This is a genomic window from Mesoflavibacter sp. CH_XMU1404-2, assembly GCF_037029465.1.
Classification (GTDB): Bacteria; Bacteroidota; Bacteroidia; order Flavobacteriales; family Flavobacteriaceae; genus Mesoflavibacter.
Genome location: NZ_JAYMEM010000006.1, coordinates 230,685 through 288,355 on the forward strand (window position 1 = coordinate 230,685; position 57,671 = coordinate 288,355).

The following is a 57,671-nucleotide window of genomic DNA, read 5'->3' on the forward strand; positions in this document are numbered from 1 at the left end:
ACGATTATGGAAAACCGCAAACCTCAACTATAATTTAGATGAAATAGAACACGATATTTTGCGTAAAATGAACGAACCTCGAATTCATTTCGCTATTGTTTGCGCATCGATTTCATGTCCTAAACTTAAAAACCAAGCCTACACAGCAGATCTTTTAGAAACACAACTAACAAAAGCGACAAAAGAATTTTTAGCAGATAATACAAAAAATGAAATCGCTAAAAACGAATTAAAAATTTCTAAAATCTTCAAGTGGTTTAGCAAAGATTTTGAAACTAATGGAACTGTTATCGATTTTATAAATCAATACACAACTATCAAAATTTCTAAAGACGCAAAAATTAACTACAAAGGTTATAATTGGGATTTAAATGAATAGAATTTCTGTCATAATTCCTATGTTAAATGAAGCAGAAAATATTGGTCGATTGCTTCAATATCTTATTGATAATGCCCACTACAAAAATAAATTAGAAATTATTGTTGTTGATGGCGGAAGTACTGATAATTCTGTTGAAATAGTAGAAAAATTCAACCAAAAAAACTTTAAACTCATTAATTCAGCTAAAGGACGCGCCAAACAAATGAATGCTGGTGCTAAAGCTGCAACTGGAACTATATTATATTTTTTACATGCCGATTCTTTTCCACCAAAACACTTTGATCAATTCATTTTAAATGAAACACAAAAAAGTAACCACGCTGGTTGCTTTAGACTACAATTTAACAGTAATCATTGGTGGTTATGTTTGGCTGGCTGGTTTACACAATTCAATTTTAAAGCTTGTCGTGGTGGCGACCAAAGTTTATTTATAACTAGAAAACTTTATGATAAAATTGGTGGTTTTGACGAGTCTTACATCATTTACGAAGACAATATTTTTATTAGTCAGCTATATAAACTAAAACAATTTACAGTGATCAATAAACCTATTATTACCTCTGCTAGGTTGTATAAAAAACATGGTATTTTTAAACTTCAATTCTATTTTTGGATGATTTATCTAAAAAAATGGCTTGGTGCTTCTGCTAGTGAATTACATGAATATTATAAAGAAAAGATTGGGTGATTAATTTTTAATTCGTCTTCTAATCTCATGCAAAGTATTATTTATCAATAGCTCTCCATCTTTAAAAACTTCTTTAAGTTCTCCTTGCTGTTCTTCTTCCCAAGACACTTGATCTTTCAAAATGTAGCGACCTTTAGTTTTTTCAATTTTAATTAAGCCCTTAGCTGATTTTTTAGTGCCATCATCTGTTATAGGATCTTTGTAAATTTCTCTCCCAACTCCATTAACTTCACCGTAAGTTGCTTTCATGGCAAAACCAAAGGTATCTCTGGTATTATATTGATACGTAAAAGATCCTATACCCAACACCACGTTAGTAGATGCAAAACCCTTTTGTTTAAGTCGCTCGCAAATATCTTTGGCTCTTTCTAAAGTGATACTATCACCATAAATAGCACCAATATGGCTATCTAATTCCTTGTAACCTTTCTCGTTGATTTTACCTCCGAAAATTTCCCAAAGTAGTTGTATAACTCCTTTCTTTTCAGCTTCTGTTTTTCCGTTTGGATTACCACAGATGATGTCAGCTGGATCACCAGAATCTGGTCTGATAACAACTTTTCCTTCTCGACTTAGGACTTCATTTTTTAGATTTGGAAGATACTCGGTTAACACTTTCCACAAATCCCAAGTATCAGAAACAATAGACACAATACCGTTAGGATAAATTTCTGTAATTAACCGTTTGAAGGTCTCTTCTTCTCCTTCATTGGTTCCCATACACATAACAGAATGTTCTGTTGCAGAAACAGATCCGCCAATTAATTCTGTATCTGAATTGGCATTGTAATAGTCTTCAAAAAAATCAATTGATGGAATGGTGTCTGTTCCCGTAAAACTCAATAAATGTCCTGCCGAAGATATGATAGCAGCTTCCAAACCTCCCATACCTCGCATTGAAAAGTCATGACCTTGCCAATCTACAAATTCTGGTATTGTTGAAGTTTCTTCAGCATATTTATCTAAAATTTTACGATACTGTTTTGCAATAGTAGACGAGTTACATGGCAACCAAAGTGTTGTAGATAATAAAGTTTCAAAATAATTAGTTAGCCAAAAAAACTCTGGTTTTGTATTGTACATGGTAAGCATTGGCACACGAATTGGTACAGAAACACCTTCTGGCAATGCTTTTACAACCATAGGTAAATATCCTAAGTCGTGTAGGTCTTCGATATGTTTTATACCTACTTTATTTTCGCCTAAATAATTATTGATACGTCTTTGATATTTTTGACAAACTTCACTTTTAGATTTACTGAAAAAATCTTTATCAAACGCTTCAACCATGTATTTTTTGATGAAATATTGCAGCCCAAAAAATACGACCTCTTCCACACCTTCTATTCTACTTTTTCGAGGTGTCCAATTAGAATACACTAAAGTTGTTTGCTTTGGATATTGTCTGCGATGGTCAACTTTGTAACCGTCTGTATATAATAGTGGATTCATAATGTGTTAATTTGCGTAATTATTACACAAATATAAACCGAATAAATTAATACGCAAAATATTTTGTGTAAATTTTACACAAAAAAACAATTAGTCTTGATTTTTATATTTTGCTAAAAGACTTTTAAAATCTTTATCTTCTAGATAGTCTGCCCAATCGTTATCTTCTTTAACATAAGCTTCACTAATAAAATGTTTTTCCAGGCTTTCTTCTAAATATTTTAAAGCTGACTCTTTTTTTCTTAATAAAGCATAAGTACAAGCTAGATTGTATGAGCTTCCTCCCAAGACATAAGCTTTTTGACATAATTTGAGTGCTTTTTGAGGTAAACTTTGTTCTCCTGTTAAATCAAATAGTCCAATTAAGGCATTTGCCCAATTGTTATAAATAGCATCATCTTTCGGATTTAATTCTGATGCTTTTTCAAATTTCTGAAAACTCTCTTTATATAATTCGGCAGAAGATTCCTGCTTTGCTAAATGAAGTAGCGCAGTTCCCCAATTATTATAAATAGCATCATTTTTAGGATTTAATTCTGATGCTTTTTCAAATTTCTGAAAACTCTCTTTATATAATTCGGCAGAAGATTCTTGTTTCGCTAAATTAGATAGCGCAGTTCCCCAATTGATATAAATAGCATCATTTTTAGGATTTAATTCTGATGCTTTTGTATATTTCTGAAAACTCTCTTTATATAATTCGGCAGAAGATTCCTGTTTTGCTAAATCAGATAGCGCAGTTCCCCAATTGTAATAAATAGCATCATCTTTAGGATTTAATTCTGATGCTTTTGTATATTTTTGAAAACTCTCTTTATATAATTCGGCAGAAGATTCCTGTTTTGCTAAATCAGATAGCGCAGTTCCCCAATTATTATAAATAGCATCATTTTTCGGATTTAATTCTGATGCTTTTGTATATTTATGAAAACTCTCTTTATATAATTCGGCAGAAGATTCCTGCTTTGCTAAATCAAATAATGCGTTTCCCCAATTGTAATAAATAGCATCATTTTTCGGATTTAATTCTGATGCTTTTGTATATTTTTGAAAACTCTCTTTATATAATTCGGCAGAAGATTCCTGTTTTGCTAAATCTAAAAGTTGACTTGCCCAAACATTATAATACCAACTTAATTGTTCTTTAGCTTCTATAAAACTCTTTAGTTCAATTTTATTTTCAAAAGTTATAGCAAGCTCATCATTAAACTCATTTTTTAGTATTGAATCAATTATTTTTTGTTTAAAACCTTCAATGGTATCTACATTTTCAAATTGCTCAATAGCTTTATCTATTCTATCATTGCATATTTCTATAATATTTTTCACCTCTTTATTTAAGTAATCTTCTCCATTAATCTCATTTACATTTTGCATTATTGATTTGACATGATTAAAAGGCTTGTAAAAAATATCTGGTGGGCTTAATTTCTCATCAAGTTTACTTAATTCTGCGTGTAACTTTAAGAAAAAAGTATCCGCATAATACCCTTCAATAACTTGTGCATTGTTGTTAGGTGTCTCTAAAAATTCTATAACATGTTTATCTTCTTTTGGGTTTAAGGCTTTTTTTACCCAGAAAAACTCATTAGAAAAACTACCCAAAGATTTTATTTTATCAAAAATACCGTCATTACCACTATAACCAACGACTATCCATGTACGTCTAGTTTTTATACTATTGAACAAGCTTAAAACCTCAGCTTCTACTTTTTCAAGTTCTTCTTTATTATTAAGTAACCATTGTCCAAAATATTGACCATGAAGATATAACACTGATCCTGTTCTAATATCTGTTGTCGTTACGGTTTTAATGTTTGAGACATCATAAACTGGTGGTAAAAAATTATATAACGTACAGGCTTTTAAAATTAAATCGTCAAAATTTACTGTTACGATATAGTCGACATAGCCTAAACTTAATAATTGCGCTAAATACACATTTGCCATATTAAGTTTGACTTTATCTCTTGTAACATAAAAATGAAATAAATCTCTTCTTTCATCAGCAGTAAGTGCTCCCATTAAAACATAATAATCTGATTTACCATCTAATACAGCGTTTTTAATTATTGGGTTTTTTCTAAACTTTAATTTAATATGTCTTACAATTACTCCAGTTAATGGTATTCCAGCAGAAACAGATGCTCCTGCTCCTAAAAAAACAATAGCTTTATCTTTTCCTTCTGTTTTTGCTTTATCTAATAGATATGCTAAATATTGTATTGTACTTTTATTCATACCCTAAATTTAATCTTTTAATAATTCTTTAATCTCAATCTGCTCCACACCATTCTCAAAAGTTTTAAAACTATCTGTTGTAAATATTTTAGTAAAGTGTTGGTTTAATACCTTAAAGCCTTTATTAAATATCCCATGACTTACAGCCAAATACAAATTTCCTGCGTTTTTGTTTTTTAGCTCTTTAGCCAAGCCAATAAAGGTTCCGCCACCATCACAAATATCATCAACTATTAAACAATCTTTTTCTTTTAAATCCTCTTCATAGACTTTAAACCCTTCTAATTTTCCGTTTTTTACATTTCGTTTTTTTGAACATTCTATTACTGGTTTTCCACCTAAAAACTCGGACACTTTATAAATCTTTTTTAGTGCTCCACCATCTGGTGAGATTAACAAAATATCTTTATCTAAAGCAGATACTACTTTCCGAATAAATAAATGGTTAGTAATCACCGCACAGTTATTCAAAACAGCTGGCGTAACTTCAGAATGTGGATCGTAAATTGTGATTTTATTTAAATTCAATTGGTTTAATAAATCAGCATACACTTTTATCGACAACGGTTCGCCTATTACCATAACCCTATCTTGCCTTGCTGCTGGAAAATAAGGTATAAATACGTTTAGTATTTCAACACCATACCGTCTTAATGCATCTACAGCTAAAAGCAACAAGCCAAAATCATTAAAAGATTGAATCCTAGTTGTGATAGTAACTTCGGTTTGATTAGAAACATCTGTCAAAATCTTAATATGAGGCTCACCACCAGAAAAGGTAAAAATCTCAAACTGAATATTATTTTCTGATTGAAAAGGCTGAAATTGAGCGTCTAAGTTTAAATACATTTTGCGTTGTTTTTACACAAATTTAAATTAAATTTTTTTAGCTACAAAATTATTTGTGTTATTTTTACACAAACTTAATTTCAAAATGGAAACCTTCCTGTAAAAGTGCGTTGTATTTCTTTTGATTAAACTTGAAGAGTTTAGCTGGTCTGCCACTTCCTTTTTGGCTTATTTTGTCAGTCTCTTCTAGAATGTCGAAGCTTAAGATTTTCTTTCTGAAGTTACGTCTATCGATGTCTTTTTCTAAAATGGAAGTATATAAATGTTCAAGATCTGAAAACGGAAATTCTTTATTTAACAAATCAAATCCAATAGGTTGATAGGTTAACTTAGCTTTTAGACGCTCTTTAGCCATGTCTAAAATTTTCTTATGGTCAAATGCTAATTTTGGTAATTTATCTAAGGTGAACCATTGTGCTTCAACAGCATCTGTACTAGCCTCAATTTTAAAATGATGCGGTTTTACCAAAGCAAAATAGCTTACGGCTACTACCCTATTTCTAGGATCTCGATTAGGCTCACCAAAAGTGTACAATTGCTCTAAATAATCAATGGTAACACCTGTTTCTTCCCTGAGTTCTCGTTTAACAGCTGCTTCTAAAGACTCCTCTTCCAAAACCAATCCACCAGGTAAAGCCCAAGCATCTTTAAATGGTTCTACTCCTCTTTTAATCAATAAAACAGATAAGGATTTTTTTGATTCGTAACCAAAAACCACTGCATCTACAGCTATTTTTATATTTTGATTTAAAGTCATTTTTGTGTACACTTTACACAAAAATACTAATTCTTATAATACTGCCTAATAATTTCTTCCGCTGGTTTATTTTGTGGTGTAAACATATTGTCTTTTGCGCCGCCAGATTGCTCGTAATTATGAAACCACTTCCAAACAAATCCGCCTGCAAACCAGTCTTCTTTCCAAAAAGTTTCAAATAAAGCTTTTGTGGTATTTGTTTGCGCTTCAAGATTTGGAGTCGCCTCATAATTACCAGTTGTCCATGGTTTTTCACCAGAAAAATCAAAACTACGATAACCAAACTCGGTAAACAAAATAGGTTTTTTGCTGGTTTGCTGCACGTTTTTAATATCTGGCAAATGCAAATTCCAACCTTTTAAACAATCTGCTTCAGTTGGTGTTTTTAAATTACTTACAGGAAAATAAGCATCTATACCAACATAATCTAAATCAGACCAAAATGGTGTTTTTGTAAACTCGTTCCAGTTGGCTGCATATGTCAGTTTACCTTTATAAATTGCTCTAGTTTTTTTAATTAATTGTGTCCAAAACTTTGGTCTATATGCTACAAAATTTTCTAATTCGGTACCGATGCATAACATTTCGGCATTGACCTCTTTGGCTACTTTTGCAAAATCTAAAATAAAATTTTCATATGCCTTCTCTAGTTCTTGCCATTCTTCTTCAGAATTCATCTTAATAAAACCTGTAAATTCGCCACGCCAAACCCAAATTTGAGGTTTAATCATCACTTTAATTTGCTGTTTTTTTAGTGCTTCAACGTACTGTTTTACACCTTCGCCAGTTTCGCCAAACCATTGTCTATCGGTGTTGTAAATTATTTCTGGATGCTGTAAATTTTTGATAAAACCAAAGGGCATTATTGCCGCATAATTAGCGTTTAAATCTACGACAGGCTTGATATGTTTTTCAGAAATACTATCTCGAGACGCTACAAAACTTATACCATTAATTTTTTCAATCTTTGGTGAAGTCATGCTACACGCACAACACAAAAGCAATATAGAAATCTGAAAAATTAACCGCATAAGTCTGAATTTATCAATAAATTTAAACAAACTTGGAAAAAAGGATTAAGGTTTTAACAAAACCTTCGACTTAAAGCCTAACTAAAACCAAAATATGGAGCACGTTATTATTATTGGTAACGGAATTTCGGGAGTTACCTTAGCACGACATATTAGAAAATTATCTGATAAAAAAATCACAATCATTTCTGCTGAAAGTGATTATTTTTTCTCTCGTACGGCGTTAATGTATGTCTACATGGGACACATGAAGTTTGAGCACACACAACCCTACGAAAATTGGTTTTGGAAGAAAAATAATATCGAATTAAAAAAACGCTACGTTAACAGTATTGATACCGACAACAAAACACTTCATTTTGCAGAAGGTGACCAAATGAACTATGATAAATTAGTGATTGCAACAGGTAGCAAACCTAATAAATTTGGTTGGCCAGGTGAAGACCTAAAAGGCGTACAAGGCTTGTACAGCAAACAAGATTTAGAAAACCTTGAAATCTATGCACCGAACAACAAAGTCTGTAAACGCGCAGTCATTGTTGGTGGCGGATTGATTGGTATTGAATTGGCAGAAATGTTTAATTCTAGAAATATCCCGGTAACATTTTTGGTACGAGAAAGCAGTTTTTGGAACAGCGTTTTACCAGAAGGCGAAAGCCAAATGATAAATAGACACATTAAAAATCATCATATCGATTTAAGACTTTCAACTAATTTGAAAGAAATCATTTCTGATGAAAACGGAAAAGTAAAATCCATCATCATTGAAGACACTGGCGAAGAAATTCCTTGTGATTTTGTAGGCTTAACTGCTGGTGTCTCACCCAATATTTCATTTTTAAAAGAAAGTAAAATCGACACCAACAAAGGTGTTTTAGTCAATCGTTTTTTAGAAACCAACATTAAAGATGTGTATGCAATTGGTGATTGCGCCGAACAGCGTGAAGCTATCAGTAATCGCAGACCAATTGAAGCGGTTTGGTATACTGGACGCATGATGGGAGAAACTTTAGCGCAAACCATTTGCGGCAATAAAACGGAATACAAACCAGGACATTGGTTTAACAGCGCAAAATTTTTAGATATTGAATATCAAACGTATGGTTGGGTAAATGGCAAAAAAGGAAAACCTGATTACGAAGCTCATTTCCATTGGAAACATGAAGACTACACCAAATGTATGACTATAGCTTATCACAGAGACACAAATCAATTTTTAGGCATCAATACCTTTGACATAAGGCTACGTCACGACGTTTTTGATAAATGGCTTACCGAAAAACGTGATTTAGACTATGTGATTAACCATTTAGAAGCAGCCAATTTTGATCCAGAATTCTATAAGCGATTTGAAAACCAGATAAAAGCAAGCTATAATAACACCTTACAAACTAACTAACATGAGCTTAAAATTAAATTACAGCATGTCTTTGGCTAATTCTTATGGATTAACAAAAACTCAAAAAATAGCTTCAGCAGTTGGTATTCTTGGTTTATTCATTTTGGTTTTAGCTTTATTTAATGTTCAATTTCCTAATAAAGCAATTACGCTGACTATCGCTTTAAGCCTAATGTTTATTGGCGCTATTTGGTTTTCTAATAGTTTGTATTTAGACAAATCTAAAGGCATAAAAAATGATGGTGTTTGGTTTAAATCTTTATCCGCTAGAGGACTAATTGGTTGGTTAATTGGTGTTGTTTTAACCTTATTTTACATCGTACTTTATTTTTATCCGCAATATTTAGGTTTAGCTCAAAAAGGTGAAGAAAACACAGGTTTGGTTGCGCTTTTTGATCCGTTAAGTCAGCTTTTAAGCGGAAGAAACGCCAGCCAATGGTTTGTTTATGGTACGCTATACACGGTCGCTATTTTGGTTTTTGGCTATAAATTCATTTTAAAATATAGACACAATCGCTATGAACAAATTAGGACTATATCTGTCATGTTTTTTCAATTGGCTTTTGCGTTTTTAATTCCAGAATTTATGTACGTAATGAATAGCGATTTACCGTACTACGATTTAAAAAATATTTGGCCTCTTAACTATTATAACTTCGAAAGTTATCGCATAAAAGCCTTTATCAGTGCTGAAAATATCGGTTTAGCGATGCTAATTTTTGGTATCGTTTCAATATTTGTCATCACACCAATTTTAACCTACAAATATGGTAAACGCTGGTATTGTTCTTGGGTTTGTGGTTGTGGTGCATTAGCCGAAACTGCTGGTGATAGCTTCAGGCAATTAAGCGACAAATCTCAATTTGCTTGGAAGGTAGAGCGTTGGGTAATTCACTCGGTTTTAGTATTTGTAGTACTTATGACTACTGCTGTCATACATAGTTATTTGGGTAATGACACAAGCAAATATTGGCTTACAAAATCGTCGTTTTTAATATTTGTAGCTTCATTTTTGACCTTAATTTTTGTTGGAACATTTATTTTTAAACGTAAAGAATTAGCTAAAGACGCCAAATATGGTGCGATTGGCTACTTTGTGATTATTATGTCCTTATTTGCGTTGCATTATTTCGGCAAAGACAATTCGCTATTTTTATTTAAATCTGAAAGCTTAAGAAAAAGCTACGGATTTTTAATCGGTTCTATATTTTCTGGTGTTATTGGCACTGGCTTCTACCCTATTTTTGGTAGTCGTGTTTGGTGCAGATTTGGTTGTCCTATGGCGGCAATTTTAGGATTTCAACAACGCTTATTTTCAAAATTCAGAATTACAACCAATGGTGGACAATGTATTTCTTGTGGAAATTGCTCAACCTATTGCGAAATGGGAATTGACGTACGTGCCTATGCTCAAAAAGGCGAAAACATTGTACGATCAAGCTGTGTTGGATGTGGAATTTGCAGTGCTGTTTGCCCAAGAGGCGTTTTAAAATTAGAAAATGCCAGCATGAAAGGTCGCATAAACCCTAACGAAATCCTTCTTGGAAACGATGTAGACTTAATGGATTTAATAAATAACAAATAATCCAAAAACAATTGTATTTTTGCGCTAAGATTATAAGCCTAAATGCCCAAAATAAAAGTCATTATTCCCGCTTTTAACGAGCAAGATTCAATAGCAAAAGTAATACAAGATATTCCTTCTTTAGTAGAAGAAATAATTGTAGTTAGCAACAATTCTACAGATCTTACAGAAATCAACGCTAAAAATGCTGGAGCAACCGTTTTAACCGAAAATAACAAAGGTTATGGATACGCGTGTTTGAAGGGTATGGATTATATTGCTTCTACTTCGCTTAGCGATCCGTCTAAAAAACCTGATATTATTGTGTTTTTAGATGGCGATTATAGTGATTATCCTGAAGAACTTACAAAAATAATTGCTCCAATTATTGAAGATAATATAGACTTAGTTATAGGTAGTCGCGTTAAAGAATTAAGAGAAGATGGTGCTATGACGCCTCAACAAATCTTCGGAAATTGGCTAGCAACCAACTTAATGTCAATTTTTTTTAACGCTAAATTTACAGACCTTGGTCCCTTTAGAGCCATAAAGTACGAAAAGCTGCTAGCCCTTAATATGGTTGACAAAACCTACGGTTGGACAGTAGAGATGCAACTAAAAGCACTAAAACAAAAACTAAGTTATACGGAAGTACCTGTAAACTACAGAAATAGAATTGGCGTCTCAAAAGTTTCAGGAACGATAAAAGGTAGTATATTTGCAGGCATAAAAATTTTGTCCTGGATCTTTAAATATAGTTTTAAACAGTGATTTTAGAAACCACATTAATAGTCATTTACAGCATTTCGTTAATTTTAATATTCATGTATGCGTTAGCGCAATTAAACTTAATGTTTAATTATTTAGCGGCTCAACGTAAAAAAGATAAATGCCCTAAATTAGACCTTAACAATCCAGAAGAAGTACCATACGTAACCATACAACTTCCAGTATTTAACGAGTTGTATGTTATGGATAGATTATTAGACAATATTGCGTTGATAGATTATCCAAAGGACAAGTTAGAAATTCAGGTATTAGACGATTCTACAGACGAAACCGTAATCACAACCAAAGCACACGTAGATAAATTAGCAGCAACAGGATTAGACATCAAACATATTACTAGAACCAACAGACAAGGGTTTAAAGCTGGTGCATTAAAAGAAGGATTAGAAGTTGCAAAAGGAGAATTTATCGCCATTTTTGATGCAGATTTCCTTCCAGATCACGACTGGCTACAAAAAACCATTCCGTATTTTAAAAATGATAAAATAGGTGTTGTACAAACCCGTTGGGCACATATCAACCGCGATTATTCAACGTTAACAAAAATACAAGCTTTTGCTTTAGATGCACATTTTACTTTAGAGCAAGTAGGTCGTAATAGCAAAGGTCACTTTATCAATTTTAATGGTACAGCTGGTGTTTGGCGTAAAGAGTGTATTATTGACGCAGGAAATTGGGAAGGCGACACACTTACAGAAGACTTAGATTTAAGTTACCGTGCGCAGCTAAAAAACTGGGAATTTAAATACCTAGAAGATGTTGAAACTCCTGCAGAATTACCTGTTGTAATTAGTGCAGCAAGATCACAGCAATTTAGATGGAATAAAGGTGGCGCAGAAAACTTTAGAAAAATGCTTTGGCGTGTTTTAACTAGTAAGAATATATCAGTAAAAACAAAATTACACGGTATTTTACACTTGTTAAATAGTACCATGTTTTTAAATGTATTAATTGTGGGTATTTTAAGCATACCAATGCTTTACATTAAAAACGAATATGCACATTTAAGACCATATTTTTATATCATGAGCTTTTTTGTGATGAGTACCATTATCTTCTTTGTTTGCTACTGGATTATGTACAAACGTAGTCATGGCAACACGTTTAAAGACTTTATCAAATATATTGGTATGTTTTTTACGTTTTTCTCAATTGCAATGGGCTTTTCTTTACATAATTCTATTGCGGTTTTAGAAGGACATATTGGAAAACGTAGCGAATTTGTACGTACGCCAAAATTCAACATTAGTTCACTTAAAGATAGTTGGAAAGGCAATAAATACTTACGCAAAAACATAAGTATTAACGTTGTTTTTGAAGGTCTTTTAATGATCTATTTTGCTTTTGGAATGTACAGCGCGTTTATTGTTGGTGATCAAGGTGGTGATTTTGGATTATTCCCTTTCCACTTAATGCTTACAATTGGTTTTGGATTTGTATTCTTTAAGTCTTTAACGTCAAAAGCTTAGTTTTTTTGGGCGTTACCACAAGTGGTCGCGCTATCCATTACTAGTTTTGGCTCGATGCAAGCCTTGCCAAAAGCTAACCATTACTATCGCTAACGCATGTACTTGCCAAAAACAAGTTCTAAACCTACTATAAAGCTTACTTTACAGCTTTATTAGCTATATTTGAGTAATGCAAATAAATACAACATTTTTCAAACTAAATAAGATTTCAATACTACTTACATTAGCTAGTTTGTTATTCTATTTTAGTTTTGCTTATAATCTAGTAAGAACAGACTACATAAAGCTTTTAACGCTTTATATTGCTTTATTTGTAGTTTGCTATAAACTTATCCAAATAGTCGGATACAATTTTAAATTTTTGTTAGTTACAGCTATTTTAAGTCGGCTAATTTTTATTGTAGCTACACCCAATTTATCACAAGATTTTTATCGTTTTATTTGGGACGGATACCTTAATCAATTAGGTATCAATCCTTACCTATATTCTGCTACCGAAATTGTTAATCAAAACTTAGAACAACAAATGCCCAACCAACAACAACTTTACGATGGTATGGGTTGGCTAAGTCAAGGTAACAACAGTAATTATCCGCCTATTAATCAGTTGTTTTTTGTACTTGGTAATTGGTTTCCGGGAAGCAGTATACTAAGTTCTATAATTGGAATGCGTATATGTATTATCCTTGCTGATATTGGAGTGATATTTTATGGAAGAAAATTATTAAAAGCTTTTCAACTTCCAGAAAAATCTATTTTTTTATATGCGTTAAACCCTTTAATTATTATTGAATTAACTGGTAATTTGCATTTTGAAAGCATAATGATATTTTTTATCATATTTAGTCTTTACCTTCTTCATAAAGGCAAATGGTTTTGGTCTGCTATATGTTTTGCATTTGCAATTTCAACTAAATTAATACCTGTTTTATTATTTCCATTTTTTATAAAATGGTTTTTAAAACACCACAACTTAAAATCCTTAATTGGTTTTTATGCTGTTGTTGGTATTACTGTACTATTATTATTTTTACCCTTTATAAGTTCAGATTTTATTTCAAATTACGCCAATACAACTTCACTTTGGTTTAATAATTTTGAATTTAACGCCAGCATTTATTACATAGCAAGAACTATTGGATACAGTATATCTGGATATAATCAAATTGCTATTATTGGTAAATGCTTAGCACTTTTAATTTTTATAATTGTTTGGTCTTTAGCTTTGTTTAGAAAAGTAAATAATATGCAACAATTAATAGTTAACATGCTTTTAGGCTTGACAGTTTACTTTTTATTAAGCACTACCGTTCATCCATGGTATTTAGCGACATTGGTTCTGTTTTCTGCGTTTTCAAACTATAAATATCCACTAATTTGGAGTATCGTTATCATTTTAAGTTACTTGGCTTATGCAAATGCAGATAACATTGAAAATTTATGGCTTGTTGCATTAGAATATGCTGTAGTATTTCTATTTATGATTGGTGAGTTTTTCAACTTAAAACCTTTTAGAAATATTAAAATATAACAGCATTTTAACGCAAATGTTAAAATTATTAGGAATAGAATATTTTAACATTTCGTAATTTTATAATAGTTAATAAATGCTAGTTAACTAGCCAATCTAAAAAAATTATTATGAGTTTAATATCAGAAAACGTTATCCCTGGAAACCACGGAAAAATATTTGAAACCAACGCAAAAGAACTAGAAGATTTAGAACTAATTAAAAACGCTGCTCTTAGAGTTGATGGTGTAGAAAAAGTAATTATAGATGCAGATACCTATCCAAAACAATTTACTGTGCAAACTTCTAAATTAGTAGAGGTTATTTCAATAGAAAATGAAATTAATAAAACTGGCTTTCATGCCATTCCTAAATCTATTTTTCCTTTATAGATGTCTGATAAAATAAAGCTTAAAGATGCGCTATCTATAGGTATTGGCGGTATGGTTGGCGGTGGTATTTTTGCAGTTTTAGGACTTGCAGTATCACTTGCTCAAGGCGGTACGCCAATTGCTTTTTTAATAGCTGGTCTTTTAGCTTTAATTACTTCTTACAGCTACGCCAAGCTATCATTAACTTTTCCAGAACGTGGCGGAACGGTAAAATTTATCAATGAAGGTTTTGGCAAAACCATCTTTAGTGGCGGTATTAATAACTTACTTTGGGCAAGTTACATTATCATGCTATCACTTTACGCGTCTGCTTTTGGGTCTTACGCACCAAATCTATATACGATTGTAAACGAATCCGTTGACTTTCACATCTACGCAAGTGCTGTTATTATTGGCGCCACTATTATAAATTATTACAGTATAAAAATTGTCGGAAAAATTGAATCTTTTGCGGTTATCGTTAAACTAATCATCCTTTTAGCTTTTGTAGGCATTGGTTGTTATGGACTATTTGGAAGTGAACATTTATCACAATTATCTGTTTCTAATTGGGAAACGCCTTTAAAATTATTAACTGGCGGAATGGTAATTTTTGTTGCTTATGAAGGTTTTGAACTTATCGCTAATGCTGCTCCAGATGTTATTAATCCGAAAAAAAATATACCACGTGCCTATTACGGTTCTGTTATTTTTGTGATTTTACTTTACATTATTATTGCTATAGTTACTGTTGGTTCTTTACCTTTTTCTGAAATTAAAGAAGCTAAAGATTATGTTTTAGCTGAAGCTGCTAAACCCATGTTGGGACAAGTAGGTTTTACTATCATAACCATCGCAGCTTTAATTTCTACATTTTCTGCAATTAACGCTTCTATTTTAGGAGGTACAAGAGTAAGTTATGAAATTGCTGAAGATGACGAATTACCGCATCATTTAACTGGTAGATTATGGAATCAACCTATTGGTTTGTTAATCACTTCTGCACTTACTTTAATTGTGGCTAATATTTTAAAATTAGAAAGTATTTCAACAACAGGTAGTGTTGGGTTTTTACTCATTTTTGCTATTGTCAACTATACAGGCTTTAAGCTTTATGATAAAATTAATGGAGATAGAATTATTCCATTAGTTGGCTTTATACTTTGTATTACAGCATTGGCTGTGTTACTACAACAAGAATATAGTTCTAATAAAACAGGTGTAATTGTTGCTGTTTCAGTAATATTATTCTGTTTTATTATTGAGTATATTTATAAAAAATCTGAAGTCAAATAATAAAAAAAGCGCCTAAAAAGGCGCTTTTTAAAATTCAAATAAATAGTGTAAAACTATTGCTTTACATAAATTTTATATGCGTTTGGTGCTAACTCAATTGCATCTCCTTTTAATTTGGTTGGTTGATTAGCAATGTAATCTAAATAACTTCCTTTTTGAGGTACGTTTGTTTTGATATTTTCATCTGAAATGTTTGCAATAAAAACAACCTCATCATCACCTTTTGTTCTGCTAAATGCAATTACATTTGACCCTGCGTCTATTGCATTGTAAGCAGCTGCGTCTTTACCTCCGTTTAAGGCTGGATTAGTATTTTTTAATGCGCCTAAACGCTGTAATAAAGTAAAGTAATCTCCTTTAGTTTTTGGAATACTATCTTTTTCAAAAAACAATAATCTGTGATCTAAATCATACTCCTGACCAGAGTAAATTAAAGGCATACCAGGCATAGTGTAAGTTAAAGCTGTTAGTAATTCTTTGTTATCTGGCATACGTTCTTTTAATGTACCTGCCCAAGAATTTTCGTCGTGATTTGTTACAAAATTCATGTTGATATCATCGTCTTGTAACACTGTATCTTGCTTTTTAATATACGCTTGAAAATCGTCTGCATTTTTTTCGCCTTTAGCTAATTCATTTAATAAATGATGACCTTCCCAAGCATATTGCATATCAAACGCTTTTTCTAATAACGCTGGTTGTTCTGCTTCGGCAAGCATAAATACTGGTTTAATTTGCTTTAATTCTTTAGTTACTTCTTCAAAGAAATCTTGTGGTACTTTGTGCGCAACATCCATACGGTAACCATCAATATTAGCTTCGGTTAACCAGTATTTTAAATCATTAAGCATTTCTTTACGCATTTCCATGTTGTCATAATTTAAATCTGCAACATCAGTCCATCCCCAAGATTCGCCAGTATCAGGATTGATTGGGTCAATAATTTCTCCCTTTTCATTTTGAGTGTACCAATCTGGATGAGCTGTAATCCAAGGATGATCCCAACCTGTATGATTTGGTACCCAATCTACGATTACATAAATTCCATTGTCATGCGCAGTATCTACTAAGTTTTTAAAGTCTTCTAAATTACCAAATTCAGGGTTAATTGCTTTATAATCTGATACTGAATAGTAACTACCTAAATATTTTGCACGTTCTTTTTCGTCTTCAATATCGCTGGTAAATTGTCCGTCAGTTGCTTTTCTTTTAACTTCAGAAATTGGGTTAATTGGCATCACCCAAATTACTTTTACACCTAAGTCTTTTAATACAGGAATATCCTTTGTAAAGGCATTAAAAGTACCTTCTGGCGAGTATTGACGGATGTTAGCCTCATAGATTACTCCGCTTTCAATATCTGTATCTGTAATTGGCTGAAATGTATCTTCTTGTTTAGCTTCAGGCTCTGCTTGTTTTTGTTCTTCTTTACAAGCAAAAAGCACCGCTAATGTTAATAGTAAGATTAGTTTTTTCATGTTTATATTTATTTTAGTTTTTTGTTTTGGTTGTTAGTATCAAACTACCTTTTTTATCTAATTGAATCGCGTCTTCCCAAATCATAGTTTCACCAGTAATTATATTGGTTAACGTCTTTCCTTTTAGACCTACTTCGTCGTAGCGATTCAAATCTATTGTTATTGGGTTTTCGTTTTTATTGATGATATGAACTACAGTTTCGTCTTCAGACATTCTAAATAAAAAGTAAGTCCCGTTAAATGGAGCAAAATGGATGGTTTTACCGTCATGTATGGCTTTACTTTCTTTTCTGTAATTAAGCACTTTTTTCAAGTATGCTTGCATATCTTTTTGGTTGTCTGTTAAGCCTTCACCTGTAAATGCACTTACAGTATCACCTTGCCAACCACCAGGAAAATCAGTACGAATTAAACCGTGGTCGCCAGGTTTTTCAAAGTCGTCCATTAAAATTTCTGTTCCGTAATAAATCTGCGGAATACGAGGTAACATTAACATATAACTTAATGCCATTTTGGTGTTGGTTATGTTACCTTTTAACTGCGTAAAAATTCTGCTTTTATCGTGGTTATCTGCAAAAACCATAATGTCTTTTGGCGATGTGTAACCAAAATCGTTAGCCAAACCTTCGTACATTTTTATTAAACCGCGATCCCAAGCTTCATCTTCGTTTAAAGCATCAACAATGTTTTGATTCATTGCAAAATCCATAGTCGATTTTAAATGTCCTTGATAACCGTCTTTATTTTGATGACCTGTTTGCCAATAACCAATGAGCAATGGGTTATAGCTCCATTCTTCACCTACAATACTAAAGTTAGGATATTCGGTCATGATACTTTTTGCCCAAGTAGACATAAAATCTTTGTCCGGATATGGATAGGTATCTTGTCTAATTCCGCTAAGCTTTAAAGTCTCAATCCACCAAATACTATTTTGTATAATGTATTTAGCCATAAACGGATTGCGTTGGTTTAAATCAGGCATAGATGGGACAAACCAACCTTCATTCATTTCTTTTTTATCTTGTTTAGACGCGTATAAATCTTGATTTACTGTACGTCTGTGATTAGAATTGTTTAAAGGTTCTCCGTTTTCGAATTTAGATTGCTGATTCACCCAATCTTTAAATGGTAAATCTTTCATCCACCAATGCGAAACGCCGCAATGATTTGCGACTTGATCCATAATCATTCCCATACCTTTTTCTCTAGCTTTTTGGGATAGATTAATGTACTCTTCCATAGTTCCAAAACGTGGATCTACTTGATAATAATCTGTGATAGCATAACCGTGATATGATCCATTTTTCATATCGTTAGTTAGTAATGGGCATGACCAAACTTGCGTAAAGCCCATATCATTTATGTAATCTAAATGATTAGTTATCCCTGTAATATCGCCACCATGACGTTTGTAATCATGACTTCTATCTACACCTTGTTCTTGCAAACCTTCAACACTATCGTTGTTTGGGTTTCCGTTAGAAAAACGATCTGGCGTGATTAAATAAATAGCATCGCTACTGTCAAAACCAACAAATTGGTCTGCTGCTTTGTCTCTGTCTTTTAGCTGATAGGTTTGAACTAATTCTGAATTATCTTTTAACTTAAAATGAATATTGAACTGACCTGCTTTTGCTGTTTCTGAAATCTCTAAATCGATAAATAAATAGTTTGGACTATCTGCTTTATTCACCTTTTTGATAGAAACACCTTCATAAGAAATACTTGGCGTAGCTTCTGAAATATTTGGATGATTAACCAATAACTGAAGTGATTTATCTTTAAAGCCAATCCACCAATGTGGTGGCTCTACACGATTCACTTCGTTTTTTATCTCAGTTACTTTTTCTGTTTCAACCTTTACTACTGGCTTTTCTTCATTTTTACAAGAAAAAATAAAAGTTAGTAAAGCAGAAAATAGCAGTATGTTTTTAGTCAGTTTCATCTATTATTTATTTTCGATAATACTAATTGCAAATCCGCCAGCTGGCACAGATAATTGAGAGATTTTAGATTTGCTATTTACCTTTTTAGTTGAAATTTTATAAGCTTGCGGATTAGTTTTATAATCTGCATCTTTTGCATCTGCGTAAATAGTTGCTGTATAAGTTTTCCCTTTGTCAAGGAAGTCTAATTTTATGGTAGATGTTCTTGATGTCTTACCATTTACATTACCCACAAACCAGTTATTAGTTCCTTTTGCTTTACGAGCTACAGTAATGTAATCTCCTGGTTCTGCTTCTAAATAAATACTATCTTCCCAATCTACTGCTACGTCTTTTATAAACTGAAACGCATCCATAAACTGCTCATAATGCTCTGGTAAATCTGCAGCCATTTGTAATGGGCTATACATTGTTACGTAAAGTGCTAATTGATTTGCAATGGTACTGTTTACATGCGAATTATTATCAGGATTTAGTTTGCTAATATCCATCTCGAAAATACCTGGTGTATAATCCATTGGTCCACCAATTAAACGTGTAAACGGAAGAATAGTAACGTGGTTTGGTTTAGAGCCACCAAATGCTTGAAACTCTGTTCCTCTTGCAGACTCATTACCAATTAAGTTTGGATAAGTTCTGCAAATACCTGTTGGTCTAACCGCTTCGTGTGCGTTGATCATAATTTCATATTCTGCAGCTTTTTCTATAGCATATTGATAGTGATTAACAATCCATTGGCTATAATGATGCTCGCCACGAGGTAAAATATTACCTACATAACCACTTTTTACAGCATCGTAACCGTTATCTTTCATAAACTGATAAGCTTCATCCATGTGACGCTCGTAATTTCTTACAGACGAAGACGTTTCGTGGTGCATAATCATTTTTACACCTTTAGATTTCGCGTAAGCGTGAATTTCTTCTACATCAAAATCCGGATAAGGCGTTACAAAATCAAACACATAATCTTTAGATTGACCAAACCAATCTTCCCAACCTTCATTCCAACCTTCAACTAAAACACCATCAAAACCATGCTCTGCAGCAAAGTCGATATAACGTTTTACTTTAGTATTGTTTGCAGCGTGTGTTCCGTTAGGTGTCACTTTACTGTAATCTGTTTCTCCTAATTTAACCGATGGTAAATCGTTTGTGTAAGCCCAAGAGCTTTTACCTGTGATCATTTCCCACCATACACCAACATACTTTACTGGTTTAATCCAAGACGTGTCTTCAATTTCACAAGGATCATTAAGGTTAAGTGTTATTTTTGATGCTAAAATATCTCTTGCATCATCACTAACCATAATGGTACGCCAAGGCGAATGTGTTGGTGCTTGTAAATATCCTTTGTCTCCTACTGCATCTGGTGTTAAATGTGATTGAAACACTAAGTTTTTATCGTCTAAATCTAGAGACATACATGAGTAATTTACCAAAGCAGCTTCATGAAGGTTGATGTAAATTCCGTTATCAGTTTTCATCATTAACGCAGTTTGCACACCTGTTTTAGAAAACTGTTCTTGTGAAGCGTTATCTGTAACTGCAGCGTCAAATTTGCTTCTAATTTCGGTTAATTTTGACTCTGTATAATCATACTCTTGCGTATCATAATCACCAGGAATCCAAAATGCAGTGTGATCACCTGTCATTGCAAATTGTGTACGTTCTTCTTCTATGGTAAAATAGACTAAGTTTTTTTGCGTAGGAAACTCGTATCTAAATCCTAAACCATCATCAAATAATCTGAAATTAACAACTATTATTCGGTCTGTTTCATTTTGCGTTAAAGTAACTTTTAACTGGTTGTAATGATTTCTTATTTCTTTAACTTCTCCCCAAACTGGTTGCCAAGTGTCGTCAAAAGTAGAGGTATTTGTATCTGTAATTTTAAAATCGTCTAACAACGATTTTTTATCATTTTTAAGATGAAAACCTAAGCTACTTTCTTTTATAACTTCTTGATTTTTGTATGTTAATTTATAGGTTGGCGCACCGTCTTCTTTTAGCGAAAATTGCATCGTTAACTCACCATTTGGCGATGTTAATTGTTGCGCATTTACAAAGCTTACCGAAAGAAAAAGTAATGCGATGATTGATCTTAATAATTTCATTTTTTTGATGTATTAATAATGATTTATTGTACTGTTTTAGATTGGTTGTTTACTATTATTTCTAATGAATCTCCTGAAATTAATTCGAAATTAGACTTGTTTTGAGATATTGTTACTTTAAGAATGGTATCTCTAAAGTTTACTTTAAAGGAATATGCGTCCCATTCTTTAGGAATTTTTGGCTCAAAATGAAGCTTGTTATCTTTAACACGCATGCCTCCAAAACCTTCGACAATACTCATCCATGTACCTGCCATACTGGTAATATGTAAACCTTCTTCTACTTCTTTGTTATAATCGTCAAGATCCAAACGCGATGTACGTAAGTAAAACGTATAGGCTTGTTCCATTTGATTTAGCTTTGCAGCTTGAATACTGTGTACACAAGGTGATAACGAGCTTTCATGTACTGTAAATGGCTCATAAAAATCAAAATGACGTTTTAATTCTTCATCTGTAAAATGGTCTTCAAAAAAGTAAAATCCTTGTAAAGTATCTGCTTGTTTGATGTATGGCGAACGTAAAATACGATCCCAACTCCACTTTTGGTTAATCGGTCTTTGCGTTTTATCTAAATCTGCAACAGTAATTAATTCTTTATCTAAAAAACCATCTTGTTGTAGGTAAACATTATGCTCTTCGGAATATGGGAAGTACATATTGTCTGCTACTTTTTTCCATTGTGTTAACTCTTGGTCACTAATCTTAGTTTTACCAACAACTCTTTTGTAATCTTCGTTGTAACCGTTTTCTACTTTATCTAAAGTTTCTAAAGTATAATCTATACACCATTTTGCAATATAGTTAGTGTACCAGTTGTTGTTTACGTTATTTTCATACTCATTTGGACCAGTAACACCTAAAATGACATATTTATTTTTATGTGTTGAAAGTGTTGCGCGTTGGTGCCAAAATCTAGCAATACCAATAAGCACTTCTAATCCCATTTCTGGAATGTATGAAAAATCGCCAGTATATCTGTAGTAATTGAAAATTGCGAATGCTATTGCACCATTTCGATGAATTTCTTCAAAGGTTATTTCCCATTCATTATGACATTCTTCACCATTCATGGTTACCATTGGGTAAAGTGCTGCTCCATTTTTAAACCCTAGTTTTTGAGCGTTTTCTATAGCTTTTTCTAAATGATTATAACGGTATTGCAATAAGTTACGAGCTACTTTTTGATCTTTGGTTGCCATGTAAAACGGTATGCAATACGCTTCTGTATCCCAATAGGTACTACCGCCATATTTTTCGCCAGTAAATCCTTTTGGACCAATGTTTAATCTAGAATCTTTACCTAAATAGGTTTGGTTAAGTTGAAAGATATTAAATCTAATACCTTGTTGTGCTTTTACATCGCCATCTATAGTGATATCTGACATCTTCCAAATCTCTGCCCAAGCTTGTTTTTGATCTTCTAAAAGCGTATCAAAACCTTTTGTGTTAGCTTTTGACAATGCTGTTTTTGCTGCCTCTATTAATTGATCCTTCTCATAATTTCTATCTACGGTATAACCACCAAACTTTACTAAACTTGCAGTTTGATTTTGCTCAACGTTTACATTGTATGAGAATGTAATTATATGTTCTGTTGACGTTGCTTCTGGTGTAATATCTTGCTTTTCATCATTTATAAACGCATGAGACTGCATAAAGGTGCAGGTATGAAAATTGGTTTTCATGATATGTGCTTCTATAAATGCTTGATCGTTTATAACTTCAACATTTGTGGTATTCCAAAATTTATCGTCCCAATTGGTATCTTCGTTTGTAATACCGCTATCTATATAAGGTTGAAACTGAATAGCTGCGCTTCCGTTTAATGGTTTTACATTGAATTTTATCGCGCCAACTTCATCTAAATCTAAACTTAAAAAACGAACGATGTTGACTTCAACTTTTAAATCATTTTGTAGTGTTGCCTCAAAACTTCTAGATAGCCAGCCTTCTTTCATGTTTAATTCTCTACGAAAGTTGTCTACGCTTTTTGCTTTAAAAAGGTCTAAAGCTTCACCATTAATGGTGACGTTAATACCAATCCAACTTGGTGCGTTAAGTACTTTGGCAAAATATTCTGGGTAACCATTTTTCCACCAACCAACGCGGGTTTTGTCTGGATAATACACACCAGCAATGTAACTACCTTGAAAGGTTGGTCCTGAGTATTGCTCTTCAAAATTAGCACGTTGACCCATTGCGCCATTACCGATGCTAAATAAACTTTCGGAAGATTTTACGCGATCTACGTCAAAACCTTCTTCTATGATTGACCAATTATTTGGTTGTATATAATCTTGATTCATTGTCAATGACTAATTTATCTTTTTATTAATTTGTCTATAAACGCAGTGTCTATTTCGGTAAAATCTGAAAAGACATAATCTGCTTCGTGTAGTACACTTTTTTCTCCTATCCCGATAGAAATCATATTTGCTGTATTTGCAGCTTGTACACCAGCTACCGAGTCTTCAAAAACAATACAGTCTTCTGGTTTTATGCTTAATGCTTTTGCTGCAATTAAAAATACTTCTGGATCTGGTTTTGCTTTGCTTACATCATTGCCATCTACAATAGCATCAAACTGCTTTAATAGATCTACTTTTTCAAGAATTTGACGTGCGTTTTTACTTGCCGATCCTAAAGAAATAGGTTGATTTTGTTCTTTTAAATAGTTTAAAACTTTTGGTACATCGGGAAGAATTTCGTCGTGATTCATTTTAGCGATAAAGCTTAAATAATCATCATTTTTTGAAGCCATTAAGGCATTAAATTTGTCTTCGGAAATGGTTTTATTTCCCCATGCTAATATTTTTTCAAGAGATTTAACTCTGCTTACACCTTTAAGTTGTTCGTTTTGTTCGTGCGAAAAATCGATACCAATACTTTTTGCTAGTTTTTGCCAAGCTAAAAAGTGATATTTTGCTGTGTCTACGATAACACCATCTAAATCGAATATGAAGCCTTTTTTATTCATCTTAATTGTCTTCTATTTGATATGTAATTGCATTTTTATTTGTGATTAACAGATTGCAAAGCCCAGCTATTACTAAACTTACACCTGCAACTGTCATTGCGTTTATGGCTTCTTCACCTAACAGTCCTGAGATAAAATTAATCCCACCAAGTGCAGCAATAATTTGAGGTATTACAATAAACATGTTGAATATTCCCATAATTACACCCATTTTCTTAGGATCTACGCTACTAGATAACATAGCGTAAGGCATAGAAAGGATACTTCCCCATGCAAAACCAACTAGAATAAAGCAGTATTTTAAAGTTTCTGGTGTCGCAACATTCATCATTAAAAAACCTATACCTCCTAACATTAAAGAGCCCATATGGACAAACTTTCTGTTAATACGTCTTTTTGAAGTATAAAAAGTTAGTAATAATGCGAATGCCATAGATGACAATCCATAAATACCCATTGCCGAACCGACTAAATTTGAGGACTTTTGAAATGCTGTGTTTGCGGTATCAAAAGCTAATTTTTGTGCATTGTCTGCCATATCAAAAGCAGCTTCTAATGGTGCTGGTGTATTAAACACGTGCTCTGTAAGTGCTGGGTTGGCTAAACTCCACATTGTAAAAAACGCAAACCACGAAAAGAATTGGATAACACCAAGTTTTTTCATGGTTGTTGGCATACTACCAATGTTGTTAGTTATGTCTTTTATGAAATTGCTTTTTTGAGCTTTTTCGCGCTCAAACGCTTCCATATCTTCTGGAGGATATTCTGAAGTTGTAAAAATGGTATATAATACGCTTAGTAAAAAAACAAAAGCTCCGATAGCAAAAGCGACTTTTACAGTGTCTGTTATGACACCAGAATCTGCAGAGTCACTAACACCAAATTGAGATACCATCCAAGGTAAGTTACTTGCTATCCATGTACCAATACCAATGATTAATGTTTGAACAACAAAACCATAAGAGCGTTGAGAATCTGGTAACTTATCTGCAACTAAAGCTCTAAATGGCTCCATAGACACATTAATTGATGCATCTAAAATCCATAAAAAACCAGCTGCTATCCAAAGTGCAGGCGAGTAAGGCACAAAAAATAAGGCTAAAGAGCTTAAAATAGCTCCGATTAAAAAGTAAGGTCTACGCCTTCCTAGTTTTGGGTGCCAAGTCCTATCACTTAAATATCCAATAATTGGCTGAACTAAAAGTCCAGTTAACGGTGCTGCAATCCATAATAAAGGGATTTCATCTTTAGCTGCGCCTAATGTTTGAAAAATTCTAGACATGAAGCCTCCTTGCAAGGCAAAGCCGAATTGAATCCCGAGAAAACCAAAACTCATGTTCCAGATTTCCCAAAATCCTAACTTTTGTTTTTTCATTTATAGTATGATTAAATTTATACTATTTGATAAGCTGAAAAAACCTATCAAAACTTAAAGGTGAGAAGTAAAAATATAAGTTTTGATTGCCGTAAAGATAAAAAACATTTTAAGATTTTATGTTAAAAAATCTTATTTTGTAGATTCTCTTTCTATTAAATCGGTTTGAATTGTAAAGGTTTCGAAAATATCCTCTTCGTCTTCTCTTTCTAGATTATTAATTAAAAGCTCTGCTGCTTTTTCTCCCATTTTACTAGCATGCTGACTTACAGTTGTTAAACTTGGTACTGCATGTTTAGACAATACTCCATCTGTAAAACCAATAACTTGAAGGCTTTCCGGAATTTTTATTTTTAATTTTCTTGCAACTTTCATGGCTGTAATTGCATAAATCTCATTAACCGCGATTATTCCATCAAGGCTTTTGTTTGCTTTGAAGAAGCTTTCTATTTCTTTTTCTAGACTTTCAAGGTTTTCTTCTGAAAGTTTTTCGTCATCTACTTTTAAAATCAAATCGGCTTCAGGGAAAATCTCATGATCTTCTAAAGCTTTTAAATAACCTTGAGTTCTTAATTTCCCTACGTTTATATAGTCTTTCGTTGTAATTAAACCAATGTTTTTACATCCATTTTCAATAAGTTTATTAGTAGCTTTTACTGCGCCTTCAAAATCATCAACAATGACTTTGTCACAGTTAATTTCATTAATAACACGGTCAAACATTACTACTGGCATACCTTGATTAATGGTTTCAGTTAAATGATGATAATCTTGCAGTAACATCGTTTCTTTTGAAACTGAAAGAATAAATCCATCAATGCTACCATTGGCAAGCATTTCCATGTTTATGACTTCATTAGAAAAAGACTCGTTAGACAAACCGACAATAACATTATAACCTCTACTTAACGCTTGTTTTTCTATACCGCTTATGACTTTAGAAAAGAAATGATGCACAATCTCTGGAATGATTACTCCTATAGTTTTTGTCTTTCTATTTTTTAAACTTAGAGCAATATTATTAGGTCTATAATTATATAGCTTTGCAAACGCTTGTACCTTTTGACGCGTGTCTTCACTAATCTCAATACTATTTTTTAATGCTTTTGAAACAGTAGATATTGAGACATCTAATTCTTTGGCTATTTGTTTTAAAGTTACTTTTTTCTTCATCTTAAATATTGTAAATCAAGCAGTTTTACTTGTTTTTGTATTGAGAATTTATTAATATAATGGCTTAAAATTAAAAACATACGATTAAAAGCTGGTCAAAAATGCTATTTTTATAAAATTTCTACTTCAATTCTATTAAATAAACAAAAGTTTTCAACACGAAAACGTTTGAGTTACCTGTTAACAAGATAGTTACAGGAAATTAACATAAATTTTACATAATTTTATATCGAGAAGTAAAAATATACTTAAAAAATAGACTAATAAAATAATTTAATAGCAATTGTATGAAAACAATTTTTAAAGGGTTATTGTTTGTTTTTATTCTGATTCCATCCTTAATGATGGCACAGAGTACTGTAACTGGTACAGTTATAGAGCAAGCAACTTCATTACCCTTACCAACAGTTAATGTTTTAATAAAAAACACAACTAAAGGTACAGTCACGGATTTTGACGGTAATTATAACTTACAGGCTAATAACGGTGACGTTTTAGTTTTTTCTTATGTAGGTTTTCTTACACAAGAAGTCGCTTATACAGGTCAAGCAAGAATTGACGTAGCTTTAGTTGAAGATTCAGCCCAACTAGAAGAGGTTGTAATTATTGGATATGGTAGTGTTAAAAAGGAAGATTTAACAGGATCTGTAGATGTTGTTTCTTCTGACGATTTTAATAAAGGAGCTATTCAGTCTACAGACCAATTACTTCAAGGTAAAGCTGCTGGTGTGAGAATTACAGACAGTGGTGGATCTCCTGACTCAGCTCCTAATATTAGAATTAGAGGTGGAGCGTCTTTAAATGCAGATAGTAGCCCATTAATAGTAATTGACGGTATACCTGTTGGCACACAAAACCCTGCAGGTGTTAGCAACCCGCTATCTTTAGTTAACCCTAATGATGTAGAAAGTTTTACTATTTTAAAAGATGCATCTGCAACTGCAATTTATGGTTCTCGTGCCTCTAACGGTGTTATCATAATTACTACAAAAAGAGGAACATCTGGTGCTCCTCAATTTAACTTTTCAACAACAGTAACAGCAAGTAGCGCTGGAGAAGGTATAGATATGATGGATAGCGATAGCTATGTTAGATTCATTCAAGAATATCATCCAGATTTAGTGAGTAGTTTAGGTGTGCCTGTAGGTTCTGTAACAACAAACGAACCTGTGAGTTATATTTTAAATACTCCTGATGGGGATAGAGCTATTTATGACACTAATTGGAGAGATGCTATTACAAGAACAGCTTTTACTTCTAATACTAATTTTTCTGCTAGAGCTAATTTAGGTGAAAATATTCCATTTAGAGCTTCTATAGGTTACAACAATGCTCAAGGAGTTGTTAGAACAGATGATTATGAGAGATTTAGCGCTTCTTTTAGATTATCACCTAAATTATTAGATGATAATTTAAAAATTGACACAAATGCAAAATTTACTTGGGCAGATAAAAATGCAACAGATGCTGGTGGTGCTTTAGGAGGTGCTTTAATATTTGACCCAACTAAGCCTATTTACAACACTTCAGGTATTTTTAATGGTTTTTATACTAACTTAAACACTACAAACCCTAATTTAATAGATGGTCAATATAATCCTCTTGCATTATTAGAGCAACGTAATAGACCTGAAAAAGCTTTTAGATTTTTAGGAAACATTGAGTTTGATTATACAATGCCATTTTTACCAGAGCTTAAAGCTGTAGTAAATGTTGGTTTAGATGCTTCTAGATCTAAAATTAGCGAAACTTTTGGAGAAGGCGCATTAGCTACCTATAGATTAGATGAAAATGGTCTAGGAGTATTTAACCCAGGGTTAAACTATGCTGAAAGGCAACATATAACAAATACAACTTTTGATGCCTATCTAAAATATGCTAAAAACCTAGAAGGCTCTTTTATTAACAATTATGATATTCAACTAGGATATGCTTATCAAAACTTTAAAACTGATGGAAACAAAGACATCTTTAGCTATGCTGCAACACAAGAAGAAGTTGATGATTTTAATGCAGAAATAGGTAGTCGTTATCTTGTTTTTAACCCTAATAATCCTAATAACAGATATTATAACACTCAAAACTTACAATCATTCTTTGCTAGATCAAACATCAGTATTCAAAATAAATATCTTATAACATTATCCTTAAGAGCAGATGCTTCTTCTTTATTTGTATTTGATGATATTTGGGGAGATAATGTATGGGGACTATTCCCTTCTGCAGCGCTAGCTTGGAAAGTAAAAGAAGAGAACTTTCTTAAAGATGTAAGTTTTGTTGATGATCTTAAATTAAGATTAGGATGGGGTAAAACTGGACAACAAAATATTACAGGTGTTTCTGGATTCTATCCTACTAGTCCTTTATTTTCTGTCGGTAGTCAAAACAGTCAATATTTACCTGGCTACAATTTATATTCTGCTAATGCATTTCAAACAGGCTTAACTTGGGAGAAAACAACTACATTAAACGCAGGTATAGATTTTGCCTTTTTTAATAATAGACTTATTACTGGTAGTTTTGATATTTTTAGAAGAGAAACAACAGATTTATTATCTAGAGTAAGTTTACCTCCTGGTCAAGCACTTACAGATAGTTTTATTAAAAACGTAGGTAGCACTGAAAGTGAAGGTTTTGAATTTAATTTAAATTTAAATGCCATTCAAAAAGAAGATATAGGCTTAAGTATCAACGGTAACATCTCTTATGCTAAAACTGAAGTTACTGATTTAGGAGGTATAAACAGATTAAATATTGGTGGTCAATTATTAAATACTGGATCTAATTTATTATTTAACTTAGTAGGTGAAGAGCCTTATCAAGCTGGCGTATTCAAACAAGTATATGATACCGATGGAAACCCAATACCAAATGCTTTTGTTGACTTAAATGGTGATAACCAAATTACAGAAGAGGATAAATATTACACATCTTTAAGGCCTAATTGGAATTTTGGATTTGGACTAAACTTTAATTACAAAAATTGGGATTTTGGCACAACTTTTAGAGGCCAATTAGATGGAAAAGTTTATGACTTAAACGCTTTACGTTTTGGATTTACAGAAAGTGCAGCTCCTAACAATAATACTAGTATCTCTAATGTACTTAATTTTTATAATGGGGCTGCTAACCCTGCTTTTCAAGATGCTAACGGAAACATACAGTTCTCTGATTATTTCTTAAAAGATGCAGCATTTATGAGATGTGAAAATATTGTTGTAGGTTATAATTTTCCTAATAACTTTATAAAAAACACTAATATGAGACTTTATGCTTCAGTTAATAATCCATTCATAATTACAAATTATGATGGTCAAGACCCTGAACAATTTGGAGGTATAGATGGGGCATTTTACCCAAGACCGACAGCTTATACATTTGGTGTGAATTTAGATTTTTAAAAATATGACTATGAAAAAATTAATATTAACATTTTTTGGATTGGCGTTAATTGTAACAATTACGTCATGTGTAAATGATCTAGACACAGAACCAAAAGTAGAATTAACTCTACAACAGCTATTAGATCAAGACCCAAATGCAGTAGAAGGTCTTTTATCAAGACTATACGCTTCTTTTGCATTATCAGGACCAAATGGTCCAGGAAGCTCTGATGTATCTGATGATCCAGGTGAGTCTCCTTTCTTAAGAGGTATTATAAACTTACAAGACTTTACCGCAGACGGTATGAAAAACCGTTGGGGAGATGATGGTTTAGACCAATTAACAACAACCTCTCAATGGACAAGTAACAACAAGTTTTTTAGATACTTATATAATCGTGCATACTACACTATTCCACAATGTAACAACCTATTAACTGTACTACCTAATGCAGGTGTAGAAATCCCAGAATCTATTCAAAGTGAAGTAAGATTTTTAAGAGCTTTAGCTTACTATTATTTAATAGATACATTTGGAAAAGGAGTTTTAGTTACTGAAGAAAACTCAGGTTCTTCAGATTTTTTACCTGAAGCTTCAAGAGAAGAACTTTTTAACTTTGTCGAAGCTGAATTATTAGCAATAGAACCAACAATTGGTAATGATAATGGTTATGGTAGAGCAAACACCTATGTAGTAGATATGTTATTAGCAAAATTGTATATAAATGCAGAAGTATACACTGGAACTGCTATGTATACAGAAGCAGCAACTTATATCAATAAAATAATAAATGAAGGTGGTTATCAATTAGAAGAAAATTTTGTTCAAAATTTCTCTGGAGACAATCATGTTTCTAATGAAATTATTTACCCACTAATTGCAGACGCAGTAAATAGTCAAAGCTTTGGTAACACTACATACATTGTAAATGGTAATTTAAGTCCTGATACTATTCCTATCTTAGAATTTGGCGCTGCCGAAGGTTGGCAAGGTCACAGAGCAACAGAAGCTTGGTATGGTCTATTTGGAGATTTAAATACATCTAATGATATTAGAGCAAGTTTATTCTGGACGGATGGTCACAATTACACTATGACAGATTACAGAGAATGGACAGATGGTTATCCTTCAATTAAGTTTAGAAACAACGATTTTAACGAAACACCTACAACAGGAACTTCATTCTCAGGAACAGATTTCCCGCTTTATAGACTTGCAGATGTATATTTAATGTATGCAGAATGTGCTTTAAGAGGTGCTTCTAACACAAACATGAATGATGCTTTAACATATGTTAATTTAGTTAGAGATAGAGCTAATGCAGATTTAATAAATATGTCAGATTTAACATTAGATTTTATTATAGACGAAAGAGCTAGAGAATTAAACCTAGAAGGACATAGAAGAACTGACCTTATTAGATTTGGTATGTTTACAGGTGGAAGCTACTTATGGCCTTGGAAAGGTAACACCTTAAACGGTACATCTATACCCGATTCTTATAGATTATTCCCTATACCACAATCTGCTTTAGACGCTAATCCTAATTTACAACAAAACCCTGGTTACTAATTAAAAATTGAAACAATGAAAAATTTTATAAAAATATCAGCTTTATTTTTGACATTATTCTTAAGCTTTACTTCTTGTGAAGAAGATGATAGTTTAGAATTTGTTGCAGCTCCACAAGGAGAATTCGAATTCACTAATACATTTTTATCAGAGTACTCTTTACCTGCCGAAAGTAGTACTAATGACAATATTGGTGTAATATTTTCTTTTAACCCTGCAAATTTCGATGTTCCTACTAACGTATCTTATGAATTACAGTCTTCTGTATTAGGCGATTTTTCAGATGCAACCGTAGTTCCTACTTTATCTAATGCAAATAATCAAATTGAAGTTTCTATTGGAGAATTAAAGTTATTAGCTGAAGCTTATGAAATTCCTGTTCCAGGAATGGGTGATTTAAACTTTCGAGTAAGAGCTTTTGTTGGTGACCCAATTTCAACTACAGAAAAATTTACACCTATACAATCTATAACCGTTAACTTACTAGAACCACAAACTGGTGTTGTTGTAAATTGTGAATACGACCAATTATGGCTTGTAGGTGCTGGTGTCCCTGATGCTGGATGGGGATGGGGATCACCTGTAGCATTACCATGTGCTGGAGATGGTGTATACTCTGGCGAAGTTACATTACAAAGTACAACAGACGCAAACAATTTTAGATTTTTTACTGATGCAACTTTAGAATGGTCTTCTCCTAGTTTTAATTACCCTTACTTTGCTAATGAAGGATTTGCAATAAACCCAGATTTTGAAGACGCAATGGATGGAGATAACAATTTTGCCTATACCGGTGCTAATGGTACTTATACACTAACTGTTGACTTTACTAATAAAATAATAACATTAGATGCTAGTTGTGAGTATGACCAATTATGGGCAGTAGGTGCTGGTGTACCTGATGCTGGATGGGGATGGGATTCTCCTGTTCAACTTTATTGTTTAGGTTCTGGAGCTTATGGTGCAAATGTTAACTTTGCAAGTACTGCAGATTCAAATAATTTTAGATTCTTTTCTGACGCAACTTTGGAATGGGCTTCTCCTAGTTTTAGCTATACTTACTATGAAAACGAAGGTTACACTATTGACCCTGATTTAGTTAATGCTATGGACGATGATAACAACTTTGCTTATATAGGTGCTGATGGATATAGAGGTATTGTTATCGATACAGTAAACAAAACTATAACACTAAACTAAAAAACAAATAAAAACAAGGCTATTTTCTGATAGCCTTGTTTCATTTTAATAACTAAAGTATGATAAAAAAATTATCTTATATTATCTTTTTAATAGTTGGATGTATCAATGCTCAAGTCTCTCTTGACGTGTCTACTATAGAAGTTGATCAACCTGTAACTATTACTGTAGATACAAATAATTTTACAGACACTAATTGTAATGGTCTTAACAATCCTTCTAAGGTTTATATGCATTCAGGTATTGGAGACAATTCTAATGCTTTTGGATTTAATGTAATTGGGAATTGGGGACAAGATGATGGTGTTGGAGAAATGACTAATAATGGAGATGGAACTTTTAGTATAACAATAACACCTCAAACATACTACAGCTTATCTCAAGCTCAAGCAGATGCCGCTACTCAAATGGGTGTAGTTTTTAGAAATGCTGATGGTACTGCAGAGTTAAAAGATGATGGATGTAATGATTATATATTTCCTGTTGGTAGTGTAAAAATAAATCTTAATAATCCATCAAGTACTCCTATTGTTTTAGAGTCCGGAGATGATTTAACAATAAGCGCCACTATTGCTTATCAAGGCTCTGTTACCGTACAAGGAAGTTTTGAGGTATTCTACAATAATGTCTCTGTAGCAACAGGTACTTGTGGATTTCCTACTTGTAGCACTACAATTCCAAACATAACAGAAAGTGGTACTGTAAAATTTGTAGGTTCTCCTACTAATACTACAGATACTGGAGAAATTAGCTTTGAAGTATTAGTTATATCAAATACTACTGAGCAGAGCATTCCAGCAGGATTAGAAGACGGTATCAATTATGATACTGATCCTACTAAAGCTACTTTAGTATTAAGTGCCCCAAACAAAGAATACATTCAAGTTGCAGGAAGCTTTAACAACTATAACCCTGACAACTCTTATGCAATGAAAAGAGATCCTAGTACAGGTAAATATTGGTTGGAATTAACAGGTTTGACTCCTAATCAAATAGAAACTTACCAATACTGGGTATTTGACTTAGATCCGCCTGCAAACTCTCCTGCTTTAGTAAAAACTGCAGACCCTTATTCAACTTTAGTATTGTCACCTTTTGATGATCCATGGATTCCTGCTGCATCATACCCAAACTTACCAGCATATCCTGCAGGTCAAGAACGCGAGGTTACTGTTTTACAAACAGCACAAACACCTTACAACTGGCAAGTCATAAACTTTACTAAGCCTAAAAAAGAAGACTTAATTGTTTATAAACTTTTAGTTAGAGACTTTGATGCAGACAGAAATTATCAAGATGTCATAGATAAAATAGACTATTTTAAAAGCTTAAACATTAATGCTATCGAGTTAATGCCTGTAATGGAATTTGAAGGTAACGAAAGCTGGGGATACAATACATCCTTTCATATGGCATTAGATAAATTTTATGGTACAGAAGATAAATTAAAAGAATTAATAGATGTTTGCCACCAAAACGGTATTGCTGTAATTTTAGATTTAGCACTAAACCATGCTTTTGGACGTAACCCAATGGTACGTATGTGGATGAATGATCCTGATGGAGATGGTTGGGGAGAACCAAATAGTCAAAACCCATATTTTAATGTAACACCTACACATACTTATAATGTTGGAAATGATTTTAACCATTCAAACCAAATAACAAAAGACTATACAAAACGTGTCATTAAACATTGGATTGAAGAGTTTCATATAGATGGTTTTCGTTGGGATTTAACAAAAGGATTCACTCAAAACTGTACATCTGGAGACGAGAATTGTACAAATGGTTATCAACAAGATCGTGTAGATGTATTAAGAGAATACGTAGACTACTCTTGGACTTTAGACCCATATCACTATGCTATATTTGAACACTTAGGGTCTGATCCTGAAGAACAACAATGGGCTAATTATCGTATTGGAGAAACTATTCCTAAAGGTGTAATGATGTGGAAAGAAATGTGGAACGATTACAAAAACCTTGGTAATGGTAATGCTGCAAACATTAGCGGTATGGGAAGTAACGAACATGGGTTTACAATGAAAAGAGCTTTAGGTTACCCAGAAAGTCATGATAAAGACCGTGTAATGTACGAGATGGCAACCTTTGGCGCTAGCAATGGTAGTTATGATATAACAGATTTAAATACCGCTTTAACAAGAATGTCAACCATTGGTGCAACATCTATCATGATTCCTGGTCCTAAAATGTTATGGCATTTTGCTGAATTAGGAATGGACATTTCTATTTGGACTTGTGATAATGGTGTAGTAAATAGTGACTATGACGGAAATAATGATGGCGACTGTAAATTATCTACAAAACCACAACCACAATGGGTAAACAACTGGACAAGTGACCCAAATAGAAGTCAAGTTTTTAACGATTGGTCTAGATTGAACGATTTAAAAATTAACGAAGATGTTTTTGAAGGCGACTACTCTATTGACTCTGGAGATTTAACACCTCGTATTTTTATTTGGAATGATGCCATTCCTGCAACAGAGTTAAAAAATGTAGTGATTTTAGCAAACTTTGATTTAACAGCTCAAAACATTGTACCAGATTTCCCTTATACGGGAACATGGTATGATTTAATGGATGAAACCAACTCAACATCAATTAATGTAACAAACACCACAGCAACAATTAATATTCCTGCTGGTGAATTTAGAATTTTTGGTAATGCTGTGCCACAAAATTTAAGCACTACAAGTTTTGATGTAGAAGATTCTATAAAACTATATCCAAACCCAACTAAAACAACATTTTCGGTAAATATTAAATTAAACAATGTATCGATTATTGATGTTTCTGGAAAAGAAATCAAAACATTTAACGGTGATTTTGAAAAAGGACATGCTTTTAATGTAGAAGGTATTTCAGAAGGGTTGTACCTTATTCAACTTGAAAATGAAAACGGTCAATCTTCAACTCAAAAGTTGATTATTAATTAATCAAAAAGATCTTTAATTACAAAATTGGCTTTAATCATTTTGATTAAAGCCTATTTTAGTTTAAAACAAAAAAAAGCTAACTTATTCAGTTAGCTTTTTTACTCTGTACAGGCGGAGAGACTCGAACTCTCACACCTTGCGGCACTAGATCCTAAGTCTAGCGTGTCTACCAATTCCACCACGCCTGCAACTTGTTTCCGTTAATTTCGGATTGCAAATATAATCAATAGTTTCAATTTACAAACAAGTTAATAGCAGATTTTTTTGATTTCCTTTTTGTACTTTTACATAAATCATAAAATTCTCTTATGCAAAACATTTCAACATACGTAAAAGACAACAAACAACGCTTTATTGACGAGCTAATAGAACTTTTAAAAATTCCTTCAATAAGTGCAGATTCTGCTTACAAAGAACACACTTTTAATACAGCAGATGCAGTAGCAGAAAGTTTAAAAAAAGCAGGTTGTGACAACGTAGAAATCTGCCCAACCGATGGTTATCCTATTGTCTATGCAGATAAAATAATTGATAAAAATTTACCAACCGTTTTAGTTTACGGTCATTACGATGTGCAACCGCCAGACCCTTTAGACTTATGGCTTTCGCCTCCTTTTGAACCTGTAATAAAACCTACAGATTTACATCCTGAAGGTGCAATTTTTGCACGTGGCGCTTGTGATGACAAAGGGCAAATGTACATGCACGTAAAAGCAATGGAATTTATGACCAAAAACAACTGCTTGCCTTGTAATGTTAAATTTATGGTTGAAGGCGAAGAAGAAGTTGGTAGCGTAAACCTTGGTCCATTTGTAAAAGAAAACCGCGAAAAATTAGCCAACGATGTGATCTTAATATCAGACACTGGTATGATTGCCAAAGATGTGCCTTCTATTACAACTGGATTACGTGGTTTAAGTTATGTAGAAGTTGAAGTTACAGGTCCAAATCGCGATTTACATTCTGGATTATATGGTGGTGCAGTTGCCAATCCAATAAATGTGTTAACAAAAATGATTGCTTCGCTTCATGATGAAAACAACCATATTACCATTCCTGGTTTTTATGATAAAGTTGAAGAATTAAGCCAAGAAGAACGTGCGCAAATGGCAAAAGCACCATTTTCTTTAGACGCTTACAAAAAAGCTTTAGACATTGATGCTGTTTATGGTGAAGCTGGATACACAACAAACGAGCGTAACAGCATTAGACCAACCTTAGACGTTAACGGAATTTGGGGCGGATACATTGGTGAAGGTGCAAAAACTGTTATTGCAAGCAAAGCTTATGCAAAAATTTCGATGCGATTAGTACCAAATCAAGATTGGGAAGAAATCACACAACTATTTAAAACACATTTTGAAAACATTGCTCCAGAAGGTGTAAAAGTACTTGTAAAACCGCATCACGGCGGACAAGGTTACGTCACACCAATAGACAGTGTTGGTTATCAAGCTGCAAGTAAAGCTTACGAACAAACTTTTGGAAAAACACCAATACCTCAACGTAGTGGCGGAAGTATTCCTATCGTTTCGCTTTTTGAAGAGCAGTTAAAAAGCAAAACCATTTTAATGGGCTTTGGTTTGGATAGCGATGCTATACATAGTCCAAACGAACATTTTGGCGTATGGAATTATCTAAAAGGCATAGAAACCATTCCGTATTTCTATCAATATTTTACAGAGCTACATAAATAAAATTTGGGTGTTTCCACCTTTTGCTTCTAATGGCAAAAGGTGGTCACGCTTTTCATTATATCTTAATTTTGCCATATATGGTAGCAAAATTAAGGATGTCATTACAATCGCTAACACAACTAACCCTAAGTGAAAGACCAACATTTTAAGCACGTTTTAGAACTTACCTTTGCTACCTTTTTAATAAGTACTTCTGGTGCTTTAGGTAGATATATAGATATGCCTGCGCCAGTAACAATTTGGTGGCGAAGCATTCTGGCAATGCTTATTTTATTGGGTTATTGTAAGTTTAAAAACATCAAATTAAAGATTCATACCAAAAAAGATTTAGGCGGATTTATAATTGCGTCCATCTTTATGGCTTTACATTGGATTACATATTTTATTGCCTTACAAAAATCAAGTGTTGCAATTGGCATGTTATCGCTGTTTACGTTCCCAATAATTACAGCACTTTTAGAGCCTCTATTTTCTAAAACTAAATTTGATGTCATGCACCTTTTACTTGGCGCAATGGTACTTTTAGGTATTTATATTTTATCTCCAGAAATAGATTTTGAAAACGACGCATTTATAGGCATATTCTTCGGATTGGTATCTGCTTTGTGTTATGCACTTCGAATTTTAATAATGAAACAATATGTAACCACCTATCACGGTAGTCATTTAATGTTTTATCAATTATTAATTATGGGTATTATGTTATCGCCTGTATTAATCTTCTTAGACAGCTCTAATATGGTGACGCAATATCCTTATGTGATTATTTTAGCGTTAGTCACTACAGCTTTAGGACATACTTTATTTGTGCAAAGTTTAAATCATTTTAAAGTGAGTACAGCAAGTATTATTGGTAGTACGCAACCTATTTTTGGGATAATTATTGCTTACTTTTTCTTAAATGAAATCCCAACCTGGAACACCTTTTTTGGCGGACTATTAATCCTTTCTACCGTCATTATAGAAAGTCTTAGAACACGAAAGAAATAAAATATTTTCACTCAAAATTCGTTCTACGTTTGTAGAATTCATTTTTATATTCTACATTTGTAGAGGTTATTCTAAAAACATAGAACATGCAGTTATCAAAATCTGAAGAAGAATTAATGAGTTATTTATGGCAATTAGAAAAAGGCTTTATGAAAGACTTGCTAGATGCCTATCCAGAACCAAAACCCGCAAACACAACAGTTGCGACGCTTTTAAAGCGTATGACAGACAAAGGTTTTGTAGCATATAACAAATTTGGAAACTCTAGACAATACTATCCTTTAGTTAAAAAGAAAGACTATTTTTCTAAGCATGTAAATGGTTTAATTAAAAACTTTTTTAATAACAGTAGTACGCAATTTGCTTCTTTTTTTACTCAAGAAACAGATTTAACAAAAGAAGAATTAGAAGAACTACGCGCTATTATAGACAATCAAATTAAAAACAAATAATCATGGGTATTCTGCTACTAAAATCATCGGCATGTTTAGCTATTTTAATGCTATTTTACAAAATAGTTTTAGAGCCATTAAACCACCATCATTTTAAAAGGTTTTATTTGTTAGCTGCGCTTTTAACATCGGCAATCATACCTTTTATTACATTTATTAAATATGTAGAGCCAACTTTTGATTTTGGTGTTTACGATCCAGAAAGTATGACAACGCCGCCATATTTTCCTGCAGAATTACCGACAATTACAGAAGAACAACCCAATACATTTTTACCAGCACTTTTATGGACGATTTATACTATTGGTATCATTGTATTTTCAATGCGATTTATTTTAAATCTAATTAAAATTTCATCTAAAATTAAAACAAATCAAAAGGTAAAAACCAATGTTTTTATAAATGTTTTAATTGAAAAATTAGCTGTTCCGCATACGTTTTTCAACTATATTTTTCTTAATAAATCTGCTTTTGAAAATAACAAAATTCCGCAAGAAGTTTTATTACATGAACAAACACATGCCAAGCAAAAACATAGTTTAGACATCTTGTTTTTAGAAATCTTGCAAATTATCTTTTGGTTTAATCCACTACTCTACTTTATAAAAAAAGACATCAAACTTAACCACGAATTTTTAGCAGATCAGCAAGTATTAAAAAGTGGTTACCACCCAAAAACATATCAAAATCTCTTGTTAAGGTTCTCATCAAACCAAAAAGAGTTAGCATTAGTTAATGCTATCAATTATATGTCAATCAAAAAACGTTTAACAATTATGAACACACAAACATCACTCAAAACCAAATGGCTAAGAAGCCTATTACTATTACCTGTATTGGCTTTACTTTTATTTAGTTTTAGTCAAACTAAGGAAGTTGAAAAAAGTATTGAACCAAAAATTGAATATAATGAAACCAGCAAACTTTATGCTAGAAGCATAGACATCAAGGTCATTAAGGAAGGGCACTATTTAATAGATGGATTTCTAGCTAACAAGAAAAACTTTGTAAATATTTTAAATCAATTACACCAAGATATCTCAAAAAGTGAAAGAGAAAAAGTAATAAATATACATGTTGATAGTCCAGAAGAAATCTCTGACAAAGAAGTTTGGTTTATTTTTAATAATGTTCAAGATTATGGCTACCATAGAATTGTAGCATATAATCAAGAAATTATTAGATCTAAAGGAAATACTCCTTTTAAATTAGAAAATGATATTGGTTTAGAAAAGAATAATAAGCAAATCTTAGAAATCAATCAAAACCCATTATCTTTTAAATTAAATGGTAAGCCAACTAGTTTAGAAAAATTAAGAACAGATTTTATAGACTTGTTTGGTAAAAATGACGTTGAATTACGGATAAATTCAAAAGGTAAAAGTCTTGATTATTCTATTTTAGAAAAGGTAACTGAAGAGTTAGAAGGTTTATGCAAATCAATAGAGTTAAGTCATGGTATTACTATCAATGACAAAACACATAAAGTAGCACCAAATAAAGACCATTCTTTTAATATTGTAAAAAAAGAAGAAGCTATACAGGACAAACAATACCCAATGCTAGGTTTTTCAGTTTTTAAAGGTGATCCTATTTATGCCAATAAAAAATTGATACGAGCAAGTCAAGTTGCCGTAACTACAGAAAAGAAGGTATTAAATTTTAAGTTTAAAGTACCTGGTAAACCTACTGTAAAAGTTGATGGCACATTACTTAACAAAGAAGCTGTCAAGTATCTATTTGAAACAGAAGATGGTACTACAGTACAATATTTTGATATTAAACTTGAAGATGGTAGTAGAGTACCGCCTATGCTTGTGGTTATAACAGAAAAACCAAATAAAAAAGATAATGAATTAATTCCACCACCGCCACCACCTATCCCTCAAAATGCAACAAAAGAACAAAAAGAGAAATACGAAAAGATTAGTGAAGAATACTACAGAAAATATAAAATAGTAGATGGCAAACCAATTAAAATATCTGAACCTCCAAAGCCTAAAAATTTAAAAAAGGAACCAAAACCACCTGCACCACCAAAACCAAAATCGCCTTTAGACACAGTTGTTGAAATGGCAAAAAAAGGGGCTACTTTTTATTACAACGATGAAAAAATAACCTCTGATAAAGCTATAAAACTTTTAAAAGAAAATAAGAATTTAAATATATCTTCAAGTACTAATAATGGAGTTTCAACAGTTCATATTTCTGATAAACCCATAAAAATTATTAACGGCAAAGTAGTTAATGATTAAATAAAAAATCCATTCAATTTTTTGAATGGATTTTTTTAAACTAACTCTAAATTATAACTACATATCAGAATAGTTGATAGTAAAAGCACCTTCTGTTAATGTATAAGTAGCACCTGTTGCTGCAGTTGGATCCGTTACAAAATTAAAAGTACCTGATATTGTATTGGTTTCTGTATTATGTTCTGTTATGACTAATGAACCTGAAGCTGATTCGCCTACGTTTTCAAATTCATCATTTGGTGTGTAATATTGTGCATAAACATAGTAGTCTGCTGTTGCGTCTGGTGTTAAACTGTAAGTACCTGTAGGTATATTATTTGGTACAAAAATATTTATACCTGTAGTTTGTGTAGCACTTGCATTAATACTTGCGCTAAGTAAAATAGTATTTGAAACTCCGGTAGAATTAAAACCTGATACAAATTGAGGGTTAAAATCTGCTCCATCTACCTTACAGAAAAAAGAATTTGCAGAAGGGTTTTGGTCTTGGTTATTATCATCATCACCAGAACAAGATGTTGCAACTGTTGAGATGAATAAAAATAAAAGCATTAAAGGTTTGATAAGTAATTTCATTTTAAATTTTATTAATTAATAGTTTGTTTTTATCTATTAGTGACAAAAGACATAAAAGGTTAACATTGTGTTTTTAGATAATCATTCTAAAATCAACTTGGTCGTTAAAACCTTTTTATCCTGCTGTACTTTCAATAGATATACTCCTGTTTTTAGAGTATTAATATTCATAGAGATTTCTTGAGAACTTTGAGAGAACTTTTGTTTTAAAACAACTTGTCCAAGTAAATTGTAAATACTAACATTTATTGGATTTTTAATTGAACCTTTTATCTTAATAAACAACTGACCATTAGTTACTGGATTTGGATATATTTTATAGACATCTGCAATATTAATATCTTCTGTACCTAAAGTACAGGCGTTTAAAATTGCAGTATCACTAACACAATCATTTAGGTTAAGGGCAATACTTCTAAGGTTATTAGCATCTGATAAATAAGTACAAAAATTAGGAAGACTACAGACCGTTAAATTAGGATTTTGTTGGATAACTAGTCTCCAAAAAGTACTTGGATCTATGTTTTCTAAACTCGTTATATCTGTTAGATTATTATTTTGATTAATAATAATTTCGCCATTCACGATTGTTAAATTTTGAAATCCATCTAACGAAACTAAGTTAGCATTGTTTACTATTTCAAAATCATGATTAGTATATGTTCCTACAAAAGTTAAGCTAGATAATGCTGTTACATCTGTAAGTGAAGCGTTAGATGTTATTTCTAAATCTGCACTAATAAAAGAGACATTATCTAAGCCAGCTAAACTTTGTAAACTTGGATTAAAAACAACTCTAATACGATATACCGAAGTAATGCCTTCTAAACCAATTAAATTAGTTAATATACTATTATCGTTTATAAAAATTTCTTCAACTGAAGACAAATTACTTAACCCGTTTATATTACCTAAATTATAATTAGAATATAAACTTAAGGTTTCTCCAATAGAAGTTAATCCTACCAATCCGTCTAAATTTGATAAACTAGCATTACTATTAATTTGAAGTGTTTGACCTATACCTAATAGATTTTGAAAACCATTTAAGTTATCCATCAAAGCATTATTTGAAATCCTTAAATCACCAACTATATTAGTTATGTTATTTAATGCCGATAAATCTGTTAAGCTATTATTGTAATATAAAGAAAAGTCGCCACCAATAGTAGTTAAAGAAGTACTTAAACCATTAAGAGATGTTAGATTGTCATTATTTGATATATCAAAAAACTGAGGTGCATTTACATTAAAATTAGTAATCACTGTAGTTAATCCACCTAAACCTGTTAAATCTTGTAATTGGTCGTTATCTTCAATTCTAAAACTACCTTCAACATCACTTAAATTATCTAATCCCGTTAGGCTTATAATATTATCGTTTCTAAAAACAACTACTTGTGTGGTTACTTTTGTAAATCCTTCTAATCCTGAAAGGTCTGTTATACCTGAATTTTCAGAAATAATTAAAGATCCAGATTCTGTTATATTGTGCAAACCTGATAAATTTAAAAGACCAGGCATCTTATTAATTTGAACTTCAAAACCTACCTTAGTAATATTCTCAAAAACACTTATTGATGAAATCAAAGGGTTATCATTAATCCAAAAATTACCAACAATCTCTCCTAAGTTTCCATTTCCCATCGGAACTAAATTTGAAAGCCCATTTAGGTTAGCTAGCACTGGATTTTCATAAATCAAAAGTCCTCCATCATTAAGTATTGTCAAGCTTGTAAGAGCATCTATTTCGGTTAAAACTTGATTTCTATTAATAATTAAAGAATTTACTTCTTGAATATTTAAACCATTTAAAGTTGTCAGGTTACTAGTACCATAATTTGACCCAGAAATTGAAAACGTGCCTGTAACAAAATTTATATTTGCTAAAGGTGATAAATCTGAAATGTCCGAATTTGTATTAATAAGTAAATTACCCGTTATGGTTGTACAAGTTGGGTAATTCACTAAAAAATTATCCACTTCATTCTGAGAAGCTAAAGTAACATTGCCTGTAGGACATTGCGCATAAATAACACCTACAAAAAACAGATTGATTAATAAGAGTAGTTTTAACTTCATAGATACAAATAGTTTTAAATTAATAGTCTTGTACCTATTTGTGACAGCTTATTAAAAAGGTTAACACACTTTTTTAATACATTTGTTAATAGACACCATGTTAACCTTTCTAAAGTTGTCTCATAAATGAGTAAAGATTTGACTATTGAAGCTTTAAAAGCTGGAGATCAAAAAACATATGCTAGACTATATACTGCGTATAAAAAAGACTTTATAAGCTTTGCTCATAAATTTAAAATAGAAGAAAGTGATATTCTAGACATCTATCAAGACACTTTTTTAGCACTTTATGACAATGTTGCTAGAGGCAAAATAGACCAACTTTCATGCAGTTTAAAAACCTATATTTTTAGTATAGGAAAATATAAAATCTATGAACATTTAAGAGCTAACAAAAAATTAGTATTAGAAGAAAACTTAGAAGATGAATGTGTGATAGACCACTTAAATCTAGAAAATAACCAACTAACTGAAAGGCAAGAAAAATTTAAAATAGCTTTTGAGAAACTAGGTGAAAACTGTCAAAAAATAATTAACCTTTTTTACTTAGATAAAAAAAGCATCAAACAGATTAAAATCTTAGGCAACTATAAAAACGAAAATACTGTAAAAGCTCAAAAGTCTAGATGTATGAAGACTTTAAGAGAATTAATAAAATAGCAAAATGGATAGAGAAAAACTCATACAAGATTATCTTTCTGACAGGCTAAAAGGTGAACGACTGGATTATTTTAATCAATTAATTGAAACCGATACGCAATTTAAAGTCGAAGTCGAAGAAGCAAAAGACTTACAAGAAGCTTTAATAAGTAGAAAAAAAGATGATTTAAAAGCTTCTTTTAATACCATTGACCAAAAAAACACCTCAACATTCAATTATAAAAAACTGCTAATAGCAGCAATATTAATTATTGGATTAGGGTTATTGACTATCCCTTTTTTAAATAAAAGCACAGACCATCAAAAGTTATATGCACAACATTTTGAGCCTTATAGAAACATTATAAAACCGATAGAAAGAGGCACTGAGAGTAATGATTTAGAAACCACAGCTTTTTTTAATTATGAAACTAAAAACTATAAAAAAGCTATAAAAAATTTTGACAGTTTATATAAAAAAACAAATAGCTCATATCTTCTTTTTTACAAAGCAAATTGCTTGTTAGAACTTGATAAAAATGAACAAGCCATAAAAACACTATTAAAACATCAAGAGTTTAAAGACTCCTTTTTTGATAAAAGTAAATGGTATTTAGCTTTAGCTTATTTAAAAAACAATCAAATTGAAAAAGCTAAATCAGAATTAACAAGTATTGTCTCAAATAAAACTTATAAGTATAAAGAAGCAAATTTGTTATTAAAATCTTTATAAGTTAACCTTTTTAAAGTTTTGTCACTAATAAGAAAAACCAGTGATGAAACATAAATTTTTAATCTGTTTTACTTTATTTTTTAACATCTGTTTATCTCAAGTTGGTATTAATAACACTAATCCTAACGCTACTTTAGAGATAACAGTAAGTAATACAACAACACCTCAAAATACAGATGGGTTGTTAATACCCAGAGTTAGTAATTTTCCTGCTACCAATCCAACAGCAGCTCAAAACAGCATGCTTATATATCTTACCAATAATGTTGGAGGTAACACACCAGGTTTTTATTATTGGAACAACAACTCTACTTCTTGGGAAAAGATTGGTTGGTCAAGAAAAGGTAATAGAGGTACAGATTCTACTATTAATTTTTTAGGCACTTTAGACAATCAAGATTTAACATTTAGAACTAATGATATTGAACATTGGAGGATGAGCACAAAAGGACAATTAGAGTCTTTACAAAATAGAGGTGCAATTTATATTGGGGAAAACGCAGGAGAGAATGATCAAAGCTCCTCTTTCGCTTTTGACAGTAACTCTAGTATTTTCATTGGAAAAAACGCAGGCTATAGTAATACTACTGGCATCAACAATATAGCTATTGGTCCAATGTCCTTAAATTCTAATACAACTGGTGGAGCAAATATAGCAATAGGACCTAACACCCTACTTTTTTCAACTTCAGATTCTAATACAGCTATAGGCGAAGCCGCATTAAGAAATTTAACAACAGGAGAACATAATACATCTGTAGGAAGCTTATCAGGATACTCAACTTCTACAGGCTCATATAATACTTTTTTAGGCCAAACTGCAGGTATGGGCAATACAACAGGTAATAATAATGTTTATTTAGGCAATGGTACTGCAAGATACAGCGGTAATAGTTCAAATAACGTAGTAATTGGACAGACTACTTTTTACAATAGCAATGGTACTGGAAATGTAATTATTGGTAAAGGAGCAGGTAATAGGTTAGAAAATATTGCTTCTAATGTTTTTATTGGTCAAAATGCTATGACTTCTACAGGCACAATAAATAGAACTGGAAACCAAAATGTTGCTATAGGTGAAAGAGCTGGTTATGAATCTGGTGATGTAAATGGAAATATCTTAATTGGTTACAGCTCTGGAACAGGAATTACAGAGAGCAATAGATTATACATAGAAAATTCATCTTCAACTTCTCCCCTAATATATGGTGAATTTGATAATGATATGATTAGAATAAATGGCACTTTACAAATTGGAAAACTAAACTTAACTGGTTACGTTTTTCCAACAACAAGAGGAAATAATGGAGAAGTAATGGTAACCGACGCTAATGGCAATTTAACTTGGCAAAATATAACAGGCTCAAGTCCTTTTACTAAAACTGGTACTACAATTAGACCAACTAGCATAGGAGACGATTTAAGTTTTGATAGCTCTGACTCTAGTATCACTTTTGCAGCTACTAGCACATCTGCTCCGCCTATGATTAATATGTATTCTAGTGGCTCTACTAATTACGAAAGAATGGTAATTGCACATAGCGAAACTAGCCCTAATTATGGACTAAAATATACAGATACTGGTGATTATTTTAGTATTGTTGGTGCTGGCAACGAAATGATTAGATTAAACACCATTGGTGCTAATCCACTTACTGTTAATGGCACTGCAACTTTTGGTAATTCTGGTAACCAATACACTTTACCAAGTACAGATGGACAAAAAGGAAATGTTCTAACAACAGATAGTGCAGGTAATGTAAATTGGTCTGGTACTATGACAAAAAACATTACCTCTACAGGTTTTGTTTTTGGTAATTTTACAATCACAGATACAATTTACACATTAAAAGTTCTTAATACAATTACTAGTATTACCATACCAGATGCTACTATTCAAACTGGAAGAATTATAGTACTAATTGGCACAAACGGTATTACCACAAAAAGCTTTAATATTACCAACGGTAATGTTTATGATGTAGTGACTAATTCAAATATTACTAGTATAAGTGCTAATCAAAGATTTACAATTCAAAGTGATGGTACAGATTGGTTAGTTATTTCAAATTAAAAAAATTAATGCAACAGGTTTTTATGTTTTAAAAACTATTATTCCTTAATCTACCTAAGCCGCCTTTTTAAGGCGGTTTTTTATTACTAAACCTAAAGGAATAATTAACAATATTAACCACCAATAGCTTATGTTACCTTCATTTTTTACTGCTATTGTGTCTCCTGTAACTACAAATCCTGACCAATAATATGGATGTTTTAAAGCGACATCATCTGTATTATTTAAGTAGTCTAATTTAGCCAATTGCAAGGCTTTATCTTTAGTTTCACCTTGCTTTAAATAGTTATAAAAAGAAGTCATGATTATAGAGGTTTCTTTATCAGGCACTTTCCAAAGACTCATGATAGTACTTGGTACACCTGTGTAAGTAAAAGCGCGTGCCATACTCATTAATCCTTCTGATTTCTCAAGTTTTCCAAAACCTGTATTACAAGCACTTAAGACTGCCAAATTAGCATTTAAATTTAAGCTATATATTTCTGCAGCTGTAAGTGATTGATTAGGCTCAACTTCATTAAAAAGAAGTTTATTATTCATTGGATTACTTTGATTTAATGTAGAATGCATCGCTAAGTGCAATACCCCATAATTTTTACCTTCTTCAACAAATAAATCCTTACTAGCTTTTTCATTTACATAAGTTGTTCCTCCATAAATTGCTTTAATATTTTCTACCTCATCAACGTTGTTTGTCAAAGCTATTTTTGAGTATTTAGGAGCAAATCCTGCCCAACCTTTAGATTGCGTTTTTAAGCTTTTTTGTTCTTCTAAAAGCGTTAAGGAACCTGCATAAGAAATACTAAAACTTTCAACCAGATAATGATTATTTTGCACTAGAACTTCAAATGGTAGAACAGTTAAAATATCATCTGCAATGATGGTTATTTTTTTAATATCCTTTTCAATTTTAGGCAACACTAAATTAGAAATACCTTTTGATGTTTCGGTTAAGGATACTCTATTGTTAATTTGACTTTTAAATTGGGTAATTTTATCTCTTAGAGCAACTATGTCTTTTAATTGGGTAATTTCAATATTTTCTTTTGAAATCTTGAAACAGTACCCAATGTTCTTATCTATGTAGTACTCTAAAATAGCTTCATCACTATATAATTTGGTTTGATAAGACTTTAAATTATCAGAAACTTTTACGCGTTTTAAAGATGCATATTTAGGGTAATTTACATTTAAATCGGTAATTAAATTCTCATATTCAAGAGATAAATTTTGTTGCTCTAAATAGAGTTTATTAAGCAGTTCTTCATTCGAATTCGTTTGTTGTTTTAAAAACTGAATATTATTATAAACACTCTGCAATTTATCTTTTAATTGCTGTTCTTTTTCTATTAATTCTTTTGGTACACCAGCAATGTTTTTAAACTTAACTTGCTGAATTCCTTCTAATAACGCTGAATTTTTATTAACCTCTATAAGCTTTAAAAAAAGATTTAAATAGCTTTCTTGACTTGTTTTTTGATATGCTTTGTAAACACTATTTAATGTTTGTGTAATAGCTTCTTTTAAGTAATTAGCGTAGTAAACTTGATTGTTATGGTTAGAAAAATTATTCTTACTATCTATAACTAATTTTATAAATCGGTTAGTTTCTTCTTCTAAATTAAAATTAGGAGATTGCCAGGATAATTCAATTTGAAGTGCTTTTAATTGTATTTGCTGAAATGCTGAAATTTGAACATCTGAATATCTTTTTTCTAGTTCTAAAATCAAAGATTTAGCCGCTTCAAATTCACTTTTATTTTTCAAATAATTTATCTTCTGTATCAAATATTCAACTTGAAAATAAGTTGCATTTTTAAATTTTGTACTTAAAAGCATGTCTTGCCTTTTAAAAACATTGTCATCATAAAAACCTAAATCAATCAAGCTTTTATTAGCTTTAAGTTCAAATAAACCTCTATCAATATTCTTAGCTATTTTAGATGTTTTTTTTAAAAAATTAATAGCGTTTAAAGTGTCTTTAGCTTGCATGTACAAATCACCTAATTGATAATTTGCATTGGCAACATATCTGTGGTTTTCTTTTGTTTTAGTGAAAATTTCATTAAACGCTTCGTTTGCTAAAGCTAAAGCTTCTTCTTTTTGATTGTTTTTTATTAGCACATTAGCTAATACAAATTTTGAAGTCGCTATCATATAAAACTCGGTTTCACCTAACACTTCCATAGCCAGACCAAGTGACTTTTCTGCATATTTTTTAGCATTTTCTATATCATAATTAGATAGGTATGCTGCAGATAAATTTCGATAATCATCTACTAAATATTGGTTTTTAGGGTTTAGAATCGAATCAAAAGTTACGGCTTTTGTAAAGTATGTTATTGACTGATCAGAATTACCCAATCGATCATTATATGTTAACCCTAAATTATAACTGTTTGCTGCTAATATATTGTAGTTGGGATCTACTAATTCTTCTCCAATTTTTATAGATTTTTTGTAATTAGTTAATGAACTATCAATAGCTTCTTTTCCATCATAAGCAACACCTAAAACAGAATAAGCTACAGATAAATTTTTCTTTAAATGTTTAGATTTAAAATAGTTTATTGCTTCTTGTAAATTAGCAATAGCTTTATCATATTTAGCTGAATCTATGTAAACTCTTGCTAAATATTCTTTAGAGAACATTTCTGTTAATGTATCCTTTTTTTTACAGTCTTTATATTGGTCTATAACTTCTAAAACTTCATTTAAATAAAGACGTCTTTTAACTTGTGACTTTGTGTAGACTTTGTAATAATCAATACTATGTTTAATCGTAGAATCTTTTAAATTATTAGCTACATACAAGCTATCTGCTTTTAAAAATTTTGTTCTTCCAAGCTTAAACTTACTTTGTTCTAAATCTAATTTTGCGCTTAAAACCAATGTTTGTAAATACGTTGAGTCACTTTGTTTTAAACTATCAATTCTAATGCTTACAACGGTATCTAATTGTTTAAGTAAAGCTCTATCTCCTGTTTTTAAGTAGTTTAAATAATCCTGATTTGCCTTTTTTAAAGTAAAAGAAGTATTGTTCACTACTTCTTTTGATTTTTTATGTTTATGTTTTTCACATGAAAAACATAGCAAAATAGAAATTAAAGCAATAAAATGAAGTTTGTAAAAAACAGGTTTAATCACGGTTAAGATTTTGGTAAATTGATTAGCTCTTCAAATATAGAAATTAAATAAAAAAGCCTAAACAAAATTGTTTAGGCTTTTTCGTTTATAAAACTAATACATTATGGAAGTTGAGAATACCCATTTCTTGTTTTCCAAAGAAAGTATTTCTCAAATAAGACTTTTGAAAAATCATAGAAAACATTTGGTATCATGATAGCAAAATTTCTTGGTTTAAATAATTTATCAGATAGAATAATTACTTCCTTTTTACCAGCGTCCATTACGCAAATTCCGGGTATTTTTCCCCAAGCTTTTTTCTTAAGTTCTGTTTTCCCTTTTTGAACTCTTATAATATTTTCTGCAACAATTTTACCTGTTTCATCAGATGGATAACCTGTTTTTGGTGTAGAAAATGGCACTTCTCCACAAGTAAATGGTGGTTTTACATCTACTGCAATTCCTGCAGCCCAAACATTTGGTAAAGTAACATGTCTGTAATCGTCTGTTACTGGTATATATCCTGCTGGTGTAGCTTGTAATCCTGGTGATTTAGTCACAAAATCAACACCAACAAATGGTGGCATTAACATGGTGAACTTAGCAGGAATTTCTTCACCTGTATTTAAAACTACTTTATCTTTAAAAACTTCTTTTACACCAACTTCGGTTCTAAAATGAATATTAAACATTTTCATAAAAGACTTTAACATGGTTTCGCCTCCTTTAATTCCGTCAATTCCAAAGTGTCCTAAATAGTTTTCGGGAGTAATCCAATATAAATCTACTTTCTTTCTTATCTTTTGCTCTCTAAGCCATTTTTCAATATTAAATAAAAACTCATAAGCTGCTCCCATACAACCAGCATTTTGAGTTGCCCCAACTACGATTCCGCCAGGGTTTTTCTTAAATTCTTCTAATGCTTTTCTAGTTTTCATTGCGCCATTTGGCGTACCTATATAATGAGCAAATTCTTTAACTCCTGGTGCTACATCATATTTTACTTTTGGACCTGTTGCAACCACTAAATGATCATAATTTACTTCGCCTTTATCGGTTTTTACAATTTGGTTTACCGTATCTACTTCTAAAGCTTCTGCGTTAAGAAAATCGACACCTCTTTTTTCTAAAATGGTATCTTTTCTAAACGAAATATCTTTAACATCTCTTCTCCCAAACGGCACCCAAATTAAAGATGGTACAAATAAAAATAATGGCGATTTATCTATCAGCACTACCTCTTGTTGATCTTTACCTTTTCTTTTTAACTCTAAGGCTGCAGTAATACCTGCAAAGTTGCCTCCTATCACTACTGTTTTCATGGTTAATATGTTTTTAATTGGTAGCACTAATTTACTAACAAACAACTTCTTACACAGTAACAGAAGTTACACATCAACATATAAAAACTTGATTTTAAATGTTAATTTATGTAACAATTAAGACCAATTTACGTTCTTATAGATATCATCCATCAATCAAAAAACAATCACATCATGTTACAACAATTCTTTATTATTTGCTCTGGCGCAGATATTAACATCTTAAAAAATGCTTCTTCAAGTGAAAAAAACAAATACGCAGGTATTGGCGCCACTGTCTTTTTTACGGCTTTAATGGCTTTTATCGCATCTGGTTATGCGCTTTATACCGTTTTTGACAATCTTTTTACAGCCATCTTTTTTGGACTAATTTGGGGATTACTCATTTTTAATTTAGATCGTTTTATCGTGTCTACAATTAAGAAAAGAGATTCTTTTTTAGATGAATTTTTGCAGGCACTTCCAAGACTAATTCTAGCTGTTATAATTGCTATAGTTATTTCAAAACCTTTAGAAATGAAGATCTTTGAAAAAGAAATCAACCAAGTTTTGTTAGAAGAAAAAAATGCAATGACGCTTGAAAACCAAGAACAAATTGCGCTTCAATTTTCTCCTAAAGTAGCAGAACTAAAGCAAAATATTGAAAATTTAAAATCTGAAATTGATACTAAAGAAGCTGAAGTTAATGCACTTTACGACACTTATATTAGCGAAGCCGAAGGTACTTCTGGAACAAAAAAACTAGGCAAAGGTCCTGTTTATAAAGAAAAACGAGACAAACACGATGCTGCTTTAGCACAATTAGAACAACTAAAAACAGACAACAAAGCAAAAATTGCAGCAATAGAAACCCAACTTCAGCAACTTCAAAATAATTATCAAACTCAAGTTGATAATACGCAACCTATAATTGATGGTTTTGATGGTCTAATGGCTCGTGTTAATGCATTAAACAAATTACCTTGGTTACCTTCGTTTTTTATATTCTTATTGTTTTTAGCTATTGAAACTGCGCCAATTTTCGCAAAATTAATTTCACCTAAAAGTGAATATGATTTTAAATTAGAAGATCAAGAAACTGCTGTAAAAACATTAGTACAACAACGTGTTGAAGAACGCAAACTAGCTTTACAAACCGATTTTAAAATTAACGATAAAGTGTATACTGATTTATCTGAGGAAGACGAATTATATCAATTTAAACGCAAAAAGGCAAGAGAACTTATGCAGTTGCAAGCAGATGCATTTTATAAAAGTCAGCAAAAATTATTATAAGAAAAGCCCAATTTTCAATTAGAAAATCGGGCTTTTTTTCTTTTTAAAAATATTAATTCTTTTTTACATATTCTGTAATAATCACAATTTGTTGTCCGCCAACTTTACCTTCAATATAATTGGCATTTTCATGATCTACACGTATGTTTCTAACTGCTGTTCCTTGTTTAGCAACCATACTAGAGCCTTTTACTTTTAAGTCTTTTATTAAGACTACATTGTCTCCGTTTTCAAGAAGAACACCATTAACATCACGGTGTATAATTTTTTCGCTTTCGTCTTTATCTTCACCTGTTGCACGTGCTAAAGCCAAAGCGTCTTCATCTAAATACATCATATCTAACAGATCTTTTGGCCAACCTTCGCCTCTTAATCGCTGTAACATACGCCAAGCCATGATTTGTACTGCGACATGCTCGCTCCACATACTATCGTTTAAACAACGCCAATGGTTTGGATCCATATCGGTGTTTTTTTCTATTTGATTATAACATGTATCACAAACCAAAACGCAGGTATCTACGCTTTCATTTAATGATGGAGGAATGGTGTATTGTTGTAAATTTGAAGTTGAAGCACAAAGCTCGCAAGTATCATTGCTTCGGTCTTTTAGCATCTGAAGTACGCTCATGATGTGAAGATTTTATGTTTTTTGAATAATTGCAATGATACATTTATTTGAGTTGTTGTGCAATTATTCTTTCAATGCTTGCTGCATTTTTTTGGTCATACCTTTAACCACTTGATCGTAAGAATGATCTATAAGTTGAAATAGCAATTCTGGTAAAACTTCTCCTTTATGCACATAAATTGTGTTCCAATGTGTTTTATTCATATGAAAAGCACCTTTAATACTATCATATTCTTCACGTAACTCTAACGCATATTGTGGATCACATTTAAGTGAAATGGAACCTTCGCCAGCTTCCCATTTATCTAAAGGAATTAAGGCAAACATCTTACCTAACACTTTAAAAACTAAGGTGTCTTGATTAAAAGGAAAAGTTTCTTCTACTTTTGGTTTTTGAAGACAGTATTGATGTAGTTGCTCTATATTCATGCATAAATATAGTGCTTATTTAATTTCTTTTAAATTAACTTTTTTGGAGTTTTTCTTTTTTAATTTATTAATTTCTCGACTATTATTTTTGATAATTGGAGGAATATCTAAACTTTCTAAGGTATCATTTAAGTAGAGTAATAATCTATTCATAGCTTTGGTTTTGATTATTAATACTTAAAAGGTAACAAGATTTGATGTTAATACAAAGAAAACTGACTGCTTTTTCGATAAAATACACCCATTTCAAACGTTTTCGTAGCTATTCTCTTATTTTTTTAATATCGTCTGTATCCAAGACTAAATTTTGATAATCTAGTGTCCAACCTATGGTTTGAACAATATTTTCTACCAATTGTAAAGACTCTAAAGCTTCTTGTTTTGCTACGTTAAACAATCCGCTTTCTGGCACTTTTTCTAAAATATGTTGCTTAGCTTCTTCATTAAGCGCTGTTAAATCTGCAGCTTCAAACTTATTGAAATAACCATCTTTTTTATCGTAATAGTTTAAATTAGTTTCTATTGAAAGTATTTCGGGTTGCGGAAAACTTTTGATAATTACCGTTTTAGTGTCTTGATTTGCTTCTAAAGTTACTTTATTAAAATCGAAACCCACATACGCTTTTGCATTTATTACTACCAACGCTTTTTTACGGCTAGACACTAACTTTAAAAAGCGTTCTTTAACATCTTCATAATGATAGATTTCAGCAAAGTCACCTTCAACAGTTATAAACTTGCACACCTTTTTAATCTTGTCTAAAAGTATCACCGATTGCGAGGATACTTTTTTCTTGTTTTTAAAGTGTTTTATATAGGTTGTTATCCCTAATACAACAAGTCCACCTATTATTAATGAGATAAAGATTTCCATTATAAACTTCCTAAATGTGTGTTTTTAAAATGATCTGCATATTTAAGTCCGTATCCAAAAATTCGGTCTAAAGACGCATGAGAAAACAGGATAATTCCTATTAATTGCACGACTTCGATTTCAAAATAAATTCCACCTAAAAAGATCAAAATAGCTAATCCTTTATGATGAAATATATTGTATGTTATTGCACCAATTTTAGTATTGATTAAATAGCCTAGCATACCAATATCTGGCAGTAAAATCAATGCTAAAAACCACCACCAAGCATAACTTAATGTTGAAAACAAATAGATACCTAGTATGAATTGAAAAAGCTCTTCTAATTTTAAAATGGATTTCATTTTTTATTCTATTTTGTAAAGGATAGGTTTGCTTGGTGTTGCATCGTTTTCAAACGAAGCTATTTGTAAATTTAAAATATATTTTCCGTCTGTAATTTTATTTTTCACGTAAATAAACTCGGTTATGGTCGCATTTTTTCTAATCTTACCATCAACATCCCAAAAAGCTTTATGAGCTAATAATTTACCTTCGTCTTTTTCTTTATCAACACTTGGTAAATCTACTAAAAGATGTTGTACGCCTATTTTTTTTATAAATTGTGCTGCATCTTCGGTTAAATAAGGCCAATTGGTATTAGAGTATTGCCTAGTTAGTTTGTCTTTTGTATTTGGCATTGTGCGAATAACCAAAGCTTCTGGCTTACGTTGCTTTAATAAGAATTTTAATTGTGATTTAGAAATCACATAATCTTCATCTATTTTTTCTGGTGCAACGGTGATTAATTCTGCTTTAAAAAAGAACTGTTTTAAGCATTTATTGATACTGTAAAATTTTTCGGTAATGTGTCCAACACATTCGGTATGCGTACCGTGAGCATGCGGATTAAATTGAATGTTATTAAAGTTGATAGATGCTCCTTTTTTTACGCTTGCTGTCCACTCGCCTATTTGCGCTGGCTCTATTTTAGGCTCTTCGATATACCACGCATTGGCGTTATCTTTTGAACCACGAATGGGCATTGATATGTCTAAAGGTTTGGATAAGTCTACTGTGTATTTTTTTGTATTAATGTCTATTATTGTCTTCATTAAATTAGTTTAACATAAATAGCTCGCTTGCTATTCCGTCGGTTAAAAATTTTCCTTTTTTGGTTGCTTTTAAGCTGCCATTATCAATATACAATAATTGTTCCGAGATATAAAACTGTGCTTGTTTTAATAAGTAATCATGGTAATGTAGCCCAAACTTGTTGGTTACTTGGTCAAGATTAATACCCCAAACGGTGCGCAAACCTGTCATGACAAACTCGTTATACTTATCATTTTTGGTCAATGTTTCAGTTTCTAATGGTAATTGATTATTCTCAATCTTTTTAATGTAAATAGAATTATTTTTTACATTCCAAGCGCGTCGATGACCGTTAAAACTATGTGCTGATGGACCAATACCAATGTATGGTTTACCTAACCAATAGGCACTATTATTTTTACTGTAATAACCTGGTTTTGCAAAATTAGACAGCTCGTAATGTTCAAAACCTGCATCTTCTAATTTTTCTATAAGTTGATGAAACTGTTGGTGTGCAACCTCATCATCAACATCATCAATAATTCCTTTTTCGATAAAGTTAGCCAATGCTGTTTTAGGCTCGACAGTTAGTGCGTAACTTGAAATATGTGGTACACCAAAGCTTAGCGCTGTTTTAATATTAGTTAACCATTCTTGTGATGTGCTATTTGGTATTCCGTAGATTAAATCTAAGCTAATATTATCAAAATATTGTGTCGCAACTTCTAAACATTTTTTTGCTTCTTCGGAATTATGAGCACGATTCATCAACTTTAAATCTTTCTCATAAAAAGATTGTATACCAATACTTAGTCGATTGATTGGCGATTGGGATAATTCAATAATTTTTTGCTCAGATAAATCATCAGGATTGGCTTCTAATGTGATTTCTGGTGATGTTACAACTGCATAATTTTTATATATCGTATCTATTAAAAATTGTAGTTCTTCAATAGATAATAGACTTGGCGTTCCGCCACCAAAATAGATGGTTTCTACAGTTGCATCTTTAAATTCTTCTTTACGAAGTTGAAGCTCTTTTGCTAAAGCAGAAATTAATTGATCTTTCTTTTTTAACGAGGTCGAAAAATGAAAGTCGCAATAATAACATGCTTGTTTGCAGAATGGTATGTGAATGTAGACGCCGGACATATCAGTTGTCAATAAACAATTAACAGGAAACAATTAGCAGTAGTCAATTTACAAATTATCAGATATCAATGATTAGTGACCAACTAACAGTTAAGGTATTTTATTTATTCTTGTTTTTTTAAGTATTGAAAATAATATTTTTGATAGTTCGTCAGTGTTTGAGTGTAATTTATCAAACTCTATTTTACTTAAAAAATCTGAATCTTTAAGTAAGCTTAACCAGTACTTAGTCTCTAAGCTTTCTTTATAAGCAATTGAAATTTTAGCAGAAAAATCAGCATTTGATATTGCACCGTTTGCT

The 57,671-nt window shown here is 31.8% G+C and carries 45 protein-coding genes and 1 tRNA gene (2 of these 46 cut by a window edge); 21 read left to right on the top strand and 25 right to left on the bottom strand.

From position 1 onward, the window contains the following. On the top strand, nucleotides 1–379 hold the 3' portion of the coding sequence (locus tag WA327_RS05725) for a DUF547 domain-containing protein (RefSeq protein WP_336067461.1). It extends 413 nt beyond the left edge of the window; 379 of the gene's 792 nt are visible here — the last part of the coding sequence; the start codon falls outside the window, past its left edge; its stop codon occupies nucleotides 377–379. Continuing rightward, nucleotides 372–1,070 carry a TIGR04283 family arsenosugar biosynthesis glycosyltransferase gene (locus tag WA327_RS05730; RefSeq protein WP_336067464.1) on the top strand — a complete coding sequence of 233 codons (699 nt, stop codon included), beginning with the start codon at nucleotides 372–374 and terminating at the stop codon, nucleotides 1,068–1,070. The genes WA327_RS05725 and WA327_RS05730 overlap by 8 nt, the downstream gene beginning before the upstream one ends. Here WA327_RS05730 and WA327_RS05735 read toward each other — a convergent pair whose 3' ends face one another. The 5 genes from WA327_RS05735 to WA327_RS05755 all read right to left on the bottom strand — a co-directional run bounded on the left by WA327_RS05735 (nucleotide 1,071) and on the right by WA327_RS05755 (nucleotide 7,349). Beyond that, a complete protein-coding gene (locus WA327_RS05735) occupies nucleotides 1,071–2,522 on the bottom strand; it encodes a nicotinate phosphoribosyltransferase (RefSeq protein ID WP_336067467.1) in 1,452 nt (483 codons plus the stop codon). It lies immediately after the preceding gene. 90 nt (nucleotides 2,523–2,612) lie between these two features. Beyond that, entirely contained in the window at nucleotides 2,613–4,763 is a 2,151-nt protein-coding gene (locus WA327_RS05740) for a TPR end-of-group domain-containing protein (protein WP_336067469.1), read from the bottom strand. A gap of 9 nt (nucleotides 4,764–4,772) precedes the next feature. Then, complete coding sequence (gene prs, locus WA327_RS05745; protein ID WP_336067471.1) at nucleotides 4,773–5,612, bottom strand: ribose-phosphate diphosphokinase; 840 nt, start codon at nucleotides 5,610–5,612, stop codon at nucleotides 4,773–4,775. A gap of 64 nt (nucleotides 5,613–5,676) precedes the next feature. After that, on the bottom strand, nucleotides 5,677–6,369 hold the full coding sequence (locus WA327_RS05750) for an NrtR DNA-binding winged helix domain-containing protein (protein WP_336067474.1): 693 nt from the start codon (nucleotides 6,367–6,369) through the stop codon (nucleotides 5,677–5,679). A 26-nt stretch (nucleotides 6,370–6,395) separates the two neighbouring features. Further along, entirely contained in the window at nucleotides 6,396–7,349 is a 954-nt protein-coding gene (locus tag WA327_RS05755; RefSeq protein ID WP_336067476.1) for a glycoside hydrolase family 113, read from the bottom strand. A gap of 145 nt (nucleotides 7,350–7,494) precedes the next feature. Between WA327_RS05755 and WA327_RS05760 the strand changes: the two genes are divergently transcribed. The 7 genes from WA327_RS05760 (at nucleotide 7,495) to WA327_RS05790 (ending at nucleotide 15,798) form a co-directional block, all read left to right on the top strand. Continuing rightward, complete coding sequence (locus WA327_RS05760; protein ID WP_336067479.1) at nucleotides 7,495–8,799, top strand: FAD/NAD(P)-binding oxidoreductase; 1,305 nt, start codon at nucleotides 7,495–7,497, stop codon at nucleotides 8,797–8,799. Between the two features lies 1 nt (nucleotide 8,800). Further along, nucleotides 8,801–10,384, top strand: coding sequence for a 4Fe-4S dicluster domain-containing protein (locus tag WA327_RS05765; RefSeq protein ID WP_336067481.1), 1,584 nt, complete (start codon nucleotides 8,801–8,803; stop codon nucleotides 10,382–10,384). Between the two features lie 42 nt (nucleotides 10,385–10,426). Continuing rightward, on the top strand, nucleotides 10,427–11,134 hold the full coding sequence (locus WA327_RS05770) for a glycosyltransferase family 2 protein (RefSeq protein ID WP_336067483.1): 708 nt from the start codon (nucleotides 10,427–10,429) through the stop codon (nucleotides 11,132–11,134). Then, the gene (locus WA327_RS05775; RefSeq protein ID WP_336067485.1) at nucleotides 11,131–12,621 is read left to right on the top strand and encodes a cellulose synthase family protein; all 1,491 of its coding nucleotides are present in this window, start codon (nucleotides 11,131–11,133) and stop codon (nucleotides 12,619–12,621) included. Before WA327_RS05770 ends, WA327_RS05775 begins: the two co-directional genes overlap by 4 nt. A 169-nt stretch (nucleotides 12,622–12,790) precedes the next feature. Continuing rightward, a complete protein-coding gene (locus WA327_RS05780; protein WP_336067488.1) occupies nucleotides 12,791–14,152 on the top strand; it encodes a glycosyltransferase 87 family protein in 1,362 nt (453 codons plus the stop codon). A gap of 110 nt (nucleotides 14,153–14,262) precedes the next feature. Continuing rightward, the gene (locus WA327_RS05785; RefSeq protein WP_336067492.1) at nucleotides 14,263–14,523 is read left to right on the top strand and encodes a heavy-metal-associated domain-containing protein; all 261 of its coding nucleotides are present in this window, start codon (nucleotides 14,263–14,265) and stop codon (nucleotides 14,521–14,523) included. Continuing rightward, complete coding sequence (locus WA327_RS05790; protein WP_336067494.1) at nucleotides 14,524–15,798, top strand: APC family permease; 1,275 nt, start codon at nucleotides 14,524–14,526, stop codon at nucleotides 15,796–15,798. It abuts the gene before it with no gap. A gap of 53 nt (nucleotides 15,799–15,851) precedes the next feature. Here the strand turns inward: WA327_RS05790 and WA327_RS05795 are convergent, their stop codons facing one another. From WA327_RS05795 to WA327_RS05825, 7 genes are all read right to left on the bottom strand, one after another. Further along, nucleotides 15,852–17,276 (bottom strand): alpha-amylase family glycosyl hydrolase, encoded by a 1,425-nt coding sequence (locus tag WA327_RS05795; protein ID WP_336067495.1) that lies wholly within the window; start codon nucleotides 17,274–17,276, stop codon nucleotides 15,852–15,854. A gap of 13 nt (nucleotides 17,277–17,289) precedes the next feature. After that, nucleotides 17,290–19,224 (bottom strand): glycoside hydrolase family 13 protein, encoded by a 1,935-nt coding sequence (locus WA327_RS05800; RefSeq protein WP_336067497.1) that lies wholly within the window; start codon nucleotides 19,222–19,224, stop codon nucleotides 17,290–17,292. Between the two features lie 3 nt (nucleotides 19,225–19,227). Further along, a complete protein-coding gene (locus tag WA327_RS05805; protein ID WP_336067499.1) occupies nucleotides 19,228–21,342 on the bottom strand; it encodes a glycoside hydrolase family 97 protein in 2,115 nt (704 codons plus the stop codon). A gap of 23 nt (nucleotides 21,343–21,365) precedes the next feature. Beyond that, complete coding sequence (locus tag WA327_RS05810) at nucleotides 21,366–23,651, bottom strand: glycoside hydrolase family 65 protein (RefSeq protein ID WP_336067502.1); 2,286 nt, start codon at nucleotides 23,649–23,651, stop codon at nucleotides 21,366–21,368. 14 nt (nucleotides 23,652–23,665) lie between these two features. Next, on the bottom strand, nucleotides 23,666–24,322 hold the full coding sequence (pgmB, locus tag WA327_RS05815; RefSeq protein WP_336067506.1) for a beta-phosphoglucomutase: 657 nt from the start codon (nucleotides 24,320–24,322) through the stop codon (nucleotides 23,666–23,668). 1 nt (nucleotide 24,323) lies between these two features. Continuing rightward, nucleotides 24,324–25,697, bottom strand: coding sequence for an MFS transporter (locus tag WA327_RS05820; protein WP_336067508.1), 1,374 nt, complete (start codon nucleotides 25,695–25,697; stop codon nucleotides 24,324–24,326). A 132-nt stretch (nucleotides 25,698–25,829) separates the two neighbouring features. Further along, a complete protein-coding gene (locus tag WA327_RS05825) occupies nucleotides 25,830–26,870 on the bottom strand; it encodes a LacI family DNA-binding transcriptional regulator (RefSeq protein ID WP_336067510.1) in 1,041 nt (346 codons plus the stop codon). Between the two features lie 287 nt (nucleotides 26,871–27,157). Here WA327_RS05825 and WA327_RS05830 point away from each other — a divergent pair, with 287 nt between their 5' ends. Genes WA327_RS05830 through WA327_RS05845 form a run of 4 tightly spaced genes read left to right on the top strand, consistent with a single transcriptional unit; the run spans nucleotide 27,158 to nucleotide 35,989 of the window. Then, nucleotides 27,158–30,271, top strand: a complete 3,114-nt coding sequence (locus WA327_RS05830) for a SusC/RagA family TonB-linked outer membrane protein (protein ID WP_336067513.1) — start codon at nucleotides 27,158–27,160, stop codon at nucleotides 30,269–30,271. Nucleotides 30,272–30,281: 10 nt separating this feature from the next. Next, a complete protein-coding gene (locus tag WA327_RS05835; protein ID WP_336067515.1) occupies nucleotides 30,282–31,826 on the top strand; it encodes a RagB/SusD family nutrient uptake outer membrane protein in 1,545 nt (514 codons plus the stop codon). 15 nt (nucleotides 31,827–31,841) lie between these two features. Then, nucleotides 31,842–33,026 carry a SusE domain-containing protein gene (locus WA327_RS05840; protein WP_336067517.1) on the top strand — a complete coding sequence of 395 codons (1,185 nt, stop codon included), beginning with the start codon at nucleotides 31,842–31,844 and terminating at the stop codon, nucleotides 33,024–33,026. A 59-nt stretch (nucleotides 33,027–33,085) separates the two neighbouring features. Beyond that, nucleotides 33,086–35,989 (top strand): alpha-amylase family glycosyl hydrolase, encoded by a 2,904-nt coding sequence (locus tag WA327_RS05845; protein ID WP_336067520.1) that lies wholly within the window; start codon nucleotides 33,086–33,088, stop codon nucleotides 35,987–35,989. A 106-nt stretch (nucleotides 35,990–36,095) separates the two neighbouring features. Here WA327_RS05845 and WA327_RS05850 read toward each other — a convergent pair. Beyond that, nucleotides 36,096–36,177: transfer RNA gene (locus tag WA327_RS05850), tRNA-Leu, on the bottom strand. 120 nt (nucleotides 36,178–36,297) lie between these two features. On the opposite strand from WA327_RS05850, the gene WA327_RS05855 reads away from it, so the two are divergent. The 4 genes from WA327_RS05855 to WA327_RS05870 all read left to right on the top strand — a co-directional run bounded on the left by WA327_RS05855 (nucleotide 36,298) and on the right by WA327_RS05870 (nucleotide 41,383). Continuing rightward, nucleotides 36,298–37,686 carry a dipeptidase gene (locus tag WA327_RS05855; protein ID WP_336067522.1) on the top strand — a complete coding sequence of 463 codons (1,389 nt, stop codon included), beginning with the start codon at nucleotides 36,298–36,300 and terminating at the stop codon, nucleotides 37,684–37,686. Nucleotides 37,687–37,815: 129 nt separating this feature from the next. Then, nucleotides 37,816–38,676: a DMT family transporter gene (locus tag WA327_RS05860; RefSeq protein WP_336067525.1), complete on the top strand. Its 861-nt coding sequence runs from the start codon at nucleotides 37,816–37,818 to the stop codon at nucleotides 38,674–38,676. Between the two features lie 86 nt (nucleotides 38,677–38,762). After that, on the top strand, nucleotides 38,763–39,128 hold the full coding sequence (locus WA327_RS05865; protein WP_027880948.1) for a BlaI/MecI/CopY family transcriptional regulator: 366 nt from the start codon (nucleotides 38,763–38,765) through the stop codon (nucleotides 39,126–39,128). Nucleotides 39,129–39,130: 2 nt separating this feature from the next. After that, a complete protein-coding gene (locus WA327_RS05870) occupies nucleotides 39,131–41,383 on the top strand; it encodes a M56 family metallopeptidase (RefSeq protein ID WP_336067528.1) in 2,253 nt (750 codons plus the stop codon). 57 nt (nucleotides 41,384–41,440) lie between these two features. Here the strand turns inward: WA327_RS05870 and WA327_RS05875 are convergent, their stop codons facing one another. Together WA327_RS05875 and WA327_RS05880 are read right to left on the bottom strand one after the other, a co-directional pair. Continuing rightward, nucleotides 41,441–41,959 (bottom strand): DUF6252 family protein, encoded by a 519-nt coding sequence (locus WA327_RS05875; RefSeq protein WP_336067530.1) that lies wholly within the window; start codon nucleotides 41,957–41,959, stop codon nucleotides 41,441–41,443. Between the two features lie 81 nt (nucleotides 41,960–42,040). Beyond that, entirely contained in the window at nucleotides 42,041–44,041 is a 2,001-nt protein-coding gene (locus tag WA327_RS05880; protein ID WP_336067533.1) for a T9SS type A sorting domain-containing protein, read from the bottom strand. Nucleotides 44,042–44,167: 126 nt separating this feature from the next. Here WA327_RS05880 and WA327_RS05885 point away from each other — a divergent pair, with 126 nt between their 5' ends. The 3 genes from WA327_RS05885 to WA327_RS05895 are packed head-to-tail and all read left to right on the top strand — an operon-like array spanning nucleotide 44,168 to nucleotide 47,487. Beyond that, nucleotides 44,168–44,701: a sigma-70 family RNA polymerase sigma factor gene (locus tag WA327_RS05885; RefSeq protein WP_336067536.1), complete on the top strand. Its 534-nt coding sequence runs from the start codon at nucleotides 44,168–44,170 to the stop codon at nucleotides 44,699–44,701. Nucleotides 44,702–44,705: 4 nt separating this feature from the next. Next, on the top strand, nucleotides 44,706–45,413 hold the full coding sequence (locus WA327_RS05890) for a tetratricopeptide repeat protein (RefSeq protein ID WP_336067538.1): 708 nt from the start codon (nucleotides 44,706–44,708) through the stop codon (nucleotides 45,411–45,413). 43 nt (nucleotides 45,414–45,456) lie between these two features. Beyond that, nucleotides 45,457–47,487: a hypothetical protein gene (locus tag WA327_RS05895; RefSeq protein ID WP_336067540.1), complete on the top strand. Its 2,031-nt coding sequence runs from the start codon at nucleotides 45,457–45,459 to the stop codon at nucleotides 47,485–47,487. Between the two features lie 54 nt (nucleotides 47,488–47,541). On the opposite strand, the gene WA327_RS05900 is transcribed toward WA327_RS05895, so the two are convergent. Together WA327_RS05900 and WA327_RS05905 are read right to left on the bottom strand one after the other, a co-directional pair. After that, complete coding sequence (locus tag WA327_RS05900) at nucleotides 47,542–50,532, bottom strand: CHAT domain-containing tetratricopeptide repeat protein (protein ID WP_336067542.1); 2,991 nt, start codon at nucleotides 50,530–50,532, stop codon at nucleotides 47,542–47,544. 203 nt (nucleotides 50,533–50,735) lie between these two features. Continuing rightward, complete coding sequence (locus WA327_RS05905) at nucleotides 50,736–51,935, bottom strand: FAD-dependent oxidoreductase (protein ID WP_336067544.1); 1,200 nt, start codon at nucleotides 51,933–51,935, stop codon at nucleotides 50,736–50,738. Between the two features lie 174 nt (nucleotides 51,936–52,109). Here WA327_RS05905 and WA327_RS05910 point away from each other — a divergent pair, with 174 nt between their 5' ends. Beyond that, nucleotides 52,110–53,210: a DUF4407 domain-containing protein gene (locus WA327_RS05910; protein WP_336067546.1), complete on the top strand. Its 1,101-nt coding sequence runs from the start codon at nucleotides 52,110–52,112 to the stop codon at nucleotides 53,208–53,210. Between the two features lie 52 nt (nucleotides 53,211–53,262). Here WA327_RS05910 and WA327_RS05915 read toward each other — a convergent pair whose 3' ends face one another. From WA327_RS05915 to WA327_RS05950, 8 genes are all read right to left on the bottom strand, one after another. Then, nucleotides 53,263–53,841: a PhnA domain-containing protein gene (locus WA327_RS05915; RefSeq protein WP_336067548.1), complete on the bottom strand. Its 579-nt coding sequence runs from the start codon at nucleotides 53,839–53,841 to the stop codon at nucleotides 53,263–53,265. A gap of 63 nt (nucleotides 53,842–53,904) precedes the next feature. Next, a complete protein-coding gene (locus WA327_RS05920) occupies nucleotides 53,905–54,270 on the bottom strand; it encodes an MmcQ/YjbR family DNA-binding protein (RefSeq protein ID WP_336067551.1) in 366 nt (121 codons plus the stop codon). A 15-nt stretch (nucleotides 54,271–54,285) separates the two neighbouring features. Continuing rightward, nucleotides 54,286–54,423 carry a hypothetical protein gene (locus tag WA327_RS05925; protein WP_336067554.1) on the bottom strand — a complete coding sequence of 46 codons (138 nt, stop codon included), beginning with the start codon at nucleotides 54,421–54,423 and terminating at the stop codon, nucleotides 54,286–54,288. Nucleotides 54,424–54,532: 109 nt separating this feature from the next. After that, the gene (locus WA327_RS05930; protein ID WP_336067556.1) at nucleotides 54,533–55,144 is read right to left on the bottom strand and encodes a DUF4230 domain-containing protein; all 612 of its coding nucleotides are present in this window, start codon (nucleotides 55,142–55,144) and stop codon (nucleotides 54,533–54,535) included. Beyond that, complete coding sequence (locus WA327_RS05935; RefSeq protein WP_336067559.1) at nucleotides 55,144–55,488, bottom strand: DUF4260 domain-containing protein; 345 nt, start codon at nucleotides 55,486–55,488, stop codon at nucleotides 55,144–55,146. Before WA327_RS05935 ends, WA327_RS05930 begins: the two co-directional genes overlap by 1 nt. A gap of 3 nt (nucleotides 55,489–55,491) precedes the next feature. Beyond that, nucleotides 55,492–56,238, bottom strand: coding sequence for a cyclase family protein (locus WA327_RS05940; protein WP_336067561.1), 747 nt, complete (start codon nucleotides 56,236–56,238; stop codon nucleotides 55,492–55,494). A gap of 4 nt (nucleotides 56,239–56,242) precedes the next feature. Then, nucleotides 56,243–57,370, bottom strand: a complete 1,128-nt coding sequence (hemW, locus tag WA327_RS05945) for a radical SAM family heme chaperone HemW (protein WP_336067562.1) — start codon at nucleotides 57,368–57,370, stop codon at nucleotides 56,243–56,245. A 90-nt stretch (nucleotides 57,371–57,460) separates the two neighbouring features. Continuing rightward, on the bottom strand, nucleotides 57,461–57,671 hold the 3' portion of the coding sequence (locus WA327_RS05950) for a four helix bundle protein (protein WP_027880921.1). Its footprint extends 158 nt past the window's final position; 211 of the gene's 369 nt are visible here — the last part of the coding sequence; its start codon lies beyond the right edge, outside the window; it ends in the stop codon at nucleotides 57,461–57,463.

What these genes read in the sequence shown, in the direction of transcription:
- WA327_RS05895 (WP_336067540.1), top strand. Translation starts at nt 45,457, where the DNA reads ATGAAACATAAATTTTTAATCTGTTTTACTTTATTTTTTAACATCTGT.
- WA327_RS05785 (WP_336067492.1), top strand. Translation starts at nt 14,263, where the DNA reads ATGAGTTTAATATCAGAAAACGTTATCCCTGGAAACCACGGAAAAATA.
- WA327_RS05890 (WP_336067538.1), top strand. Translation starts at nt 44,706, where the DNA reads ATGGATAGAGAAAAACTCATACAAGATTATCTTTCTGACAGGCTAAAA.
- WA327_RS05870 (WP_336067528.1), top strand. Translation starts at nt 39,131, where the DNA reads ATGGGTATTCTGCTACTAAAATCATCGGCATGTTTAGCTATTTTAATG.
- WA327_RS05800 (WP_336067497.1), bottom strand. Translation starts at nt 19,224, where the DNA reads ATGAAACTGACTAAAAACATACTGCTATTTTCTGCTTTACTAACTTTT.
- WA327_RS05730 (WP_336067464.1), top strand. Translation starts at nt 372, where the DNA reads ATGAATAGAATTTCTGTCATAATTCCTATGTTAAATGAAGCAGAAAAT.
- WA327_RS05740 (WP_336067469.1), bottom strand. Translation starts at nt 4,763, where the DNA reads ATGAATAAAAGTACAATACAATATTTAGCATATCTATTAGATAAAGCA.
- pgmB (WP_336067506.1), bottom strand. Translation starts at nt 24,322, where the DNA reads ATGAATAAAAAAGGCTTCATATTCGATTTAGATGGTGTTATCGTAGAC.
- WA327_RS05855 (WP_336067522.1), top strand. Translation starts at nt 36,298, where the DNA reads ATGCAAAACATTTCAACATACGTAAAAGACAACAAACAACGCTTTATT.
- WA327_RS05835 (WP_336067515.1), top strand. Translation starts at nt 30,282, where the DNA reads ATGAAAAAATTAATATTAACATTTTTTGGATTGGCGTTAATTGTAACA.
- WA327_RS05885 (WP_336067536.1), top strand. Translation starts at nt 44,168, where the DNA reads ATGAGTAAAGATTTGACTATTGAAGCTTTAAAAGCTGGAGATCAAAAA.
- prs (WP_336067471.1), bottom strand. Translation starts at nt 5,612, where the DNA reads ATGTATTTAAACTTAGACGCTCAATTTCAGCCTTTTCAATCAGAAAAT.
- WA327_RS05840 (WP_336067517.1), top strand. Translation starts at nt 31,842, where the DNA reads ATGAAAAATTTTATAAAAATATCAGCTTTATTTTTGACATTATTCTTA.
- WA327_RS05935 (WP_336067559.1), bottom strand. Translation starts at nt 55,488, where the DNA reads ATGAAATCCATTTTAAAATTAGAAGAGCTTTTTCAATTCATACTAGGT.
- WA327_RS05865 (WP_027880948.1), top strand. Translation starts at nt 38,763, where the DNA reads ATGCAGTTATCAAAATCTGAAGAAGAATTAATGAGTTATTTATGGCAA.
- WA327_RS05880 (WP_336067533.1), bottom strand. Translation starts at nt 44,041, where the DNA reads ATGAAGTTAAAACTACTCTTATTAATCAATCTGTTTTTTGTAGGTGTT.
- WA327_RS05750 (WP_336067474.1), bottom strand. Translation starts at nt 6,369, where the DNA reads ATGACTTTAAATCAAAATATAAAAATAGCTGTAGATGCAGTGGTTTTT.
- WA327_RS05755 (WP_336067476.1), bottom strand. Translation starts at nt 7,349, where the DNA reads ATGACTTCACCAAAGATTGAAAAAATTAATGGTATAAGTTTTGTAGCG.
- WA327_RS05780 (WP_336067488.1), top strand. Translation starts at nt 12,791, where the DNA reads ATGCAAATAAATACAACATTTTTCAAACTAAATAAGATTTCAATACTA.
- WA327_RS05735 (WP_336067467.1), bottom strand. Translation starts at nt 2,522, where the DNA reads ATGAATCCACTATTATATACAGACGGTTACAAAGTTGACCATCGCAGA.
- WA327_RS05845 (WP_336067520.1), top strand. Translation starts at nt 33,086, where the DNA reads ATGATAAAAAAATTATCTTATATTATCTTTTTAATAGTTGGATGTATC.
- WA327_RS05820 (WP_336067508.1), bottom strand. Translation starts at nt 25,697, where the DNA reads ATGAAAAAACAAAAGTTAGGATTTTGGGAAATCTGGAACATGAGTTTT.
- WA327_RS05910 (WP_336067546.1), top strand. Translation starts at nt 52,110, where the DNA reads ATGTTACAACAATTCTTTATTATTTGCTCTGGCGCAGATATTAACATC.
- WA327_RS05905 (WP_336067544.1), bottom strand. Translation starts at nt 51,935, where the DNA reads ATGAAAACAGTAGTGATAGGAGGCAACTTTGCAGGTATTACTGCAGCC.
- WA327_RS05765 (WP_336067481.1), top strand. Translation starts at nt 8,801, where the DNA reads ATGAGCTTAAAATTAAATTACAGCATGTCTTTGGCTAATTCTTATGGA.
- WA327_RS05790 (WP_336067494.1), top strand. Translation starts at nt 14,524, where the DNA reads ATGTCTGATAAAATAAAGCTTAAAGATGCGCTATCTATAGGTATTGGC.
- WA327_RS05925 (WP_336067554.1), bottom strand. Translation starts at nt 54,423, where the DNA reads ATGAATAGATTATTACTCTACTTAAATGATACCTTAGAAAGTTTAGAT.
- WA327_RS05920 (WP_336067551.1), bottom strand. Translation starts at nt 54,270, where the DNA reads ATGAATATAGAGCAACTACATCAATACTGTCTTCAAAAACCAAAAGTA.
- WA327_RS05930 (WP_336067556.1), bottom strand. Translation starts at nt 55,144, where the DNA reads ATGGAAATCTTTATCTCATTAATAATAGGTGGACTTGTTGTATTAGGG.
- hemW (WP_336067562.1), bottom strand. Translation starts at nt 57,370, where the DNA reads ATGTCCGGCGTCTACATTCACATACCATTCTGCAAACAAGCATGTTAT.
- WA327_RS05825 (WP_336067510.1), bottom strand. Translation starts at nt 26,870, where the DNA reads ATGAAGAAAAAAGTAACTTTAAAACAAATAGCCAAAGAATTAGATGTC.
- WA327_RS05830 (WP_336067513.1), top strand. Translation starts at nt 27,158, where the DNA reads ATGAAAACAATTTTTAAAGGGTTATTGTTTGTTTTTATTCTGATTCCA.
- WA327_RS05940 (WP_336067561.1), bottom strand. Translation starts at nt 56,238, where the DNA reads ATGAAGACAATAATAGACATTAATACAAAAAAATACACAGTAGACTTA.
- WA327_RS05760 (WP_336067479.1), top strand. Translation starts at nt 7,495, where the DNA reads ATGGAGCACGTTATTATTATTGGTAACGGAATTTCGGGAGTTACCTTA.
- WA327_RS05810 (WP_336067502.1), bottom strand. Translation starts at nt 23,651, where the DNA reads ATGAATCAAGATTATATACAACCAAATAATTGGTCAATCATAGAAGAA.
- WA327_RS05875 (WP_336067530.1), bottom strand. Translation starts at nt 41,959, where the DNA reads ATGAAATTACTTATCAAACCTTTAATGCTTTTATTTTTATTCATCTCA.
- WA327_RS05770 (WP_336067483.1), top strand. Translation starts at nt 10,427, where the DNA reads ATGCCCAAAATAAAAGTCATTATTCCCGCTTTTAACGAGCAAGATTCA.
- WA327_RS05915 (WP_336067548.1), bottom strand. Translation starts at nt 53,841, where the DNA reads ATGAGCGTACTTCAGATGCTAAAAGACCGAAGCAATGATACTTGCGAG.
- WA327_RS05805 (WP_336067499.1), bottom strand. Translation starts at nt 21,342, where the DNA reads ATGAAATTATTAAGATCAATCATCGCATTACTTTTTCTTTCGGTAAGC.
- WA327_RS05795 (WP_336067495.1), bottom strand. Translation starts at nt 17,276, where the DNA reads ATGAAAAAACTAATCTTACTATTAACATTAGCGGTGCTTTTTGCTTGT.